This is a genomic window from Ruminococcus sp. J1101004sp1_RTP21198st1_B9_RTP21198_201120 (genome assembly GCF_040924245.1).
Lineage (GTDB): Bacteria > Bacillota > Clostridia > Lachnospirales > Lachnospiraceae > Blautia_A > Blautia_A faecis.
In genome coordinates this window covers 173,015-230,685 of the sequence record NZ_JBCOMI010000001.1, presented here as the reverse complement: position 1 = coordinate 230,685, position 57,671 = coordinate 173,015, and the positions used below count along the sequence as shown (strand labels likewise).

The following is a 57,671-nucleotide window of genomic DNA, read 5'->3' as shown; positions in this document are numbered from 1 at the left end:
GCGTTCTCCATCCCGGCTGTCTGTTCTTGGTTTTAACAAAACGGCATACTGACCGCGCTCTTCGTAGTTATAACGGACCATTAGTATGTTTGCTGATTTCGAGCTTCCCATTGCTCCGTAGCGGAAATATAATTTTGCCATTTTCAGACTCTCCTTATGCTCAGTGTTCTTTCAAAAGCTTTTCCATATAGCTTTTCCTTCTATCAATCAAATTTCAGAACCAGTTGTCCGTCGATCCAGCTTTTCTGATCCGCCTGATGTATTTTATCATCCGCTTTTAAATTTCCAATCAAAAACGGGGATTTCGGATCATGCAAAGCATAATTCTGACGAACCGTTTTGGTATCGTAATTAGCATAACAATATTTGCATCCATGAAGGCAGGTATTATATGCTCCAATATCATTTCCCATAAAACAGGCACATTCTTTCCGTAGTGGCTGCTTTTTCGGTATATCCAGCGTGGTATGGAGGGCTTTTTCGTATGTTTCCTGTGTCATACAGCCATTGCAATCTGCCCCATAACAGGCTAATTCTGTTCCTTCTCCACAGGGATATACTTTCATTCCATGTGCCGCGGCTATCTGTATCATGGTTTTCCCAAGTGACAGACGTTTTTCTTTTGGTACAGCTTGGGCTTCCGGAAAATTTCTTCTCACTTTCTGGTACAGGTCGATGAAACTGATCACGCAGGTATGGGTATAGCCCTCAAGGGCCTGTGCGATCTGTGTAAACTTTTGGATATGGACCTCTGGCGTATAAGTCTCATTCAGGAATATAGGGTCATAACGCCATCCCATGGAATCCGGTCCTGTAATCTCAGCCAGTTGCCGAAATGTATCTATTACCGCTTCTACATCTGGAACCAGAGGCTCTATTTCTTTTCCATAAGGGGTAATGGTAACGAACCAGTACATTCCATATGTTTTCAGTAAATCCATGTGTGAAAGCATAGGCGCCGGATTTTTCGAGCAGAACGCAATCAGATCTACCACAGAAGGCGAAAAGGTATATCTTGTTACCTGCTGCGGCTGATATGGATTCCGAACCATCACGTAGCCCTCTTTTATCCGGTTACACAGCCATTCCGAATAAAACGCCGGGATATCCGTCCGCATACCGGTCTGAATAATCATAAATGTGTTCCCTTCTTTTTTATGTCAGCAAACTCTCTTACATATTATTTCTCATTTACAAGCTTCCCTGTCATATGCTCAATTCTGATTGCAAATAGCTGGACACGGCTTCTTGCAGAACCATTCATTTCTTTTTCTACTTCTTCTACTGTAGGGTAATATTTTTCTGCCAGTTTTCGAAGACGGTCTTCTATAATCTTGATATCTGTGATAAGTTCTGCTTTTCCAAACACAACAACACTTGTGGCATTCCACTCCCAGTGCCCTTCTTTTTTGAAACCCTGGTTCCAGGTTGTCAGACACACTTTATTACATTTCTGGATTGCATCCATCTTGTGTCCTTCTCTGGCTCCATGAAAATAAATCGTATGATCAGCCTCTTCATAGTAAAAATTAATTGGAATGGTATAGGGATACCCTTCATCACCAATTACAGAAAAAGCAGCTCTTTTTTCATCTTTTAATATTTTTTTACATTCATCTTGTGAAACCTGTTGCTTAAATCTTCTCATCTCGCGAAACATAAGATATCCTCCTGCCAATTATTTTGCTTTTCAATGGAATCTCATTTTTTAGATTACATTTTGATTAAGGCAAACTCCATTTTTCATCTATATAGATTACCAGACAATTCAATTGGAAAGAATCACATTCAGAGCAGTTCCAGTTTTTCTCAGAATTGCTCTTTTTGTTTGCTCTGAATCTGATACTTTCCTAATGAATTGTACCATATGCAAATAGAATTTACAAACATTTGTTCTGCTTATTTTCAAAAAATAGTGCGCCTAGCTCATCACTGAAGTAACGAGAATGCGACGCACAGTTTTTCAAAACTTTATCCATATGTTTTCCCTGTAACTTTCCAAAAATATTTGAAAAGGGACTGTTTCCAGCCCCTTAATTTCTGTAAATTTCCTTACAGATATGAACAACATGACAATTTGTGCCCCGGATATCTTTAATCTGCATACCACGATGGTTCATTTATATACCGAATAGTTCTTCTCCAGGAGCATGTCTCGCACTTAAAGCATCCCATTTCGGTTCTTCCATCGCTATATTCAACACGTCGCTCCTCATGTGGTTCAATTGTTCTATGAGTGAAGCAGAAATGCTCTTTATTATTTATTGATTGTCCGTCACACTGGATAATTATATCTAAAAAGTTTACAGCTTCTGTAATGTCTTTAAATCCATTAATTTCCTCAGGTTCAGGATCCTTAAAGAGTAAAATACGTGGCATTTATTTCTTTGTCTATTACTTCTTTATGGCCTGTTGCCTTCACTGCTTTCTGTGCTGCAAATACTGCACCGCAGATTTCACAGTATCTTACTTCCGTTAATCCATCTTCTGTGCAGGTCGCTGCTACTTCTGACAGGTTTTTGTCAGTCCTTTTATACTTATATAATTTTCAAAATATTTACTTTTCTGCCAAAACTGCTTCAAATCCTTCTTCTGCTTTTCTTACTGTGTCTTCTATGATTTTCTCTGCAATTGGTTTCAGATCCATTTTTAAGATCTGACCTATTACTTCCTCTTGTTTGGCTTCCGGTACTTTATATAAGGTAAAGCAGCATTTCAGTAATCTTCTTAATTTATTCTCCATGGTAAAATAGAGGTCGCATTTTTTTGCCATAAATCCTCTGGTGATTCCGGCAGAGGCAATGTCCATTTCATAAAAATCTTTCAATTCTGCTTCTTTTATATATTGTGAAAAAATATGCTGAATCTTCTGCGCCGTGCTCATATAAATATATTCTGAAGTAGTAGGAAGAGAATATCCTACCACATATAATTCCCTCAACGGTTCTGACAATTCGGCTATGTACATCTGTATCGAAACTTCTACTCCATAGACAAGCAACGGATCCGGAGTTTCCCCTAATAATTTCTCCGCCTTATCAAACTGGCTTCCAAACATTGTTTTGACCAGGGTAAGCAGCAAGGTATTCACAAGTATATGCGAAGCAGTAATGTTCCGTATCAGGATATGCTTGCATTGGTGGAAAGGCATTTTTCTGTACTCAGGCAAAATTCTATGCGGTACTACTCTATATTCACGGAAAAAGGGCTGCTGGATCTTTTCAACAGCAATGTTATTGTAGATTTACCGCCTCAGTTTGTACCTCCTCTTGAGCACGAAGACATTCTTGCCATGCTCAGGCAGCTGCGGTCAGATATTGCAAAGGATAATATTTGTGGCCTTATCACCCGCCCGACACAGCTGAAACTTCCTGACTATCTGTCCATTTCTGTCAGTGCGCAAAACAAGATTAATATTTACCCGACAAACGCTTTTTTATTTGGCACATATTGTTGTAATATTCATATTTCAGACGAATCATTGTGCCGGATCTTTCAGGATTTCGTTCAGTCACTGCCAGGAAGTCCTATGGTATATTCAAAGGAGGACTGTTTAAAGCTACTGGATCAGCTTACTTTGCCATTTTAATTTACGCCGGCAATGAGCCATATTCCGGGCAAAATTATTGTTTTTTCGCCTTTTTTCATATATAATAAATACATTATCGCTGCGAATCACTGCAAAATATGAATGTATCAGTACACTGATTCACAGCTTCCAGATTTATTAGAAATGGAGTGTTCGGATATGGAACTAAAAAACAGAACTTTATCAAATTTTGCAGAACTGGTACGCACTGGTGAATGTAAAAAATTCAGAGGGCGTTTGAAGGTAGGCGTGGATCTTGGTACTGCGAACACGGTTCTTGCAGTTGTAGATAGTACGAATCGTCCTATTGCCGGTGTCTCTGCACCCTCCCATGCAATCCGTGACGGTGTTATTGTGAATTATTACGAATCTGTTCAGCTGGTTACAAAATTAAAAGAAGAACTGGAAGAAAAGCTGGGCACGGAGCTTCTCTATGCCGCTGCTGCCATTCCTCCGGGAGTTTCAGAAGGCAGTGTGAAGAGCATTGGATATGTATTGGAAGGTGCCGGTTTCGAAGTAACCAACATTGTTGACGAACCTACTGCGGCCGCTGCTGTATTAAAGATTACCGACGGTGCAGTTGTAGATGTGGGCGGCGGCACAACCGGCATCAGCATCCTCAAGGATGGCAAGGTAATCTATACGGATGACGAGGCAACTGGGGGCAGCCATATGACGATGACAGTTGCCGGTCATTACCGGATTCCCTACGAAGAGGCAGAGGTTCTGAAGACCACTCCGGAAAAAGAGAAGGAAATTTTTCCGGTTATTAAGGCAACGGTTGAAAAAATGGCATCCATTACCGAGAAATTTCTAAAAGGCTATGAGATACCTGCAGTTTATGTGGTAGGCGGCTCTGCAAGCTTTCAGGAATTTACCAGCGTGTTTGAGAAGAAGCTGAACCTTCCAGTTTACCGGCCGGTTCATCCCCTTTTGGTCACACCGCTTGGAATCGCTTATAACTGCCAGCTTCCACAAAAAGCTCACTGATTCTAATAACAAAAAGCTCTATCGTATTTTGATCTGTCCAAAAGTTAGATTTTTGGTGCTTCAAAATACGATAGAGCTTTTATGTTGCAAATAAGTGAATTTCAGTTTTCTAGTATGGCTCACGCCCTGCCAGGCATTCACTTTTCAGGAGACGTTTGACAATAATCTTCTCCGGATGGGCAAGGATGGCGGCATCAAACAGATCTGTTTCTGCAGAACAGGGAAAACCATGCTTCTGTCTTTATTTGCTACCCAGGCAGTTTTTTGAAGTAACTGGTTCTTGACACATGATATCCCTTGCATTATAATACGTTTAACAATTAGGTTAAATGTTAAATAAAGGGGTGTGATGAATTTTTGGGTATACAGGATACATTAAAAGCACTGGCAGATCCAATACGACGTGAGATTTTGAACTTATTGAAGAATGGGCGGCTTTCAGCCGGAGAAATATGCGCACATTTTTCAGTAACGGGAGCATCCATATCAAGACATCTGGCAATATTGAAGGAAGCTGATTTGATCCGAAACCAAAGAGAAGGAAAGTTTATTTATTATGAATTAAACACTTCCGTATTGGAAGATGTCATGCTGTGGATCACAAATTTGAAAGGAGCATCAGACGATGAAGGAAATGATAAAAAAATATAGAGGTTCATTAATCAGCTCTATACTGGTAATTTTTGTAGGAGTCCTGGTCGGTTTTACGAGTACACACGGTAAATGGATAAATGTATTTTTTGTAGTAACGCACTGTATATTTGTAGCAATCATATTTTATGATAACAGAAGCCGACAACAGAGCCCTAAAGTTATAGGAATGGCTATATGGATGATACCTGTTATTACATTGCTCTATAATGGCATTGCCAGATTGGTAAATACCGGGGCAGATATGGAGAACCTGTTTATGGCATTCATGTATTATGGAACAGGCTTACTGTTCATGGTTATAGGAAATTATCTGCCAAAGGTAAAACAGAACAATACGATAGGGATCCGGGTTATATGGACATTGCAGGATGAAGAAAATTGGAATGCAACTCATAGATTCAGTGGAAAACTATGGATGGCATCAGGTATTCTGTGTATGCTTTGTGGTCTTTTTGAGGAAAGTATGGCTGCTCTTGTTTTGTATATCGTAAGCATTATGGCAGCTGCAATCATCAGCATTCTCTATTCTTATCTCTTTTATAAGAAAAAGATAGCGACCGGAGAAAAATTAAAAATTCAGTATAACAAAAAAACAATTGGAGTATCAGGTATCATAGCCATTTTAACCATTATATTCGGTATATGGACGTTGTTTTTGGGAAGTATTGAGATTCGTTTCGAGGATAAAGATTTTACCATTGAGGCACAAGGCTGGAGCGATTATACAGTAGACTATACGCAGATTGACAGTATCTCATATGAAGAAAATTCATCTCAGAGCTGGAATGATTATAGAACCAATGGTTTAGGAAATCTTAAATATGCTATGGGAAATTTTAGAAATGATGTCTATGGAGATTATATCCGGTATACCCATTCATCCTGTCATTCATATGTAGTCATGAGTATAAATGGAAAAATATTGGTCGTAAATGGTGCAAATGATTCAGCGACAAAGGAAATCTATCATACTATTAGCGAAAAGATGTCAAATGAATTAGAATAACATCAGTTACAAAAAAGCTTGACCACAACAATTCTGCAAATAAAAAAGAAACTGTCGGATAATTCCAGGCAGTTTCCTTTTTTACATATATCAGATACTATATTTATTTACAATTATTTTCAATCATGTCAGCTTTTTTGTTTCTCCCCATCAGCCGATAGTATTTACACCATAATCGCAGCGATTGCAAAGGAACGATTTCTGTTCCAAGTGTCATTCGTTCCACGATTTGTTCTTTGTCAAGAGAACAATCATAAACCTTCCCTTCGCTTACAATAGAAAATCCAGCCATAACGTCAATATCTACAGAATCAATGGTGAATTCCATGAATACCTTTGTACGATACATTGGATCAGAAGCAGAAGCCGGTGCGTGAAGTTCTCCCATTTCTGATAAAATTGTTCGGACCTGTTCAGCATCATGAACAGAGACCATTAAATCAATATCATGAAATTCTGAAATAATACCTTTAAAGTACAGCAGCATAGATGCGCCTAAAGCCCACTCTATATTTGCCTCATTAAATCGATGTGCAATTTTCTGTAGTAATTCAATTTTCTTCCGTATTTCAGGCATAATACCTCCCACTTATATATTTATCTGGATAAAACATGTTTGTTACTGATTCCTACGGATCACTCTGCAAGGACTGCCTGCAGCAATCACATTGTCGGGAATACTTTTTGTTACAATACTGCCTGCTCCAATCACAACATTATCTCCGATAGTAACTCCTGGTAAAATAATAGCCCCGCCACCAATCCATACATTATTTCCAATGATAACTGGTGCTGTTTGTGTTTTACAATCATGCTTCTTAAGTCCGTCAGATAAAGGTGGCTTGGAACTGTTTTTTGAGTTTTTGTTTAACTGCTCTTTCAGTTCTCGGATGGTCTGGTTCAGACTTGTAATCTCAGCAGAAAGCTCAGCAATGCGAGCACTTTGTTCTTCGTTTTGCTTCATCAGAAAACGAACGAATTCTTCTGTGATATTAACTGGCATTCAGACCACCTTCTTTCCGCGATTTTTTATATTTCTATTGTAACGGAAATGCCGTAAAAAAACCAGTCAGACAAAAAAGATACTTCCTTAATCCAATCCTCTAACGCCAGACCCTCTACAGAACTCTCGCGTATTATTCGTTACTACTATTATCCCTCTGATCCTCATTACAGCCATTGTTCCTTTGACCTGCTATAACAAAATGGCACAAAAAGCATTGATTTTATAGACCAATTAGTCTATTCTAAAATAACTACAACAAAAATATTCTTGGAGGGGTATATGACGAAAGCTCTGACTAATTATGATAAAATAAAAATTTCTACAGCACATGTTTTCCTGCAATATAATCAGGCTACAATGATACATAAATATTCATTAGATTACAATTCTGACTGGTTATATATTACTTTTATTAACCGTACCTATCGTATTAAACGAAAAACGGGAAGTGTTCAGTGGTCAGATAATGATTTTGAAATAATTCATGAAGCCAATCACAATGAAGCAATGACTATTTATGATGTTTTATGTTATTCAAAGGATAGATGCCATCTGTCACATGAATTTATAAACATAAACAGCCTTTCCTCTGTCCGAACAGGAAATCTCTCAACGAGCAGCGGATTTTTTCAGAATACCGCTGACTTTTTTAACGGAAAAACCGTTGAATTGCGTAATGCCTGTATAGCACTTTCCGGAAAGGAACTGGAAAAAGGAGATGTTGCTTTTAAATTAAATCTTTTTCCTTTTTTGCCGATTATCATTCGTTTCTGGGAAGCTGATGATGAGTTCCCGGCAAGTCTTCAAATTCTTGCAGACAGGAATACTTTAGATTACATGCATTATGAAACGCTTATGTTTGCACTTACACATCTGTTTTCCAGACTGAACGAGGAAATGCGAAATGAAAAAAGGTGAAGAATCCAGACAACTCCTGATTGAGTGTGCGGCTGAATTATTATGGAAAAATGGATATTCTGCTACTGGAATCAGCGAAATTCTCAAACAAACAGACCTTCCAGTAAGAAAAAATATGATTGAAATGTACCTGGAATACCGGTCATATCATGGCATCTGAAAGGAACTTATGTAAGTTCTGAAAAAATATTTTTGGGGAGGGAATCCTCCCCATTCTTATATCGTGGTACTTTCAAAGATTAAATTGTTAAAGCACTCTTTAAAGAAAAAAGTCCTATGCAATTTTCCAGAGTGGCACTCCATTAGTATAACATGCAATTAATATTTTTCCTGCTGCCTTATTACTTCTGATAATATTGACAGCAGCTTATCAGCCTGGACTGGCTTTGCTATATGTTCATTCATTCCGGCTGCAATAGCCTCCCGCTTATCTTCCTCAAATGCATTTGCTGTCATTGCAATGATTGGTATACACGCCTTGTCCTTATCTGGTAAATTTCTGATTTCCTGTGTTGCCTTATAACCGTCCATTTTAGGCATCTGGATATCCATGAGGATCACATCATATGTTCCAACCGGCATTTGCATTATCCTGTTTACACACTGGATACCATCCTCCACACGTTCTGTTTTAAGACCTGCACGCTCAAGTATTGCTTCTGCAATCTCTGCATTCAGATCATTGTCCTCTGCCAAAAGGATATTCCTTCCCTCAAGTATTTCACTGCAGGATTCTGGATTTTCAGCATGTTTTTTTACATAATAGCTTTCATCCGCTATCCTGTGTTTTAGTGTTACAGTAAAAGTGCTGCCCTTTCCAAGCTCACTCTCCACATCGATTGTTCCACCGAGCAGATCAACATATTTCTTTACGATTGACATTCCAAGTCCGCTTCCTGTGATTTTGCTCTTCGTGGTGTTTCGTTCACGAGTGAATGCTTCGAAAATTTTTGACAGATAATCCTGGCTCATACCAATTCCGGTATCGCTCACCCTGGTCCTTACAATCATGTACCCAGGCTCCTCGCAGGGTAATTCATCTATATCTACCATAACAGAACCACCGGCTGGAGTATATTTTACGGCATTACTCAGGATGTTGACAAATATTTCTTTTACCTTGGTAGTATCTGTCAGTATATTTTCATGTTCTACATTTATTGTGTAATGAAGAGCAAGATTCTTTTTCTTTGCTTCATCCTCAAATATTTCAAACAGAGTCTGCCGGATATCCTCAATCCGTCCATAGTTCTCATCAATTTCCATCCTTCCGCTCTCAATCCGAGCCATATCAAGTACATTATTTATGATTGACAGAAGGAGGTTTCCTGACTGCTGAAGTTTTTTTAAATGTTCTGAAGTTTCAGGCAAATCCTTTCCTTTCAGTTCATTCTCCATAAGCTGTGCATAGCCCAGAATTGCATTCATAGGAGTACGGATGTCATGTGACATATTGTTAAGGAAACGAGTCTTTGCCAGATTAGCTTCTTCTGCTTTTTTCAGAGCGATTTCCAACTTGTCATTAAGCTTTTGTGTATCATTTGCAGCAAGCTTTGCGACAGCTTCTGCTTTCCTTGCCTTCCGTAAAAGTACGAGGATAATACTAATGATAGTGAGTACAAAAAATCCTGCCGTAACAAAAAAAGCAAGCATATTGTCTTTTACAAAATCCAAAAATGTTACCTTATCTGCTGTACTGTCATAAATAGCAAGTGCACTTGTAAGCATGTCAGACGGCATAGCCTTTAAGGTTTTATTCAATATTGATAAGAGGGTTCCCTCTCCACTTCTAACTGCAAAGCATGCCTCCATTGTTTTTGTAAGTGGAATACTCTTGAAATTTTGACTGTTATCATATATTAGTGCCTGACTTGCGCCCATGAGGAAACAGTCTGCTTTTTCATGAATGACCATATCTGCTGCATCGTCAAGCGAATCACAATCTATAAGCTTCCATTGGGGATAACTGAATGCAATATGCTGTTTTAAGGCATATTTTTCCCTGGGCACAGCTACAGTATACACCTTATTCTCATCAAATTTTTCCTCATCTGTTACCGCCATCAGGCTGTAGGTCCAGGCTGTGTTTGTAAGTGTATATCCGTTTTTTTCTGCAAAATATGGATTCCTGCCAGCATAAAAAATCATGTCAATCTCTCGTTCTTGTAAAGCCTGAAGCATTTCATCATAATCATCATATTCCTGTATATTAAATTCCAGTGTCTGATTTCCCAGACAGTCTTTGGCATAAGAGAAATATTCTGCCAGCATACCGGTAAGTTTTCCAGTCTCTTCGTCCAGAGAAAATACTGCCGCATCATTACTCAGAAATCCGATCCGGATACCATCATGTTCTTCCAACCAGGACTTTTCTCCGCCTGTAAGACTTTGACAATAATCAAGCGTAAAATACTTTTTATACAGATCCGCCTTGAAAAAAGGACTATCCTGATCCAGCTGACGCATAGCCCAGTCCAACTCTGTCTTGATATCGCTGCGCTCTTTATTTATTACAAAATATATGCCGGATTTACCAATCGTGGTAACGGATGATATTCCCTGTTCAGACCAGATGGATTCCTCCAGAGATACAAAACAATCGATTTCATGATTCGCTAATTTCTTTTCGACATCATCATTATTATTCACATTTACATGTTCTGTATGTATGCCATTCTTATTTTCCCATTCTGTCAGCATGATTTCAGGCTCAGTACCCATGAGCACACCTACACGTTTACCGTCCATAGATTTGAAATCAGACGTCCCAATATCCGTATCCGATAAATCAGCATAAAGGATATATTTTTCCTCACCCATGGGTTCATCCGGGAAAAGCATCTTCTGTGCACGTTCATCGGTGTAAGAAATATCGCCCATGATATCAATCTCACCATTTTCAAGCTTATCAAAACAGTTGGACCAGTCACATTTCACATGCTCAAATTTCCATCCGGTATAACCTGCCAGAGCCTGCATGAGCTCGTAGCCATAACCTCGTCTGACACCGTTTTTATCGACATAATTAAAGGTATCCTCAAATGAGCCGACACGGATGGTCTGTGGCTGTTTTTCATCATTATTCGTTTCAGCAGCCTGGCAGTGTACCGATAACATCATCCACATTCCCAGGACCACAAATATACATGCAAATAGTACGGCTGATTTTTTTCTACTTTTATCCATATTTTTTATTTCCTTCATCCGTTTGTGTTTTATGATGTTCCAAACACCAGGTCAAAAACAGCAAGTATTGTTTTTATATCAATCGGTTTTGCAATATGTGCATTCATCCCTGTTGCTGTGTACTGCTGCTGTGTAATTTCCATCATCTCTGCAATGCCCCGGGTGATAAAAACGCTGCCAAACAGGCAGCGCATCTCATTTCATGCAACTGGCTGCCATTTTACAGGCCCTGTAGCTTTGCGTCGCAGACTTTCATCTGTTTTGCCGATTTCCATATTAGAGCATTTAAAATTATACAAAAAAACTGATTTTATTATACTCCCTTGCTCCACTTTACACAAGAAAAACCTCACCGCTTTAACGCTTAAAAATAATTTGAAAACCTGCTAAAAAGTTGTTAACCGAACTTCTTAGCAGGTTTTTATTACTAATCTGTCAGATTATTTTGTAATGTACTGATCAATTCCTCTATAACGATTGGCTTGGATAAGAATCCATTCATACCGCATTCCAACGCTTTCTTTCTGTCCTCGTCAAAAGCATTGGCCGTCATGGCAAGGATGGTGATTCCTGCCAGTGCCGGATCCCTAAGGGCACGGATCTGCTTCGTGGCCTCATATCCGTTCATTACCGGCATCTGCACATCCATCAGCACCAAATCATAACCGCCCGGTTTCGACCTCTTGACCTTCTCTACTGCCTCTGCCCCATTTTCTGCAGTATCCACCAGGAAGCCATATTCATTAAGGATCTCCACCGCAATTTCACTGTTCAGCTCATTGTCTTCCACAAGCAGTATACATCTGCCTCTGAAATCTGAGCATGCCGCCGGAAGAACAGGCTTCTCCTGCTCAGCCTGATTCTGGCCAATGGCAGTCATCAGGGTATCTCTGATATCGGACATAAACAGAGGTTTCGCACAGAATGCAGTTACTCCTGCAGCCCTGGCTTCCACTTCGATGTCTGACCAGTCATAAGCAGTCAGAATAATGATCGGTGTATCGTCACCAAGACTGCGGATCTGTCTGGTGACCTCAATACCATTCATATCCGGCAGTCGCCAGTCGATGATATAAGCATGGAAGGCATCCCCAAGCTCCATAGACTGTCGTGCACGCAGAACAGCCTCCTTACCGGAAAGTGTCCATTCCGAACGCATTCCAACCCTCACAAGTATTTTTGTCACGCTGTCACAGGTATTAAAATCGTCATCTACAACCAGAGCCTTAAGACCTTCCAGCTCTATGATCTTCTCTATACGTTGGTGCTCAGGCTGAGTCCGGAATGGCAGTCGGACGATAAATTCGGTACCTTTCCCCTGCTCTGTCCGGACCTCAATGGTGCCGCCCATCATATCCACAATATTCTTGGTGATGGCCATACCAAGTCCTGTACCCTGAGTCCTGCTTACAGTGGAAGTCCGCTCCCTCTCAAAAGGAGAAAAGATCTTCTGTACAAATTCCTGACTCATACCGATTCCGTTATCCTTCACCCGGATCTCGTACAGTTCACTGCCTCTTTGGAGACCCGGATACTGTTTCAGCCGGACAGAAACGGTTCCGCCAGCAGGAGTAAACTTGATCGCATTGGACAAAAGATTCAGCAGCACCTGATTCAGTCGTGTCTTATCACAATAGACATCCTCATTTGTCACATCCATGGCATCCATATAAAGCTCCAGCTGTTTCGCATGGATCTGCCCGCTGATGATCGTCTTCAGATCATGAAGCACATCCGACAGACTGACCTCCGTTTCTTCCAGATGGATCTTTCCGCTCTCAATCCGGCTCATATCCAGGATATCATTGATCAGGGAAAGCAGATGGTTACTGGAGGAAAGGATCTTTCCCAGATAATCCCGAACCTTGTTTTTATCATCAATATTGCTTACAGCCAGTGTGGTAAAGCCGATGATCGCATTCATTGGTGTCCGGATATCGTGAGACATGTTGGAAAGGAAGGTACTCTTGGCCCTGTTTGCTGTCTCCGCCGCACGGACTGCCTCAGAAAGTGCCTGGTTCATTTTCCAGTCCGAGGTACGGTCCGACAGAACCAGGATGTATTTCTTTTTTCCATTTACCTCACTACCCATTGCAATATTATGGAACCAGCGTTTTTCCCCTGTTTTCTGATGAACATATTCAAAATCCCATTCTCGCTGTTCATGAACCTTGATTTCTTCCAGATAATTTTTCTCCGGATCTTCATGTTCCGCCGGATGCAATTTTCCCAGAACACGAATATCTCTACGAATCTGTTCTACCGTAATACCCAGCAGATTTTCCGCATTTGGGCTGACGTAATCTGCCTGATATGTTTTTGCATCCAGCATCAGAAAGACATCATCCACGTTCATTGAAAGCTTTTGAAACAGCTCATCCCGGTACCGGATCTCCGTATCCTTTCTTCTGAGATTTGTCCTGCTTTTTTGAATAATAAGACTGATAAGAAAAGCAGCAATACAGAACACGACCGCACCAACAAGAAGCATTGTACTGCTCTGCAGGCTGTTCATACTGGCATTGACAATATCTGCCTGTACAAGTCCCAGAAATACCCAGTCCTGAATATCTGATTTTTCATAGACCAGATAATAGTTCCTTCCATCCAGATTTACCAGCATCGCACCAGTATGTCCTGCTTTAAACTTCTCCGAAAGCTCATTGACCTCTTTTTCAGACATATCAGAATGCTCTCTCAGAACACCGAAGAAATTATATACATTCCCCCATAACTCAGAAGAATGATCGATCACAACACGGCCATCCGGATGAACAATAAAACTCTGTGCATTTCCATTGAAAGCAGAAATATCCAGTACATCTACGATATTAGAGTTTTCATAAGCAATGGCGATGGCATCATATTCAAATCCCTGATAGTTTCCATGAGCCTTGGGAGTGGCAAAAACAAGCAACTGGGATTTTCCCGGAACTGCTGCATTTGATATCACATCATTTCCCTGCCGGATGTCCTCTTCAATATTTTCCTGTAATCCAAGGTACCCGGTTTCCCCTGTCACCATCTTATAGTTCCCGTCGGCTGACAGAAAAAAGAAATCCAAAAATCCGGCATCTTCCTGCGCATTCTTTATATAATTACGGATTTCATCTTCGCTTGAGGTATTCTGCAGATTCTCACCCCAAATATGGAGATAAGTCAGGTTCTTATCTGTCAATTCCCTTAACATATTATCAGACTGATGAAAAACCTCCGTCAGATGGGAAACACTTTCCTCATAAATAGTTTTCGACACAAAGTCAAAATATCGGAAAACCATCAGAACAATTTCCAGTAAAACAGCTGTAAAGACAGCGATCCGGAATCGTTTTCTCCTAACAGTCTTTTCTCTGCCTTTGTTATGCTTCTTAATATCCATTCTTCTCACCTCAGAGTCACGTAGTCTTCAGGTTCTGCAAGAATGGCATCACCATCTGAAATATATCCTGTCCAGGTATCTTTCACAAAGGTGTCTTCTCCCTCAAACGCAATATTCTCATCTGTGGGATAGGCTTCCATGTGTTTTGGTATCGCAAGGCAGGTTACCGTGAATGTATCCTTGTCCTGAACTTTTTTTCCGTCTTTTGTAACTTTACTCAATGTATAGCCATCATCCGTTTCTTTGACTTCCACGGAAATGCCGCTGACCACAGGCAGAGAGCCACGGTTAAAGGGAATGAAACCTCCCTGATAGCCTTCTACAAAGTTTCTGACCAGTTCTGTCAGTTCTGCCCCGCTTATCCTGCAGCTATATGCCGAAAGACTGTTTGGCATGATCATGTCTCTTGCCATTTTTTCTGTATATCCAGCTTTCAGCACGTTTCCCGTAAAGCTGTTTCCGGTTGCGATTAGCACATCCGTCCCATAAATACCACGCAGAGTGTTTGCCATAACCGAATAAGCCGCATTTCCCCCACTGCTATGAAAACGGTTGGAATAGGATTTCTGTGAATCCAGCACGATATTCTCTGAAGCAGATTCTTCCGCAAGAAGCTGGGAATTAAATGACTGATAGGCCTGCTCTGCATCGTATTCTCCTGAAATCATCTTCGAAACCACATCCTTGGAAACGGAGAAAAAGTCATTTGACGCAATGCGGATATACATGTGGTTTTCCTCGATCACAGGTTTCACATCCTTCAGATATTCCGTAAGCTTAAGATCCACATCCTGGCTGTAGCTTAACAGATCCTGTCCATCACTAATGATCCGGTTCTGTGCATCCTCTGAAAGCATTGTATTCAGTACCTTCATTGCTTTCTTCCGGCGCGTCTCGTCCTGTGTCAGGTCACGGTTTAATGCCACCTGAAAATATGGGGTCGTCATCAGCCACTTTTCGCCATTCTCCTGAAAGAATGGCAAAAATGTTGTGTTAATGCCCTGATCCTGTAACATTTTTACACCAGCTGAGCTGCTGAAGTACATGGCAAGCTTACCACTTTGGTACATCTCAATTATATCATCATAATTCATATCCAGATCGTCCTGGTTCAGCCCGGTATCCTGGATAAACTGTTCCATGCGTTCAAAAGCCTCCGGCCAGACGGTATCATCCAGACCTTCTCTCTTTGTATTATCCGGGTCACTGTAGGTGGTGCGCCACTTGCGTCCGTCTACAGAAGACAATTCTGATGCAGACAGACCCTGCAGTGTTTCCATACAGGTATAATCGTAATAATAGTCTGCAGTAAAGCCACGGATTCCCACCTCGTCAAATGCCTGGCAGGCAGAGACAAAGCTTTCATAATCGGTTGGCAGCGGAATTTCATACTTTTCAAAAAGGTCCTTGTTCACTACAAAACCGTGGGCATCTGCACACACGGGAAGCCAGTTTACGCTGCCATCCTCGTTCATAAAACTGCTGAGGTAGGTATCATAGACAGCACCTGCCTCATTGGTTGTGGAAAGATCCATCAGACTGTCCTTCAGCGGACTTGCGTCATGCAGGGAAAACCGGCAGCAGGTAATAATATCCGGCAATCCACCGTTTTCATCAAGAAACTTATAAAAATCCAGATCATTATTGCCGACTACAAATTCAACATTGATATCCGGAAGCTGTTCCTGGATGTATGGTGCATATTTATCATACAGGCTGGTGCTCCATAAATACACTGTGATGGTTTCTGCATCTTCTTTTTCTGCAATTTTTCTGCCGCAGCCTGACAAAAGTGATGTGCCTGTCGCCATCACCAGAAGTACAGCAAGTAACTTACTCCGGTTTTTCTTTTTCATTATGACTCCCCCTGAAACTGTGTTTCATTAGTTTATAAATTATATTTATCAATAATTTTCCATCAACAGGCTTTGCTATATGCTCATCCATTCCAGCTTCTTTAGCTCTCAGTCTGTCCTCCGTGAATGCATTTGCTGTCATTGCAATAATCGGAACCACCTTTGCATCCTCTCTGTCCAGAGAACGGATTTTCTTTGTAGCTTCATAACCATTCATAACCGGCATCATAATGTCCATAAGAATGACATCAAATTCACCAGGTTTACTTTTTCTGAATATCTCAACAGCTTCCTGTCCATTCCATGCTTTCGTCACCTCAACACCTTCATTCTGGAGCATAAATTCTGCAATTTCCATGTTCAGCTCATTATCTTCTGCCAGAAGAATGTGCAGCCCCTTTATAGATTTTTCTGATACATCCTTCTGTTTTCTACATTTATCCGCATTCATATCTATTTTGAACGGAACCCGGATCACAAATGTAGTTCCTGTGCCTTCTTCACTTTCAAAGGTAATGGTTCCGCCCATTTTCTCGACCAGATTCTTTGCGATCGGCATCCCAAGTCCTGTTCCGGCAAATTTTGTGCGGCTTCCTGTGTGTTCCTGTGCAAATGGTTCAAATACACATTTCTGGAACTCTTCAGTCATTCCGATTCCTGTATCCCGGCAGATAAATTCCATTGTGGTCATTCCTGGCTGTTCGGATGGGATTTCCATGCAACTGATATAGATGTGTCCGTTTTCTCTGTTATATTTCACTGCATTGGACAGGACATTCATCATCACCCGTTTCACATACCCCGGACTTCCAATAAAATCCCGGTGTGTGATTTCTTTTTTCTCCCACACGATCCTGATATTCTGTTCTGCAGTCATCTGCTCGATCACAGAAAATACTTCCCTTGAAATACTGCTCAGATTAAATGGAATCTCTTCCAGAACGATTTCACCTGACTCCAGTTTACTCATGTCCAGGATTTCATTTACCAGTTCCAGCAACAGATTGGATGCCTCTTTAATCTTTGTCCTGTATTCCGTCTGTTTCTCCAAATCACCTGCATAATGTTCTGCCATATTGACCATGCCGCAGATTCCATTGATCGGAGTCCGGATATCATGGCTCATCCGCTGGAGAAACTCTGTTTTTGCCTCATTGGCAGCTTCTGCCTTTTTTGCTGCTATCAGAAGTTCTGCTTTATATTTTTCATCTTTTTCCTGTTCCTGTTTCCGGTGCGCCAGATTGGTTCTGTAGGTCCAGAACCAGAATATACTGAACATCAGAAAATAAAGAAAAATAACACTTATCACACTTAATGGAAGATTATGGAACACTTCTGTATCCGGAAGATATGCATAAATATAGTAATCCCTCTGCTTCAGCATGATTCCGTAGCATCCGGTTCCTTCATTCTTCAAATGGTAAATGTGCTGACTATCTGTATGCTTTTTCATTTCCTGAACAACTTCGTTTTCAGCCGTATTCTGTCCTAACAGACTCTCATCATTGCTGGCAACAACAATCCCATCATCTGCAACAAGAACCGTTCCATCTTTCTGAGTACTATAACCGTTTAAAAGTCCTTGTATCGTCAGTGTATAGTTTCTGGCAAATTCAGGAGAAGTGTAATAGTAGATTGCTACAATACCCGGTGCATCTTTTCTGGCACAGGCTGCAATGTCGACATGTGATCCATCTTCCCTGTCAAACCGTTCCGAATAAGTTCTTTCTTCATATCCGTCAAAATCCATGATAATATCTTTTTGCAGATACTCTGTAATCTCATTGGCCAGAGATTCATCCGTACTGTATTCGCAATCCATCTTTCCTTCTGTATCCAGTACAATGATGCCATCCACCCAGAGAGTCTGCAGGTTTTCTTTCAGAAAATCCTCGCTTAGCTGCCCGCCGTTTTCTGTTTCCATTTTAATATTTGTACTCATCTGTCTGGCACTTTCAATGGCACGGAGGAGACTTTTGGATTCCGAAGATTCATTATAATGGGTGTAGGTGGAGCACTGCACTTTCACATAATTTACAATCTCCACCATTCTTTTCTCTGCTTCTGCTTTTTCTGCGTGGAAGAAATAAAACAGAGAGACTACAGCCACACAGATTCCAATCAGACCACCCAGCCGCTGGATTCGTTTTTCTTTTTTACTTCTCTTAATATCCAAGATCATCCACCTCCAGATACTTCTGGGGATCATCCAGATATTTTTCAATAATTTTCAGGGATGTACCATCCTGACGCATTTCTTCCAGAGTCTGGCTCATCTGCTCACAGATTCCCCTGTCATCATCTTTTGCAAAAGCGACACCTATTCCAGTGAGCATTAAAGGTTCTTCCAGGATACGGAAGCTTGCGTCATAATCCTTCATATACTGGACAATCGATTCCTCATGTGCGGCAACTGCATCTACATATCCTTTTCCCAGAAACGTATAAATCAGCTCCCGGTGTCCAAGACTGATCAGATTTGCCAGTTTGGGGATTCTATCATCTGTCCGGTTCAGAAAAATACTTTCCGGTTTGGTTGTGGACTGAACAGCCAGATTCTTTCCCTCCAGGTCGCTCAATTTATAGATATCACTGTTCTCATTTACAGCGACCACCTGACGGCTTGCTATGTACGGTCCTGCCCAGCGGTAATCATCAAGACGTCCTTCCATAGAAAAGCAGCCCATGATACAGTCAATCTCTCCGCTCTCCACCAGTTCTTTTTTATCTTCCCAGTTGATCTGGACAACCTCCACCTGATATCCCATTCTTTTGAAAGCTTCTGTAGCCAGTTCTACATCTATGCCAGTCGGTACACCATCCTCATTCAGATAATTGTATGGTGGATAGTTATCGCTTCCGAGGGTAATAACAGGCTTTTCTGTTTCTTCTTTCGTGTTATCTGTGTTTTTACACCCTGCCAGGGTAACTGCTAAAATTCCCGCAAGCAGAATGCCTGCAATCACTTTTTTTCCTTTCATTTTCTGTCTATCCTAATTATCCTTCTCGTATTTTTTATATCTGATTCCCTGCCATTTGTTACTGTTCAATGACCTGCGGTTCGGTGCCCCCCCGCCGGATTTTATGCTTCTGATCGTCTTTTCCAGTATTTTCATCTCAACCGGTTTTGAAACATGTGCATTCATACCAGCTGCCAGTGAATGCTGGATATCCTCTGAAAATGCATTGGCGGTCATGGCAATGATCGGAATCGTCTTTGCCAGTTCATGGGAGCTTCTGCGGATTGCCTTTGTTGCCTCATAGCCATTCATAACAGGCATCTGCACATCCATCAGGATCATGTCATAATCCCCTGGAGCAGACTGTTCAAATGCTTTCAAAATCTCTTCACCATTTTCACAGATGGTACATTCCGCACCTTCAATCTTTAACAGTTCCGTCAGGATCTCTGCGTTCAGCTCATTGTCTTCTGCACACAGGAATCTCATTCCCTGCAGGATATTTCCATCCTGCTCATCTGTTTCTTCTTGTGCCGCCAGAGCAGTTGTTCTGTCCTCTGCAATTTTCAAATCTATGAGAACCTCAAAACAGCTTCCCAGCCCCAGTTCACTCTCCACATCGATGGTTCCTCCCATCGCCTCAACCAGGTTCCTGGTAATCGCCATTCCAAGTCCGGTTCCCTGTATCTTATTCGTCATGGAATTTTCTGCACGGGTAAACGCATCAAAAATTGTATTTTTGAAATCTGCTGACATTCCCATGCCATTATCGCTGACCCAAAAGCGGTACTTTGCATAAACAGATGAATTTGATTCACATTCCTCTGCCAGAAACTGAATTTTTCCGCCTTCCTGTGTATATTTTATTGCATTAGACAGCAGGTTGCTGAAAATCTGCATTAAATGGACGCGATCCCCATTCACCCACTCATGCCGGATATTTTCTTTTGCAATTGTAAAGGTCTGCTTCTTTTCATATATTTGAGAATGAAATATCGTGTCAAGTTCCTGTATAAAATCCACAATAGAAAAGTCAGAATATTTGAAAACCGTTTTGCCAGCTTCAATCTTACTCATGTCCAGAACATCATTAATGATCCCCAACAGATGCTGTGATGAAGTGTCAATTTTATCCGCATACTCTATTACCTTTCCTTTATCTCCGGCATCATATCTGATCAATGACGTAATACCAATGATCGCATTCATAGGAGTACGAATATCGTGAGACATGTTGGCAAGAAAACTGCTTTTGGATCTGTTCGCTTCCTGTGCCACCTGAAAAGCTTCCTCTGCCGCCTGTTTTGCCTGCCGTAATTCTGTATTTACTGTTTCCAGCTTCGCATTATTTTCCCGCTCCGCACGGATCGCTTCCTGCTGGTTTCTACGCATAACAAAAGAAATTCCCAGCATAACGCAGACAGCTACGATAACCGTAAAGATAACGATAAATACCATAACAAAATTCACAAGTTTTAATGTATTTGTAGCAACATACTCTGCCGGAACCAGAAAGATAAGTGTCCATTCCGCATTTTCCAGTCTTTTTAATGCATAAAAATATTCAGTACCATCCAGTATTGCATTAGAATAACTACAGCCTTTTTCTTCCAGTTCCACTTTTGTTTTATCAAAAGAAGAATTGTGAAGGTATTTCATATTCTGTAAAACCGAAAATACATTATGCCCTTTAATTAATTCCACCTGATTGCTGTTAAACAGTTTAAATCCATTATCATCCAGTACATACACACTGTTGTTTCCGTTATATGCATCACAGCTAAAATAAGGATTCAGCTGTTCCATATCCTGGGAAATTCCAAAATAAGAGATTGTAGTTTTCTCTTCTCCATTTTGAAGTTCTATTGCTTCTGGCAAACGTTGCAAAAACACCATCTCTGACTGGTTATCTGTCATAGAATCAAAAACAAAACTGATCTGTTCGGGTTTGTCTTCAAAATAATCCAGATCACGAAAAAGTCCTATGTATCCGTCTTCTGTATAATATCTGCCCTGTGAATCCACTGCCACCAACATGATCTTATGATCTGCATATGCTGATAATTCATATTTCTTTTTCATATGTCTGCAGAGTTCATCTGTAGTCTGTATGTTTGCATCTCTCAGATAATTGCATTCTTCCGTTACCCGGTCCCAGTGGGAATCAATCACATCCTCCAGATTCTGAAACATCTGATGGGTAATCTCTTCCATCTGGTTTAACCGTTCCTCATAGATGATATCCCGGATATAAGTCTGATACAGGAAAAAAAATGCAAGAAGCATCGCTATACCAGCTATACAGCAACACAATATTAAGTTCCGATAACTCTTTGTCTTCTGCATCCTTTCCCTCCGCTTATTTCCATTCAGCGTCTGCTTCACTTAAAGTCTTAAATTGCCCAAAAAATTCTTTTGCCGCATCCATACCTACAATACCACTGTCTGTCACTTCTGTTTCTGATGCCAGTTTTTCACTGATTCCGGAAATTGCAACCTGATAAGTCTTCTCATCTTCCAGCTCCATCGGACTTACCAGCACATAAGGATAATTGTTTCCTGTACCGGCTGCATCATATCCTTCTTTATATAAATCCTGAATCTGTTTTCCTGTTAATCTGACCGTCTGGATTGTCTGTGACCAGCCTGTCGGAAGAATGGTACAGATGTCATAGTCTGTAATATTCTTTGCATACAGTTTTCCGCTCACGCCACCATTGTTCTGGTTAGTGCCATTTCCACTGATCCATGTTCCAAGGGATATAAGAGCAATGTCACTTCCGGTCGCCTCGGCAAAGCATCTGCCCACCAGCTTTGCACAGCTTTCCTGTGAGATTTCCTCTGTAGCTGTTGTGAACACTTCCGGCTGATTATTTACCACGCTGTCCTGATCCTCATCCAGCTGATCTGCTACATCCTTTATTGATGCCTTATCCTGCATGAATTCCAGCATTTTGGTTCCGGTAGTTACAATCGTATTTTCCCATCCAGAATAAATAAACGGTGTCGTATTCCCTGCATTGATAAAATCCGAAATATCTGCATAGTAGGTATCATCCGCCTTTGCATCTTTAAAAGGAAGTAGTCCTGCTTTTAATGTGCTCTCCGGATACAGGGCACTGGTTCCTTCTACCGTAGACAGCACCTTCATGACTTTTAATGCATCTTCAAGTTTCTCCGGATTATTTTCCAACTTTTTATTCAATCCGTAAAAACGGTTTACATTTAAAATAAATACATTCTGGCTTCCATCTTCAGACAGGTATGGCATCAGACCAAATTTGTCCGTTGTATCTTCTGAGTCCATAATGCCATTCTGTGGTCCCAATAGAAACAGTGCGTTTCCCTTTATAAAAGCTTCTCTTGTTTTACTATCATCTATCGGATCACTGTTGCTGCTGTCAAACATACCGATGTCTTTCCATTTTTGGATATATTCCATGCTGTCCATCATGCCTTCCGTGTCACTGACATTTGCCTTTCCTGACAGGTAATCTTTCTGCCACTGCTTTCCAGACAAGGTACCAAGGAATCCCGCATCCGCAATATTACATATATACTGGAAGGCAGAACCCGGATACTGAATCTGTGCCATACATAACGTAACTCCTGCTTCTTTTGCTTTGCCTGCAAGTTCTTCAAGCTCTGTAAAAGATGTTGGCAGCTTCCAGCCATGTTGCTCAAGCAGTGTTTTATTATAAGTGATTCCATAACAGTTGTACAAAGATGGAAGCATATAAAGTGCACCCTCATCGGATACCTCTTTCAGACGTGATTCCACATAATTATCTGTAAAATCGTATCCGGAGAGATCAATCATCTTATCACTGACATCCACCACATCTGGCTTATAAAAAGTCTGTGTGCAGATATCCGGAAGATCATCTGCCTCTAACATATTCTGTAGATAGGTTGTTGTATTTGACCCGCTATACGTGATTACTTCGAGATTAACCTCTGGATATGTTTTATGCACCTCTTCTATAAAGCTGTCCACCTCCAGATAAGGAGCCATAAAAGTAATTGCTTCGTGTTTCTTTGATGTTTCATCTGTTTTCCCACACCCTATAAGTCCTGTTGCTGCCACACATGCCAAAATAAGACATACACTTTGTACTTTTTTGATTTTCATATTTTTCTCTCTCAAATAAAATTATTATTGTTACATCTATGAAGTAACACCGTAAAAAAACACTGTCTCACAGACAGTGCACATCAGTTCATGCAACTGGCTGCCATTTTACAGGCCCTGTAGCTTTGCGTCACAGACTTTCGTCTGTTTTGACGATTTTCTTATTATAGCTTTTAAAATTCTGCAAAAAACCTATTTTATTATACTCCATCGCTCCACTTTACACAAGAAAAACCTCACCGCTTTAACACTTAAAAATAAAAAAAGAACAGCCGATACATATACTCGAACTGTTCTCCTTCTTCCGAAGTCCACGCAGCATTGACATTACTGTTTCCAGACATGATCTGCTGAATTTATAAGGCATCCCAGATTCCTTTATTTTCAAAATTAAATGCCGCATTTCGTGCATCCTCTACAATTTCCTTGTCATAACCTAACATATCCAAAAGCTGAATCGCATTTCGGGATGTGGCTCTTCCATTTTTCAGGACATAGGAAAATACCACCTCTTTTTCCTGTACGTCTTCCTCAAAATGATAGTTTTCATACTGGGAATCCAAAATGTACGACAGTTCTATGTCATGAGTAGCTGCAAAAGGCAGCACCCATTTTTGCCGAAGTGCATTTAAAATTCTGGATGAAGCAGCAATCCTCTCAACCGTATTTGTACCTCGAAGCACTTCATCAATAATACATAAAAGTGGCTCCCTTTTCTTACTTTCTTCCAATATTCGTTTCAGCGACTTGATTTCTACAATAAAATAGCTCTCTCCACTCTCTATATCATCCCGCAATGCCATAGATGTCATAACTTTCAAAAACGGTGCCTGGTAGGATGAACAAGTACAGGTAACAAGCGTCTGGGCAAGAATACTGTTCATTGCAACATTTTTTAGGAATGTAGATTTTCCGGATGCGTTAGAACCGGTTACCAAAGTTCCTCCGGCTACTTGAAAGCTATTGGCAACTGCCTCCTGAAGCAGTGGGTGATACAGATCTTCTACAGCCATTTCAATCTGCGTGACACCACTTTCCCAGCTTTTAAACTCAGGTTTGCACCAAAGCGTAAGAAGTTCCCGAAAAGACGCAATGGAAATACACGCGTCCAGTTCTCCAATATTATCAATAAGCTTCAAAATAGAGTCCGTTTTGTCCTGAATTTTTTTCAAAAGACCGTTATAAACCAGAATGTCTATATGAGTCAGCATTCTGATATAGTCCATAAGAATCTGTGCCGGATCTCCTCCATCTGTATTTTTACTGGTCAAAAAAATTGCTTTCCGGTTAAGACCCTTAAACACCGCTCTGGCTTCTGCAATAGCAGACATCTGCATTCTTGTTTCTGACCATTGCACATTCTTTATTTTTTCTGCAACAGATAACATTCGAAGCAAGTGTGCATAACAATCCAGGTAAGCTTCGATTAATTTTCGGTCATTGCCTGCATAATAAATTGTAATATTTGTTATCATTAAGACCATGAAGCAAAAAAAGCCAACTACTGGCTTCACAGGTAAAAGCACTGCAACATTCAACACCAGCAGTATCAACATAAACCAATGGATTCCTGTTTTTACCTCAGGAGAACTTTTAAGAGCCAATACCGTATCCGACAAAGAACCTAATCTCGTTTTTCCAATCTGCGACAGGAGCAGCTGCATATGCTCCCGTTCTTTTTCATGTTGGGAAAAAAAATCTATCAACTCATCTCTTTTGTCTATTTCAGCCTGAGAAAATACCGGTCTTCGCATCATATCATAAAGCACATCTTCCCCAGGAGAAGAAATCGTCTGATTTACCATCTTATAAAGGCGATCCATATCCAGATCATTCCAGGTAATATCGTCTATTGCAAAGCCTTCTTTTTCTCTTCGTCTAAAATAATGGGAAATCTGCTCAATATCGCCAGGCTCATATTGCCTGGTATACGGCTTCCCCCAGTTTTTTCGAATTTTAGTCAAGATACGCTTTTTATTTTTATAATTTTCATATATAATCCATAAAACAAATAGCAAAAGACATACTGCTATTGTCAAGATTACTGATACATATGGATTCATTCCGCTTTCACCTCTTTTATGTAATCAATTCAATAAAATTGTATTTTTTAGTTCTCTTGCCGCAGCTCCCATAGGATGCTGGCTGTCATACACCAGGCAGATCTGGCGCTCCGGGATTTCATCTTTTAATGGAATCTGTACGATCTCTTTTTTCAAAAGGGAAGGTACGGCCATTGGCTGGGGTAAAAATGCAAGCCCGAGCTCGCATTTTACCAGAGGCAGAATCTGGTCCGCAGTGGCAGCTTCCGTATCCGGGGAAAGATCCAGGCCATGAGATAAAAATACACTGTTGTAAAATTTATAGGTCATAGTTTCCCGCCCAAGAGAAATCATCGGATAGTTCTTTACCTCCCGAAGGGAAAGCTCCTGGCTGCCAAGGGCGGTAAAAGTAGTGCCTCCAACCAGAATCTCCTGAAAAGGCATGAGCATGATCTGTTTCAATGGGGGATCCACCTCTGCCGGAGTGGAAACTACTGCAAAATCAATCTTTCCGCTTTTAACGGATTCAATGGCTTCCGGTGTGGAATGGTTGTAAAGCTTCAGCCGGATTCCCGGATAAGTCATGTGAAAACTTTTTAATTTATCCAACAGAAAAATATTAAGGGCAGTTTCACTGGCACCGATGGCTACACTTCCGTGGGATAATCCGGAGCTGTCTGCCAGTTCCTCTTCTGCTGCCTGAAACTGCTCCATTGCACTTAGCACATGGGTATAAAGCCGTTCTCCTTCCGGAGTGAGCTGTACGCCGCGGTTGGTACGGATAAATAAAGTGGTATTCAGCTGTTGTTCCAGACAATTCATGGCCCGGGTAATATTAGGCTGGCTGTTGTTTAACGCCTGGGCCGCCTTGGTAAAGTTGTGGTATTTTGCCACATAATAAAAGATCTTATAATACTCGAAATTAACGTCCATAATATTTTTCCTTTTCTTTTGGCATATCATATATTTATTCCAGTTATATCAATTATAGTTTTTACTTATTTCTACGTCAAGCGTATTATGTACCCGAATAAAAAAAGAATGTTGCTGCAGGGCAAAAAGCGGTTTATTGTAATAGGAAAACAGCAGCCCGAACAGTTTTCAAAGGAGGAACAAATGCTTACAGCAGTAACCGGTATTAACTGGGGAGATGAAGGAAAAGGACGTGTGATCGATCTTCTTGCAGAGCAGGCAGATGTGGTTGTCCGCTACCAGGGCGGAAACAATGCAGGTCACACAGTGGTCACCGACCAGGGCAAATTTGTATTAAATCTTCTCCCATCTGGTATCTTACATCCAGGTGTGGTGTGCGTCCTCGGGGACGGAATGGTGGTTGATCTGGAACATCTTTCCCGCGAAATCCATGAAATAGAGAAAAAAGGAATCCGGGTTACACCGGATCATCTGAAGCTTTCAAAGCGTGCCACGATTTCCATGCCGTGGCACAAGGTACAGGATGAGTTAGAAGAAAACCGGCTGGCAAAAACCGGCAATGCTTTCGGTTCTACCCGCCGTGGAATCGCCTACGCATACAGTGACAAGTACCGTAAAAAAACACTTCGCCTCGGAGATCTTCTTCATTTGAAAGAGGATTCCGTAAAAGCCAGACTAAAAACCATGCTGGAAGCAAAGAACCTGGAGCTTGCAGGCTGCTATCATCAGGAACCAATGTCTTACCCTGCACTTCTTACCTGGTGTGAGGAACAGGCTGAACTTTTTGGATTCTATATTGGAGACACGGGTGAGTTTCTGGAGCAGGCACTGTCAGAGGGCAAAAAGGTAGTGCTGGAAGCCCAGCTTGGAGCCATGAGGGACATTGATTATGGTATTTTCCCCTACACCTCAAGTTCCTCTACTATTTCTGCTTATGGTCCCATTGGTGCTGGAATCCCTGGAAAATCTCTGGATCATGTAGTCGGCGTTTTAAAAGCGTATTCCACCTGTGTTGGCGCAGGTCCTTTTGTGGCAGAACATGCCATGTCCGATGACTGGGAAGAAGAGCTGCGGAAAGCTGGCGGTGAATATGGCGCAGCCACTGGCCGGCCCAGAAGGGTAGGGCCATTTGATGCCGTAGCCAGCCGCTATGGATTAAAATGCCAGAATGCAGATAAGATCGCACTTACCAAAATGGATGTTTTAAGTTCCATGAAGGAAATCCCTGTGATCACAGGCTATAAACGTGACGGTGTTGTGGTAACAGATTTTGATTCTATGGATGAACTGGACAGTTATACTCCTGTAGTAGAAATGCTTCCAGGATGGAAATGCGATATTTCCGGATGCCGGACTTATGAAGAACTTCCGGAAAATGCAAAAGCCTACATCCGTATCCTGGAGCAACTTCTGAACCATGAAATCCAGTTTATTTCCGTCGGAGCCAGACGGGATCAATTTTTAACAAAAGGAGCCTGGTTATGAGACATTTGATTGATCCACTTGATTTTACCCTTGATGAATCTACAAAAGTTCTGGATCTGGCAGACCGCATTGCAGAAAATCCGGAAGTGTACAGCCATGTAGCGAATGGAAAAAAGATTGCCACTCTTTTTTACGAGCCAAGTACCAGAACCCGCCTTTCCTTTGAATCTGCCATGCTAAGCCTTGGAGGAAAATCCCTTGGCTTTGCAGGTGCTGAGCAGTCCAGTGCCACAAAAGGAGAAACGGTAGCCGATACCGCCCGGGTGGTAAGCTGCTATGCAGATATCATTGCAATGCGGCATCCCAAGGAAGGCGCTCCCCTTCGCGCCTCCATGTATGCCACAGTGCCGGTAATCAATGCCGGAGATGGCGGACATAATCATCCGACCCAGACACTGATCGACCTCATGACTATCCGCCAGAGAAAAGGTCATCTGGATCATCTGACAGTAGGCTTTTGCGGTGACCTGAAATTTGGACGGACGGTGCATTCTCTGGTAAACAGCCTTGTACGTCATCCAGGAAATGAGTTTTACTTCATCTCCCCGGAAGAGCTTAAAATCCCGGATTACGTAATTGAAGAGACCTTAAAACCTAACCATTCTTTTTACAAAGAGGTCACCAGCCTGGAGGAAACACTTCCCAAGCTGGACGTGCTCTATATGACAAGAGTCCAGAAAGAGCGTTTCTTTAACGAAGAAGATTATGTCCGATTAAAGGATACCTATATTTTAAACCGCGAAAAGCTGAATCTGGCACAGCTTGATATGCCAGTTCTCCATCCTCTTCCAAGAGTAGATGAGATTGCCACAGATGTGGATCAGGATCCAAGAGCCGCTTATTTTGACCAGGTACAAAACGGAAAATACATCCGTATGGCCCTGATTATGGCTCTGCTTGAAATTCCGGATCCGCTGACAGGAAGGACGGTGCTGTAATGTTAAAGATTGAATCTATCCAAAATGGAATTGTGATCGACCATATCCCCGCTGGAAAAGGAATGGATATTTACAAGCTCCTGGAACTGGACTCCCAGAAGCAGTCCGTTGCCCTTCTGCAATCGGTAAGAAGTGAAAAATATGGCTGTAAAGACCTGATTAAAATAGAAGGAATTACAGAGCCTAAGCGTCTTGAAGTCCTTGGTTACTTAAATGAGGGTGTCACGTTGATCGTGATCCGTGACGGAAAGGTAGTAAAAAAATATCATCCCATTCCGCCAAAAACATTAAAGAATGTAATCAAATGCAAAAATCCCCGCTGCATTACCAGTACGGAAGCAAACTGTGAGCACGTCTTCGAATTGTCCTCCAGCGGAAAATATAGATGTATTTACTGCAACCAGGAAGCTTCCCTCTTAAGGTAGAAACTACCACCCCCTCCCCTGTATATCGCTTAAGAGGAAAATACCCTTTAGGATGATTTCTACTCCTAAAGGGTATTTTTATAAAAAAATATTTATTTAATTTATGAAATAATATCAAACAATACTTAACCGCTCAGGTATTTTCCGGATAAATCCCAATAAACGTTAGAAGCGGAAGTACACGGAAATCATGTAAAACAATTTTCATTTCCCTGGCTTTTTTCCCCTTAACAGGAATGATCTTCTGATAGCCAATTACCGTTCCTGTGTAAATACTGTTCCATATTTCCCCTTCTTTAACAAATACCTCATATTTTTCCACTCTCTGGCTATAGCAGACAGTCTCTTTTAATACCAGATACCCTAAATTGTATGAGTCGTCCAGGCAAATCGTTATCTCTACTGGCAGCTCACTGCTTTCAGGCTGATACCATGCTTCCAAAGTATCCTCTGTCAAATTGGAAACCGGATGCGCCGGATCTTCATTTTCCGAAAAAACATGTGCTGTACTCATTAAATTATGAGCAAAAGATTTCTTTTTCCAACTTCCAAATTCTTCCAGACGTTTAACATCATTTTCATGAAGAAGTCCGTTTGGCATAGGTGGAATGTTTAACAAAAAGGTTGCATTTCCTCCAACAGCCCCAATATAGATATGAACCAGCTCTTCCAGACTTTTCACCTGATCATCTTCTTCTGGATGATAAAACCATCCAGGTCTTATAGAAGTATTTACTTCTGCCGGATACCAGATCAGATCCGTTTCACCTTCAAGGGCTTTTCTACTTCCGAGATCTTCCATATCACTGGTAATCCGGCGCATTCTGAATTCCTCATCATCAGTCTGCTGGCTTCTTTCCTGTACACTCTCTGCAAGTGCTGTACGCGCAGGAACAACACTCCACTCGGATTTTCTTACATCGCCAGCTTCATTTCCACACCACCGGATATCTGGCCCGCAGACACAGATACATGCGTCTGTCTGATATTTTCGAACACATTCGTAATAGCGATTCCAGTCATAGACCTGTTTTTTCCCATTAGGTCCTTCCCCACATGCACCATCCAGCCAGACACTGAAAATATCCCCATAGCCGGTGAGAAGCTCAGTCAGCTGTGCCAGATAGTAATCATCATATTCTTTTCCACTCCCGTAGCAAGGCTGATTGCGGTCCCATGGGGAAAGATAAATTCCAAATTTCAGTCCATGACGGTGGCATGCTTCGGACACTTCCCGAACCACATCTCCCCTGCCATTTTTCCATGGGCTTGCTGCAACGCTGTGACTGGTATATCTGGTAGGCCACAGGCAGAAACCGTCATGGTGCTTACAGGTAAGGATTACTCCTTTCATGCCGGCATTTTGTGCTACAGTCACCCACTGGTCTGCGTCAAACTCTGTAGGATTAAAAATTTGCGGATTTTCCGTTCCATCTCCCCATTCCCGATTGGTATATGTATTCATTCCAAAATGAAAAAACGCATAAAACTCTGTTGCCTGATAGGCAAGCTGACGGCGGGAGGGAACAATTTTTATTAATTCCTGATCAGTTGGCATATGATTTCTCCTTTAATTTTCATATATTTTTCAGAAAGAAGATACTATGCAGACAGCTGCAAAAAATAGTTTCATCCCTTCAACCCGCCTGCACCGATTCCCTGAAGCAGATATCTCTGTCCAATGAGATAGATAATAATTGTTGGGATCATAACGATTACAAGTCCGGCAAACAGGGCACCCCAGTCTGTAGCATATTTCTGCACCTCAAACAAATTTGCCATACCGATGGGAAGGGTTTTCTTTGCATCTTCCGTAAGAAGAACAAGTGCCAGTGGATATTCATTCCAGAAGCCCATGGCACTTAACATGGTAATGGTAGCGATTCCGGGTTTTGCAAGAGGCACCATAACTCTTAATAACAGCTGGATATTAGTAGCACCGTCAATTCTTGCAGACTCCTCATAATCCCTTGGTACCGCAGACATAAATCCCTGTAAGGTAAAAATACAGAAAGGAAACTGCATAACTGCATAAACAAGACATAATACCGGCAGGTTATTTAATCCGTTCACAGCCTGTAATTCCAGAAACAAAGGAATCATAATGTAAGTAGCCTGCAGAAAAATACAAGCCATGTAGACCGTAGAAATCAGCCTGCTGCCCACAAAACGGTATCTTGCCAGTACATAAGAGATGGGAATGACCAAAAGCAGAAGCAATACAGTGGAAAGCACTGTCACAAATATGGAATTTCCAAAATAAGCGGCAATATTTGCTTTCTGCCATGCTGCCACAAAATTATCCAGATTCAAAGCTGCGGGCAATGCATAAGGATCTGTCAGATATTCTGCATTTGTCTTAAACGCAGACATCAGGTTCCAGAAAAGCGGATACAAAAAGATAACGGTAAACAGAATCATCAGGATTCTGATACACCAGGTTCTTACAGTTTTCATCAGTCTCCCTCCTATTCTTTTTCAGATGATATTTTTTTAGAAATCATTGCAAGGACGATTGCAAGGCCAAGGGTAAACATGGCGATTGCCATGGCATATCCAAAGTTGGCATTTCTCATACCCTGGGTGTACATATACTGCAACAGGACACTGGATGCGCCGTTTGGTCCACCACCTGTCATAACATTGGACAGGGTAAAACTTAAGTTGATAGTACCAGACAGGGAAAGTATATAGGTCGTTCCAATTGATCTGCGAAGCAACGGAATGGTGATCTTAAAGAACTTCTGCACTCCTGTTGCACCGTCAATGGAAGCAGCTTCATAAACCTCCTGGGAAATCCCATCAATGGAAGCCACATGCATGACCATGTAATAACCAATGGCCTGCCAAACCAAGGCTGCACCGATACACCAGAGAGCCGTTTTTCCCTCTCCAAGCCATGCGTGTTTCCAGGTGGAAAGATGGAACAAATCCAGCATATGATTCAGAATTCCTCTTGTGGGATTAAACACAAAGGACCACACAATACCAACTACAGTCATGGAAACAATACTTGGGAAAAAGAATACGGTCCGGTAAAATGACTTTTCCTTAAGCTGTCCCTGAGTAAGGATAAATGCAAATACAAGACTTAGAAATATGGTCACAGCCGGGATTACCAGCATCAGCTTAAGAGTATTAAACAGTGCCTGAAGAAAATCCTTATCCTGGAACATATACCTGTAATTATCCAAAAATACAAATTTGCTGTTAAAGCCTACGCTAAGTGCAGTGGAACTGGTAAAAGACAGATAAATGGCATTTACCATAGGGACAATCATAAAAACAATGGTTAAGATCAATGCAGGAAGCGTACACAGGGCTATAAATAATCTGGGCTTTTTTACCACGCTTGCTCACCTCTTTAAATTTAAATATTGAAAAATGTGGATGACATCACCGATTGGCAATCTATCTGTTCAGGGTTACAAAAGGCTGCCGCATACACTGTGCAGCAGCCTTTCCATGCTTTACCGTTTTTATCCGGCTGGCATATGAAGTTTAGTTGGCAGCTTCCATATCAGCACGAACCTGTGCGAAAGCAGCTTCCACGTTCTGTGCCCACTCTTCTACTGTCATTTCATCGTTCATAACAGAAGTGATCGGATTGAAGATCTCATCTTTCGGGTTGATCTTGCAGTCAGCCGGAACTGCTGCAAAGCTCATGATCAGGGAAGAAGCATTTGCCTCTTCGTAGATTCCGTACATATTATAGATTGCAGTAGACAGCTTATCTTTTGCTACTTCACGGGCACTCTTGGTAGCATAGAGGGCACCGGAAGCCTCTGCAAATGCAGATACGGATTCATCGCTGTACAGGAAACGAAGGAATTCTTTTGCAAGCTCCGGATTCTTTGCAGCAGCCGGAATGGAGAACTGCTCACAGCTGTCGAATACATAATGCACATCATCTGCGTTCTCAGTTGGGATCGGGGCCATTGCAAACTCAAAGCCTTCTTCTCTTGGAGCATCCTGCATCTCATTTTCCATCCAGGTTCCGTTCGTGATAAATGCAGCTTTTCCAAGCATCATCTCTGTCTGGGACTCTGTATGGTTCATACCTACAGTACCCTCTAACAGATAACCTTTCTCTGCAATTTCTTTGATATGGGTAAGAGCCTTTAACACACCTTCGTTGTTGAAGGAGCCTTCCTCATAATTGGCAATCTTGGTAAGAGCTTCCTCGCCGCATTCATTTGCAATTGCCGGCCAGAGCATTTCTTCCATATATCCCGGATAAATTCCCTGATAGGTAAAAAGAGCACGTCCGTCAATATCCTTTAAGGTATCGCCAAGTGCAAAAAACTCGTCCCATGTTTTTGGAACTTCCAGATTGTTCTCATCGAAAAAGGTCTTGTTGTAGATCAGACCCTGCGGACCGCTGCTAAATGGTGCAAGATAGATTTCGCCATCTCCGTAAGGAGCACATTTGGTACTGGAAAGAATACCGTCTGTAATATCATCCCGAAGAGTTCCGGTTCCTGCATAGTTCTCTCCGTCAAATACATCGTCCAGGTTCAGAAGCGCATGCTCTTTGATCAGGGAAAGGATTACGCCATCCTCAGCGCCATCATTAAGGCAGATAAAATCCGGTGCGTTTCCGGCTACGATCTGTGGGCGGATAATATCACCAATAGTCGGGCTAATAGTCATGTTTACTTTCACGCCCTCATGGCTCTCTTCGAAAAGCTCTACCATCTGGTTCCAGTAAGCATCTCCGTATCCACCCTGGAAAATGGCAATGTTCAGTTCCTGTTCTTCTGCTTCCGCAAATGCTGTGAGCGGGGAAAGTACAGTAGCTGCACTCATGGCAAGAATCATTGCAGATGCTGCAAATCTTTTTTTCATAGGTTGTTTCCTCCTTCTTGTTGGCTTTTATTACGTTTGCCTGATGATGCTATTATAGTGCAAAAATCTTTTGTCGTAAATTAACAAAACAATTCTCATTATGGAACATTTTCTTGTAAATAATATCTGATATGGATTTTCTTGCAGCATATATGTATTATTTTTTCATCTTTTGCTTTTTACATAGATTATTCTGTTTTTTTCCTGTATAATGAATGAAAATAATAATATTTTGACAGATACCCGTCAGTGGTCAGCAACAGGAGGAGCCTCCATGGAAAAAAAACATCATTTTCAGGGATTTCGTAAATTCAGCATCAAAACAAGACTTGTAATTGCCCTTCTGATGATTTCTATTATCCCATTAGCAGGAATCAGCGGCTATTCTTTTCATATATTTTCCGCGGCATTTCAAGAGAAGCTTTCTGCATCTATTTCCCAGACCCTGTCCATGATCAATCTGAATATGGTAAGTGAAGTCGAGAAATATCAGTATTTGTGTGGTTCCATCTGTATCAGCCAGGAAATCAAGGAAGGTCTTCTGAAAAAAGATATGACTGATATGGAAAAGAATCAGGCAATTATCGAAATCCAGAAGATGATCCGGAGCAAGATCATTTACCCTGCTCAGGCGAAAAATATTACTGTTTATGATACAGATGGAAATATTTTTTATGATCTGGGCTATGACGGGTTCTATCAGGAAGATGTGGACCGGATCCTATCGCAGCTTGAGGAGCAGGAACAGGATGTGTGGGCTTATGCACATACTTACCGTGACAGAAATATTCTGGTTCTCGGAAGAAGGATTTACGAGCAATATTCCAAAAGCCGGGTGATCGGATACACTCTGATTTCTATTGAAGAAAAAATCTTTTCCAAGACGGTACTGGAGCCTGTGGGACTGTCAGATTCTTCCAATATTATGTATATGAATCTGGATGGAACGGTGCTCTCTTCCTGGAACCGAAGTATCGCCCTGGGGGAGAAAACTAATGAGGAGCTTCTGAAAAAAATCCAGGAAAGGCTTCCAAAGAAAACCGATTTCTTTAGTATTCAGGAGGATGGAGAGGAACAGCTGGTGACCTATATTTTTAATAAAAATCTGAATCAGCTGTTTGTATATACCATGCCTTACCACTATATCAATTCAGAGGTTTATGCCATGCTGAAACAGATTCTTGTGGTGGTAGTGTTTCTGGTTTTACTATGCATCGTAATTGTAGCCATGGTATATCAGGGAATTATGTCTCCTATTAAAAGAATGCTGGAATTCTGCAGTGAGGTTTCCGAAGGAAATTTATCTGTGCGTATTCAGGACAAGCATAAGGATGAACTCTCCCGGCTTTCCGGCAGCATGGATCATATGGCAGATACCATCGAACATCTGATGGACCAGCAGAAGACTCAGGAAAAGAAAAAAAGAGAGCTGGAGCTGCAGATGCTTCAGTATCAGCTGAATCCTCATTTCCTTTTCAATACTCTGAACAGTCTTCGGTTTGTGGCTGCCATGCATAAGGATCAGATTGTAAGTGACGGAATCCAGGCGCTAAGCAGTCTTTTACAGAATACTCTTACTAATAAGAATGAATATATTACGATTCAGGAGGAACTGGAAAATCTGGAAAATTATTTTTCCATTCTTAGGATCCGATATGCAGGAAGCTTTGAATATTCTTTTCATGTAGAGGAGGATGAGCTGCTCTCCTGTCTGGTTCCAAAGCTTATTCTGCAGCCTCTGGCAGAAAACTCGGTGATGCACGGTTCGTCAGATAATGGCACGGTGATGGAGATTCAGATTACCTGCTGGCGGGAAGATGAGGATGTAATTATCGAACTGTCTGATGACGGTAAAGGCTTTGAGGTGACAGATGACGCCCTGGCACCTCACCCGGAGCGGAAAAGGATTGGCGTCGCCAATGTAAATGACCGGATCCAGCTGAATTTCGGAAGAAAATACGGGCTGAAAATCAACAGTCAGCCGGGGAAAGGAACTACTTGTACCCTGACCCTGCCGGAGCTTTATGCGGACACGCTTTCATAAAATACACAACTAGAGCCTGTTTGAAAAATCATTCCCGCAATCTCCCACAAGTTGTAACGCACATCTTGCAGAAAGCCTTTTTCAAACACGCTCTAGTCAGAAAGGACGATACATGTACAGTATACTGATTGTGGATGATGAGCCTATTGTAAAAATTGCGCTTCGTTCCATCCTGCCCTGGGAGGAGCATGGCTTTTCTATTTGCGGAACGGCATCAAATGGACTTGAGGCACTGCCTTTGATCGAACAGCATCATCCGGATGTGATCATCACAGACCTGAAAATGCCTGGGATGGACGGGCTTGAGCTGATTCGGACTTTAAAGGAAAAGAATTGTCCGGGAGAAATTCTGGTACTTAGCAATTACGAGGATTTTGATTCTGTGCGAAGTGCACTGCTGCTTGGTGCGGCAGATTATCTGCTGAAAATTAAGATCCAGCCAGATACCCTTCTTGCCTGTCTGAATAAAACGGTAGAAAAATTAAAGGACAAAGTGCCCAGAAATTGGGAAACCGAAAAAAAGGATCAGGAAGAGGATATATCAAAGCTGCTGCTGGAATTTTTCCAGAAGGATGTAAAGCTTTCAGATTTTATGGGACAGCATGCTAAAACCAGACTTGCATTTATGGAAGCTTCCTGTGCCGTCTGCTATGTAACCTTTGAGAAGTATTTATCTAATGACGCATTTTCCATCTCCGGGAGTCTTCTGCGGGATATGATCCTGGATGCGGTTCAGGGAGTGTTGCAGCCCTATATTCTGGTGCTGAACGATTATAGCGCACTGGTTGTTTTTTCCCAGACAGAGCTGTCCGACAGTGAAATTAAGGTGGAACAGCTGGTAAAAAAGCTATACAATCGTTTTACCATGTATCAGTCCTTTGCACCAGATATGCCCTATCAGGAGATGCTGGAAAATTACGAGGAAGCGCGAAGTGTGTTCCGGGAATTTTCCTCTAATGAGGGACACTATAAAACTGATGTAGCGAAAACCCTGGAGTATATGGAGGAAAATTACATGTACAGGCTGACCCTGTCTTCTATTTCTGCAAACGTAAATTTAAGCTCCAGTTATCTGTGCAGGATTTTTAAATCTGAGGTTGGCACAAGCATTACCAATTATCTGAATAATCTGCGGATACGCAAGGCCGCAACCCTGATCAAGGAAAATACCATGTCCATGAAAGAGATTTCTTCCATGGTAGGAATTGATGATCAGCTTTATTTCAGCAGGCTGTTTAAGAAATGCATGGGAATTTCGCCATCGGAATATGGAAAGAAGTATCATCAGTAGACAGATCATAACACCAATATACCATAATGAAAGGAATAAATATATGGAATTGTATTATAAAAATCCGGCAAAATGCTGGCTGGAGGGATTTGCACTGGGAAATGGACGAATGGGAGCGGTTATTCACGGAGCTTTGGATCATGAAGTGTTACAGTTAAATGAGGACACCTTATGGTCAGGCTCCCCTTACAGCGGACAGACCGGACTTTCCCCTGAAGTAGTGAATCAGGCCAGGGAGCTTGCAAGGGCAGGGAAATATGAAGAAGCAAAACTGGTTATGGAAAAGAAGCTGGAAGAAGCTGAGGATGTACAGGTTTATCTGCCCTTTGGGAATCTGCTTCTGGATTTTGTGGAGGATAATTATGATGCTGATGGAGGTACAGTTGCAGGTGCTTCGCCAGATTCAGATACAGCAGTGACAGATTATGAGAGACATTTGGATTTAGACCGGGCTGTGGCGTCTGAGTGCTATGTGAGAAATGGAGCTAAGTTTACACGTACCTGCTTTATCAGCGCACCGGCTCAGGGACTTGTGTATCAGATTAATAGCAGCCGTCCATTTTCTATTTTGGTCCACTGTGACGGAGCCTTTATCCGTGAGAAAGATTATAAGGAAAATCATTTCACGCTTACCGGAATCTGTCCGGGAAGAAGCGGACTGAAAGTTATCAAGGAAAATAAACCGAAAGAGTTCCTTTTCCCGGACGAACCAGAGCTTCAGGGTGTACACTTTATAGGAGAAGGGTGCGTAACTGCAGAAGGTGGAAGAGCTACTGGATCTGCTGATGGAATTCTATTGGAGCATGTAACTGGGGTGGAAATCCGTATGGCAATCCGTACCAGCTTCCGGGGATTTGACAAAGCATATACTGAGCAATATTCCGATGCCCAAATTCGTCATATGCTGGCTGCCGATTTAGAAAAACTTTCAAAACCATTTGAAGAGCTGCTGAACGAGCACGTAGAGGAATACAGGTCTTTTTATGGGAGAACTTCATTGAGACTGTGGGATGATGTACCGAAGATTTCTGCTGAAACTTCTCAGTATGATCTGCGGGAGCGTCTTGCCGCATTTCATGAGGGCGCATCTGACCCGGAGCTTTATGCAATCCTGTTTGCTTTCGGAAAATATTTGCTCATCTCATCTTCCAGACCAGGAACCCAGGCTGCCAATCTGCAGGGAATCTGGAGCAATGATATTATTCCACCATGGTTCAGTGATTTCACCGTAAATATTAATACCGAAATGAATTACTGGATGACAGGACCCCTGAATCTTGCCCAAATGCAGGAACCGCTGGTAAATCTTTGCAAAGCGCTGGTAAAAAACGGACAGACAACTGCCAGAGAACTGCTTAACTGTGAGGGAACTGCCTGCTTTCACAACACGGATATCTGGGGTAAAACCTCTCCTGCAACAGGAAAGGCGGTGTGGGCGTTCTGGCCATTTGGGGAGGCATGGCTCTGCCGTAATCTGTTCGACCAGTACTTATTTACAGAAGATAAAGAGTATTTGAAGGAAATTATGCCTATACTGGAGGAAAATGTGCGATTCTGTCTTGCTCAGCTTCAGGAAACAGATCAGGGACTTGCCATCTGTCCCGCTACCTCACCGGAAAATCTGTTTTATGAGGATTGTTCCGTGGCAGAATACAGTGAAAATACCCTGGCCATTGCAAGAAATCTGTTTCGGGATTATGTGAGAGGCTGTGAAGTGCTTGGCTTGCAGAATCAGATAATGTGTGATGTACTGGAAGCGCTGGAGCGCATGGTACCTACTGCTGTTGGAAGCAAGGGACAGATTCTGGAATGGAACCAGGAATTCCCAGAGCAGGATGTGCATCATCGCCATGTTTCTCATCTTTATGAGCTTCATCCTGGCTGCGGCATCACTCCACAGACACCTGAATTGTATAAAGCAGTGAGAAAAAGTCTTGAACTTCGAGGGGATGAGGGAACCGGATGGAGTCTGGCTTGGAAGGTTCTGATGTGGGCCCGTATGGAGGATGGCGCTCATGTGGAGAAAATTATGAAAAACCTGTTTTATGTAGTAGATCCAATGGAAGAAATGGGAATACGAAGAGGTGGCATCTATCCCAATTTATTTTGTGCCCACCCACCGTTCCAGATTGATGGAAATTTAGGTTACAGTGCTGCCGTTGCCGAGATCCTGGTTCAAAGCCAGGGAGAAGAGCTTGTCCTTCTCCCTGCGCTCCCACCCTCCTGGAAAAATGGGGAAGCCACGGGGTTCATTGCACGTGGAAACATCCGCGTGGATCTTAAATGGGAGGGAAAGAATGTCAGCTACACCTTAACTCCTGCTCATGACACCACTTTACGTCTCCGCGTCGGAAAAGGGGACGTGAGGGGCTATTCACTGCGTGGGGGCGTGGCATACGAAGGAAATGGGATGCTAAGCTGAGGAAGAACTTTGTGAGAGCAGACGGTTTTCCGCCCGTCTTATTCGCCTGTTTATTCGTTACTCTGGAAGGCGCCCTTCGTACATAATACTCAGTTCACCATACACCTGTGCCCAGTTCCGGATCGTACTGGTCCATCTCTTGGTAACTTCAAATGTGGCAAGATACAGTGCCTTTAATAGAGCTGTATCGCTTGGAAATACGCTTCTCTGGCGATTCAGTTTCCGGTAGGTAGAATTCAGGGATTCAATGGTATTTGTAGTATAAATCACCGTCCTGACCGTCGTCGAAAATTTAAAAATTGGAGAAATTCTATACGTTGTTTTCTCATATTTGCAGATAACGCCAATCATCTAAACTAATTAAATATATTATAAGCAAGTGCATGTACCTGACATAAACCATGGATTGGCATGTAGCTTCTATACGAAAGCTTAATACCTATTTTTTATAGTTTTTTCAATCTAACTCATATATTTTTCCATATCAAGCTTCTTTTCTGATTTTGCAACAATTAGGGATGCTGTCACATCGCCCAGGCTGTTGCTCATTGCACGCATCATTCCAAGCAGGGAGTCCAGTCCCATGACCAGTCCGATTCCTGCAAGCGGAACATTCAACTGTGTCAGAAGTACAGACAGGCATACAAGCCCCGCTCCTGGAACTCCTGGCGCACCTACAGAAAGAACAAACACGGAGAAAAACATAGACAGCATCATTCCACCGTTGATATCAACACCGAAAACTCTTGCCAGTGCCATGCCAAATATCACCAGATATATACAGGTTCCGTCCATATTTACCGTTGCCCCCAGGGGAATAGACAGGGAATAGATTTTCTTTGATATACCAAGTTTATTCTCGCAGGCATCCATGTTCACAATGATCGCCGCATTACTGGAAGCCATGCCGAACACCTGAAGCATTGTGGGATTGTATTTTTTCAAAAAGGGAATCGGATTCAAACGGCCGATTACTCCAAGTAATATACAATATACAATGATCATCGCCACGATTCCTACTGCAAAAGTTCCCAGCATGGCCAGCATGGACAACAGCACATCCGGTCCTGTCTTTAATACAACCGATACAATGGAGCAAAAGGTTGCAACAGGTATGAAGCGTACCAGCATCACTGTAATCTTCAGGAACAGGTCATTGCATGCTTCGAATATATCCTTTAATAACCTGGAATGCTCCCCGATCTTCTCTAATGCAATTCCAATCAGAACTGCCAAAAAGATGAGCTGCATCATGTTGGAATCTAAAAACGGTTTTACAAAGTTTGCCGGAATGATTCCTACAATTGTATCCTTGATTGAAATACTTACATCCGAAACCGACACCGCAGCTGCATCTCCAGCCAGTTTTGCCGCAAGCTCTGGATTACCTGGCTTCAATAATTCAAACACACCTGTTGCCGTAAGAATTGCCAGAACCGTGGTAAGCAGGTAAAAGCCCATGATTTTTCCACCAATACGTCCGGCTTCTTTCAGATCTCCAAATTGGGAAATGCAGCATGCTATGGAGAAAAATACTACCGGGCCTACAATCATCTTCAAAGCATTCAGGAACATTGTGCTGATAGATGTAAAAATAGTATTGTTCAGTGCTTCGTTCACGCCTGAAGGTACAAACACTTTCATCAATACACCTATTACGATTGCAGCTATTAAAGCCAGCATTGTATGTAATACCATGGCATGGGGATTTTTCTGTACTGTAATTTCTACCAGGTTCATGTTGTTCTTGTTTTTATAGCGCAGTCTTTCTTCATTCGCCTTGAGAAGGACATCCCGGATTATTTTTTCTTCTTTTTCCTGTGCGCTCTGAAGATCATCATTTTCCTGGTCCAGTACTTCTTCTATGGTATGACCATAAATAAACTGGAATTTCTCACCACGGAGTGACAGATTCACATATACCCTGCCAAACCTTTTATTCAAAATAATGCAGATATTTTCATCAGGGTCTTTGGCATGCTCCCTTAATTTCACCAATACTTCCTCTACTAAAAGCATTGTCTTTATGGTCTGCTTTTTCTCTATGCCAAACTCTTCCAGACCTTCTTTGATAAACTCTATTCCCGCTTTTGTATGCTTCTGCTCTACCAGCAATCTTTTGCTCATAGTTCTATTAATCCCTCCTAACCCTAAAATCTTTTATTTACAGTTTTTGATTCCACTTGACGTCATATAAGTTCCTACCAATACCGATATAACTGCAATAATACCGGAAATCAAATCGGTGCGTGAAGTTCTCCCATTTCTGATAAAATCGTCCGGACCTGTTCAGCATCATGAACAGAGATCATTAAATCAATATCATGAAATTCTGAAATAATCCCTTTAAAGTACAGCAGCATAGATGCGCCTAAAGCCCACTCTATATTTGCCTCATTAAATCGATGTGCAATTTTCTGTAGTAATTCAATTTTCTTCTGTATTTCAGGCATAATATCTCCCACTTATATATTTATCTGGATAAAACATGTTTGTTACTGATTCCTACAGACCACTCTGCAAGGACTGCCTACAGCAATCACATTGTCGGGAATATTTTTTGTTACAACACTGCCGGCTCCAATCACAACATTATTCCCGATGGTAACGCCCGGTAAAATAATAGCTCCGCCACCAATCCATACATTATTTCCAATGATAACTGGTGCTGTTTGTGTTTTACAAAATTCAAATGATCCGTCTTCTTTAGGTATCCCGAAGCGATCTATGGCATTTGTCGGATGAAATGCCGTATAAATCTGTACATTCGGTGCAATTAAGGCATTATCACCGATACGAATTATATTGTCATCAAGAAAGGTACAATTCATATTTACTTCACAGTTATTTCCGAAGTAGATATTATTACCATAGTCAACGTAAAAAGGAGCCGTTATCCATAAGTTTTTGCCTTTTCCGCCAAGAAGTTCATTCAGAATTCGTTCTTTTTCATCTGCATCCGCAGAATTCATCTGATTATAATCTCTTACCAGATCTTTTGCCTTATGCCATTGTGTCAGCAGTTCCGCATCTCCACAATCGTACAGTTCTCCTGCCAGCATTTTTTCTCTTTCAGTCATAGGTACCTCCATCTGATATCCAAACCACATTGTTTTTTTATAATATGTATTCCATTTGTCTTTCTTTTGTTCGCATTCCCATTTTCTCATAAAACTTTTCTGCTGAAGTATTTCCTGTCCATACATTCAATGTCACTTCATAGCAGCCCAGTTGCTTTGCTTCGTTTTTTACATATTCAAACAGGCTTTCACCAATATGCTGCCCTCGTGCTTCCTGATCAATACACAGATCATCAATAAAAAGAGATTTAAATGGAACCATATTGTTTGAAAAAGGCTGCTCCCGTAATTGACAAAATGCATACCCTACGCAAACATCAGCCTCATTTACTGCAACATATATTGGTGTTTCTTTATTCTTCAAAATCTCTCTCAATTCGTCTATGGTATATTTTGTTGTACCCGGAATAAAAATATCAGGTCTTATATCTGCATGAATTTGCAGCACCTGTTTTAATAACTCTAGAATTCTCGGAATGTCTTTTTCTTTTGCGTCTCTGATCATCATTTTCGCTCTCCTTTTAACAGATTGATTTATCCGCATTTTCCCTCGCCAATCACAATATTTCTATTTCCAAAATAAGGAGATACCATCAACAATGTTTTATCTGGCATCCTCTTACAAACTCAACTGCATTTTTAATATCTTCATCATCTGGATGCCCTTTTGCAATTCCACCAACCAGTTTAAATGGACCAAATGTGTCATAACCCTTGCATCCGAATTTTCCGATCACCTTAGAATGCTTCTTACTCAAAATCTGCTCTATGGATTTATAGTTCGCATTTCCACCATAAGTACAAATCAGAAATACCTTTTTGTTGTCTGGTAAGTTTTTCTCCGCAAATCCCAATAATGATTGATGAAATTTCGAAAAATAGATTCCCGATGCAAAACCAATCATATCATAGCTGCTCAGATCTGCATTTGGCTACTTTACAGCATCAATTAAACTGAACTGACACTCGTCTGCTATGCGCTTTACTAATTTTTCTGTATTTCCATGATGCACAGATGCATATACGATTGCTTTTCTCATTTGTTTTCCTTTCTGATAAAGTAAAGCGGACATTCCAGGTCCGCTTTGCTACTTGCTCATGAACGCAGTCGCTTCGTGACCTGTGTTCAAATTATCGAAGCTCCTATGTGTATGATGTCTTTATATTATCATATATAGCTTAACTATTCTATATTCTTCGGATCAAAATAACCTGTTTTTGCAGACATTTGAGTATGCAAATCAGAAAAAGATCCCTTTGCAAAGCGAATGGCTAAAACGCCTCCACTTTACTGGGATCTTTTCATGCATACAATATCAATGTACCTTGACGGTTAATCAGATTTTCCTGTCAAGCGGACATTCCAGGTCCGCTTCGCTACTTGATTCGGTTAAATACCATATTCACCAACTATGCCATCAATATCCGGCATTGGATCATCCGACAGCTGGCAGCTGTCCTTCTGTACCTGGGATTTATTTACAATTATATATGCACTGGCAAACTTCTGAGTCACAAGCTGCAGCTGTTCATCAGTAGTATCCTCTGGCACCATGATAGTAACTGTGCTGTTCTGTAAGTTCACCCAGTCTGCTTCCATTACATCTGGATCAATCCCTTCCAGACAAATTGTTTCGATTCCTGTCAGCATTGCAAATGCTGTCATATTAAGATTCTCAACTCCGCTGCGAATGTGTATTTCCTTCAAATCTTCACATCCGATAAATGCACAACTGTCAATATTCTTCGCATTCACACAGAACTGCTCCAAACCTGTAGCTCCAAAACACTGTACCCCGATTCTGTTTACCTTTCCCTTCCACCATACGGTCTTCAAATTCTTACAGTAATTAAACAGGTAATTATCCATCTCTCCAACCCCATTCACAAAAATCACTGTTTTCAATCCCTTACATTCCTCAAATAAACCTTTATTCGTATTTTCCAGAGGTGCATAACAAATCACAGTTTCCAGATCATGGCAGTGGGTAAAAGCACTGTCCTCTATAGACTTCAATGTCTCCGGCAGAATCAGACAGCGCATTGGCAGCCACTCGCCTTCTTTCTGATTGGTTGCCATATCCGAATGCACATAATCTCTTGCACATTCAAAAGCATTATAAGAAATATTTTCTACCGGCACACCACCAATCGTACGCGGTATAATAACATCCACAGATGTTCCGATATACGCAGTAATCGTTCTGCTTGCTTCATCAAACTCAAACTCTTCTTCCGGTAATGCTTCATAAGGCATCTCTGTCAGGCACTCCACGGCTTCTTCCGGAACAGTTTCTTCTGCCCTTACCGGTACCGCAATTCCTGCCAGTATTGCGATTGCAATCACCACAGTCAATATCCTTTTCTTCATTCTGCTGCCCCCTTTCCACAATCAATATTATGCAATCTTTACATTATCAGAATATAGTAAAAGAATTTCATTGTCACTATCATTACAGCCAGTAAAATTATGTTTAATCCAATAATTTTCCTTTACGATATGATCTGACCCAAAAGAATAGGTACACTGAAATTTACAGGACGAAGCAAAATTGCGGAAATAAGAAGCGTTTCTCGATTTCATTTCTGATTTCGAAAAACGCTATTTAAATGGCGGGTTCTGAGGGTACCTTGCCAGCATTTCTTACCGCAATCGTAATATCTTCCATCAGCGTTCCACTGTTTTGTGCCTAAACTGCATACAATGTAACATCTTTATCCTGAATCGGATATGAACTACCTGGCATATAAATTATTTGTGCGTAAGCATCTTCATTGGTGGCAGGATCAATTACATTGGTATTTCGTGTTTCTGCCCAGCCCAGCAATATATGATTTGCTCGATTCATACTTGTCCCATCCGGTAGCCTGATTGCTTTGGCATCATAACTTCGTATCGGAGCAGGGCATATTCCCTCCCCACCGTTAAGATCAAAACAAATCGTTCTTCCGAAAGGTATGATTTCCTCTTCTTTATAGCTGGAAACAATGTATTCCTTATACGGATCCTCCATTGTTATAAGCGCAGCCATTGTTTCATTCTGAAGAGCAATCACTTCTTTTTCCGTCATAGAAGTCCTGAAATCATCCACATTGATAAAAGAAAAGCCTGTTTCATTTCCGTTTTCTATCACAAAGTAAAGTTCTTTTCCAATATAATTTTCCAGTTGATCATAGATTCGAATAAGTGAAAGTCCTGCGTCAGGATCCTTTGGCATCTATTTTTTTAAATTTGGTTCTAAAGAAATACGGAGAATTACCTCCAACCTATCAGGTTGTTGGTTTTGACGATTCACCGATTGCGTCAGAATACCTTATACCATTCAGCACGATACATCAGCAAATCGATGTTCTTACTAAAGAAGCCATGGATATCCTCGTCATGCAGATGAAAAACCGTAAAAAGCGTCGCCCAGCTATTATGGAGACCCCCATTCACAAAACAGTACTACCCACTCTAATTAAACGTGAGACAACCATTTTTTAGTTTTTATCCAAAAGTCCCGGAATCCACATTACTGACATTCCGGGACTTTTAACACGACAGCTGTTGACTGCCGGAAATGGTTAATTTGCTTCGTTTTTTACATATTTAAACTATTATTTGCGAATATCTACAAGTCCATTTTTTAGTATATTTTCAGAAAACTCATACGAGGCTCCATCACCGGTTACATTAAGATACAGATTTTCCAGGTCATTTTCATTTACGATCCAGGCCATGTTCAGCTGCACGCTTTCATCTGGCTTTATAGAGGAAATGTAGTTTCCGCCATTGCCATAATTTTCAGAGACATTATAATAAACCATTTCTCCGGTCTTTGCCATGCCATCCCAGGTGATGCGGTCATAGCCATCGCCGGACTGTTCCGTTGGAACGTAAATCTGTACTCTTCCATTTTCCTTTGTCATGGTTAGCAAAGCACCAAGATAAAGCATATGGTCGATTTCCTCATCTGAATTGTTTGTATAGGTCACTGTGGCATAAACCAGTTTCTGGTTCACAGCTTCTGACTTCACAATCTCATCCAGGGAATTGATTCCATCACCAGATTTTACATAATTCAATGTATTTGCAGACAGTTTTCCATCAGCCCCAATTGCTTCTGTCCATTCCTCCGGTATTTTGTCAGGCTCAAGAAGCTGAAGGTCATCTGCGATCTGGATGGAATCCACCTTTGCAGAAATGGTTTTCGTCAGATACTCACCATTTGTGTCTTCCCCAGTCGCATTCAGATCAAAGGTGTCACCGATCTGGTAAACAGGCAGCTCCTTCTCATTTACAGAAGTGATTATTTCATCATCATCATTTTCTATCTTTTCAGCTATCATGTCTTCACTCCAGGTAGGCATCCCGGCAGTTTTTACCATAGTTGTGTTTCCCGTAATCACCAGATTCTCAGCCACCTTTATGGCATCCTCTTTTGATACGTCATCTCCTATGTAGATCATAATCACACGGTATAAATCCGGGCAGACAAGGTAAATTCTCTGGTTAAAAGTTCCACTTTTGGCGATGCTATTATACTTTAGGTATACTCCCTGATATTCTCCAAATGTACGCTCCTCGCTATCAATAACATTCTGATCCTGCACAACCTGTCCCAGATCATTTTTATCCAACAGAACAGATGCAAAGCTAAACCCGCCGGTCTGTTCATGTTCCGGATACTGAAGATGATACTCGTCATTCCAGCTCATGCCTTTTGGAATGTATCTGGCAAACAGATTTACCTCTGGAACCTCATCTGGAAGCATGGTTTCCTTTGCCATGCTATCGGCATCAATTTTAACCGCTACACCATAAGCGCCCTGCTTCTCCAGAAACCAGTGATACAGATTTACACCTGCATATGCTGCTGTGGAAACTGCCAGCGTACAAGCAGCTGCTACAGCTGCGATTTTGGGAATCGTCCATGTTTTTCTTCTTTGAAGATTCATCACCTTTGTATCCTGTATCTGCTTTGCAACCTCATTTTGAATCATTTTATGGATAAAATCCGGTGTTTCGGGAATATCGCTTTTCATATCTTCTAATCTCATACCAGCACCTCCTGCAATTCCTGCCTTAATTTTCCCCTTGCCCTTGCAAGTCTCTTCTGAACAGCACCTTCCGATATTTCAAGGATCTGGGCGATTTCTCTTACGCTGAAATCTTCTATGTAATACAAAATAACGGGCAAACGCAGCTCCTCTTTTAAGGAATTTACAGCGGCATACAATTCGCTGTAATCCTTTGACTTTTCTGATTCCATTTCCAGTCTGTCCTCCAGATCTTCAAACGAAATAAACTTACTGGACTTACGTACGAGGTTGTAACATTCGTTGATCAAAATTCGGATCAACCAGGTACGGGCATATTTATCGTTTTTTAATGTGTCTATTTTGGAAAAAGCTTTTACAATTGTCTCCTGGATAGCATCTGCACAGTCCTGGTCACTGAATAAGATTGTTTTTGCAGTTGAGTATAATTGTCTTTCCGAATCCAGGATCAGATTTCCCAGTTGTTCTTTTGTCATTTAAATACCACCTCTTTTTCATGCCGGCCAGCTTTTTCTTTACATCTATTAGACGCATAGAAAACAAAAATATCCCCCAATAATTCATTTTCGCATGAATAATTATGATAAGCTGACTATGCAAATGCTAAACTAACAGTCCAAAAAAAACTAAACTAATTGTACTCTTGATACCTTCCTTATTTGCAAATTTGCAGTAAAATATAGATATAAAGAAAAAGGGAGGTACCAAAGATGAAATTATCACTTTCTGCAAATATAAGCAAGTTGCGAAAAGAACACGCTATGACACAGGAGCAGTTAGCGGAAGCTTTAGGCGTTACCTTTGCATCTGTCTCAAAATGGGAACGGGGTGTGGCGACGCCGGAATTAAACCTGATTGCGGAGATGGCAGATCTGTTTGAGGTGTCTATCGATGCGCTTATCGGATACCAGTTTAGAAACAATAACAGAGAAACTGTAATTACAAGGCTGAAGCAGTATTCTCACGACAGAGATACTGAGGATGTTTTTTCTGATGTTGAAAAGGCATTACAGTGTTATCCGAATTGTTTTGATGTTGTTTATTACAGTGCCAGAATCTACCGTTTAAGAGGACTGACGCAAAAGAATGCTGCTTATTCAAAAAAGGCGCTTTCCCTTTGTGAACGTGCATGTATACTGATCGGACAAAACAAAGATCCGGAGATAAGTGATGTTTCTGTTCGCAGGGAAATGGCTGAAATCCATTTTGCGCTTGGGGAATATGACAAAGGAATTGCATTATTGAAAGAGAACAATCCATGTCGGCTGAATCACTCTTCGATTGGAATGGTGCTTGCGTCCTCTTGCAATGATCCGGAGGGAGCACTTCCCTTTTTATCGAGGGCATTATTAGATTTAACTGTGACGCACTTTGAAATTGTGGTGGGATATATGAATGTTTTCTGTAAGACAAAAGATTATGCAAATGCTCTAGCTCTTGTGGATTGGGCTCTTGCCTTTTATCCCGGGCTAAAAGATCCCGAAAAACAGGGATATATGGACAAAAGCGAAGCATTTCTTTGGGCACTGCGAGCGGATGTTCTGCTGTCGCTGTGTAAAAAAGAAGAAGCAATCAACAGCCTTCGGCGAGCAAAGGATGTTGCATTGCACTTCGACGAATCACCAAATTACGATGTTTCAAGTATCCGATTTGTTTTCTGTAAGACTCCTGCAAGCGCTTTTGATGATTTTGGTGATACTGCCATGATTGGGGTTGATGAATTTATCAAAAGCCAGGAAAAAAGCGAGCTGAGCAATTTATGGAAGTGTGTCAGGGATGAATAACAATTACAAAGCCAAATGAAAAACTATACTGTGCAGTTTTATAAAAAGGGGGGCATGCTTTACGATTTTGCAATATACAACACACCTAATGTGCCAGGTCCACAATGACTTGATATAACACCACCTGCCCTGGTTTCCAATATCTCATCAAAAACGCCAAGCTCTTCCAGATAAGCCCGCACTTTCTCTACAGTTTCCTGTTTACAGCCAGAATGTGTTATGAATACACGTTCTGGTCTCGCATTTTTTAAATCTTTTTCCATATCTTTAACATAGTCCATGATAACAGAATTAATTTTCCCCCGGTATTTCTTAGAAGCATTCATGGCGCCATTTTCTACTACAATCCTGGGATGCAGTTTTAAAATACCTCCGGCCATAGCCGCTACTGCATTGCAGCGTCCACCGCGGTATAAATAGGTGAGGGTATCAACCACAAAGCTTGCTCGCACATTTGGCTTTAGCCTCTCTATCTCAGAAACAATCTGGGAAGCTGTCCGGTTATTCTTTGCCATAATTGCAGCCTCTATTACAAGAAGATCGATACCTGTAGAAAGATTTGCAGAATCGATTACCTTTATCCTGTCAGAAGCCCCCAGCTCTTCAGCAGCAAGGCGCATCACATTTCCAGAGGTGGACATACCTGCTGAAATAGAAAAGCAGACAATTTCCCTTCCAGCCTCTGCATATGGGCGGAAAAGTTCCATGGCATCTGCCAGGGCAGGAGCAGAAGTTTTAGGCGTTGTCTTATTTGCGTCAGACCAGGTATAAATCTGATCCGGGGTAATGTTTTTTCCATCCTCATATTCCTTATCACCCAGAAGAATATGAAGCGGAAGAATGTCAATATCATATTTTCTCAATAATTCCTGCGAAAGGTCGCAGGTACTGTCTGAAATAATTTTTACCATATTTTTTCTCTCCTTAATAATCCCGATTCATTTTCTATCAGATTCCCGGCCTACAAGAGCCAGAAATTTTTTATCAGACTGTATTCCCTGTGTCAGAAATCTTCCATCTCTGAATAGTGCATACGTTGTCACCGGTGCAGGAACGTTCTGTGCGGCTTCTCTGCTTGTAACATGAATTACCCTGAAAGAAATATTGTGTTCTTTTGCCACTTCCGCCACACGGGGCACCCAGTAACAGGTAAAGGGACATTGATCTGTATAGTAAAGAACAAATCCTTCCTCTTCTACTTTCGGGTGTCTTGCACATTCTTTGAATTTTGGCGGCTCAGTATCTGTGTCAAATGGTAAATACATAAGAGTGATTCCGCAGTCCGAAGTATCTGCAACAGAAAATCCCTTAAATTTTAAATACTTCGGGTCTGCCAGAAATTCTTTCTTTCGCCCTTCTGAAGACAGAATACAGATTCCCTTTTTCCCTTGTTCTTTTGCATCACGAATGCATTCATTCAGCAAATCATTGGAATAGCCGTGTCCCTTCATGGAACCGGAAACCCATAAGCAGTTAATATATATATATCCGTCTGCATCAATGGGCACCCATGCATTTTCTGCAGGAATATATTCAATAAAACACTTTCCGCGCTCTGCACTCCGATAAAAAACCAGTCCTTCTTCAAAACGCTGTTTTAACCACTCTTTTTTTACGATACTGTTTTTTCCTGACATAGCACAGCAGATATGTTCCTTGTCAATGTTTTCTTTTGTAATTCTAATATAATGCATAATATCACCTTTCCCAGATATCATGATTGCTTAAATAACCTTGATCTGACACGCTTTCATGGCTTCCAGAGCCAGTTCATGACTCTCTGGCGTTACTCCTGCGCAACAGAGCGAATCTACAATGATTGGCACTTCCGGCAAAAATGGCTTCCAAAGGTAGGTTTATCAATGGGACCAGATTCCAGAAGCTCTGCAATCTCCTCCCTGATTTCCCAACCATAGGTACCGCGGATGCAATGCTCTACAGGAAGCCATATGAAATACGGCATGTTTTCTAAAAAGCCTATTTAAGCTAACTATACCACGTTATTGAGATTTCGTATACTGCAATAGGCTGATTTCAGCGTATATATTTTTGAAATTTTATATTTTCTATTGCATAAAAATAAGCCATTCAGTCAGAATTGCATCCAACCAAATGGCTACTTATATCAGTTTTCTCCTGCCATTTTTTTTGACATACCCCAATAAAACACAGCGCAAAATACCAGAGCAAAAACAACACCAAATACATTCTGAATCACTCTGAGGCTGACTGCACCCTTTAATCCATAACTCTCTGCAGCGATAGCCAAAGCGCCAAATGTATTAAATACAGCCTGCCAGCCATATTTTGCAGAAAATCCCACACCGATTCCACCAAGGATTCCTATGTATGCATAGATGGATGACGGAAGCAGGAAATACAATGCTGTAAAACAAAGAACTCCTGCAATATTTCCCACAATTCTTTTCTTCACTCTGTACTGCATGTCTTCCATAAACGGTAAGATCGCTGACATAGCTGCAATACCTGCCCACATTGCACGTGGCATTTTAAAAAGCTCTGCAATACAAAGTACAGCCGGTACACACAGGATCTGGCATAACTGCCATTTTGTCCTGGAAGAAGAGAGATCAAATTCCTGCAGTACATCCTGTATCTTTCTTTTATAAACCCGGTTTCTGTGATTCCGATAAAATACCAGACAGGTAAGTACAGCTCCTGCTGCCATTCCCACCAGTCTCATCTCATAGCTTTTCCCTGTTACGTCATATCCATACAGCAACAGATATCCAAGAACGAGTGTGGACTGATTAAACATAAATGGATTATGACAGCCGAACAGAATCAGCACTGCCAATGCAGCAATATTTAACAGCATTCCCGGTACCGGGGAAAGCTGATTTGCCAGATGTGGACACACAGTCATAACTGCGAAAAACAAAGCCAGAAGTATGGTAGACTGTCCGGTATGGATTCCGAGATCGGCATTTCGAAATACCATAAGACATAATAAGACAACGACACCTACAATACTGTTCTCATTTCCAAGCAGAATGCTGAAAATAGTAACAAATAAAAAACAAAACGCCATTGTGACCGCTACCTTCGCCATATATACAAACAGATGATAGATTTTTTCTTTTGCGGTCTCACTTTTTTTCAGCAGGTCTTTTGAACCTGCCTGATTCAACTGAAGTTCCTGATAAAATGTCATATAGCACCTCCCGTTTTTATGCAAATAGGCATTTTATCACAAACAGGAAGGTAATTCAAGAATGATTTTTAAGGAAATAATTACCTGGCCAGACTATTGCTTTCAATTCTGATCATACGATATCCGATTCCAATATGCGTCTGGATATATTGCACACCATTTTTTTCTGGTTCCAGTTTTTTTCGAAGTGTTGCCATAAAAACGCGGAGGGAAGCAATATCATTTTCAGAACACTGTCCCCAGATCTGCTGGGTAATAAATGTATGTGTCAATACTTTTCCCACATTACGGGATAAAAGGCAGAGCAGCTTATACTCAATAGGAGTCAGATGTAATTCTTCACCCTTCAGATATGCACAGCCAGCCGAATAATCGATCTCTAATTCACCATTTTTAAAAACAGAGGTTTCCTGCTGTTCTCCGGTCTGCGTTATTGCAAGTCTCCTTTGCGTAACACGAATACGCGCAAGCAATTCCTCCACGGAAAACGGTTTTGTAATATAATCATCTGCACCAGCGTCCAGTGCTTCAATTTTATCTGTATCCTCACTTCTGGCACTGATCACAATAATCGGCATGTTCGACCAGGTACGGATTTTCTTTATTACCTCTACCCCTTCCATATCTGGAAGCCCGAGATCAAGAAGAACAATATCCGGATGATGAGAGGAAGCTTCCAGAATGGCCGAAGAACCATTCTCTGCTGCCAGATATTTATAGTCATGTGTTTTTAGCGTCGTAATGATCAGATTTCTTATAGGTCTGTCATCCTCAACCACCAGAATTAATGTTTTATTCATTCAATGTCACCTCACTTAAAGGTAAAGTAAAAGTAAAATTACATCCATGGGGATCATGGTCCGTCAGAATCAGGGTTCCGTCATGGGATTCTATAATAGAGTGACAAAGCGCCAGCCCCAGTCCCAGACTTCGGTGACTATCCGCAACTGTTGTTTTGCCGGTATAAAACATCTGGAAAATATGCGGCTTCATTTCTTCCGGAATCCCAGGTCCATTATCCTCCACGCTTATCTGCGCTTTTCCATCTGTTTTAGTTCCCCGGATGCTGATTACAGTACCTGGCGGCGTATATTTTATGGCATTGTCAATTAAATTTACCAGAACCTGTATAATAAGGCGGACATCCATACGTGCAAGAACAAGTTCTTCACAGTCAGTTACGATTTTATAATCGTCATGCTTCCGGCTGATATGCCGCAGAGCCTCTGCGATCACCTCATCAAGCAGCTGATCTGTAAATTTGAATTTCAGTCTTCCATCATTTAGCCTGGTAATGGAAAGCAGATTCTCCACAACTCCGATCAGCCATTCAGAATCATCATAAATGTCCGTATAGATCTGATGCTTTGTAGCTTCATCCAGCCGTTCACTGTTGCTAAGAAGCATGTCTGCATTGCCTGAAATGGAGCAAAGGGGAGTTCGAAGATCATGGGAAATTGCCCGAAGAAGATCTGCCCGCAACTGTTCGTTTTTTGCTATCACTGCATTTTTCTCTTTTTCCATGGCATTTTGTGCGTTTTCCATTGCAAGTGCACATTCATTTATCACGGACAGCAGGATACTGTATTCAAAAGAGTCCAGTGTTTCTTTCTGCAGCGGTATTCCTATTACTCCATAAACATTGTTCCCGCTCCGGATTGCCAGATATAAGCATTTGGCCTGTGGAAAATGATGTGTGGATGCACCGGCACGCTGTCTGTTTTCATAGGCCCATCTGGCTATCTTCAGTTCTTCAGGTGTTAAAAAATCTTCCGCGTCCTCTTTTTCCTCTCCAGAGAAAAGCTTCCCTTCTGATAATGCTCCATTTTCTACTACATATGCTGTAATATTACGATTCAGCAGGCGAAGGAGCTGTGTACAGGTAACATCAAGAATCTCTATCTCTCCTTTTGCTTTCTGCAGCAAACGGTCTGTATCAAACAAAATCTGTGTACGAAAAGCAAGCTGTGCAGAAAGCTTTGCATGTGTTTTCAGCTTTGCCGCAAGTGCCCCTGTAAGTACGGATGAAATTAGCATTATGAGAAAGGTCACCGGATAACCCACTGCATAGGTCTGAAAAGACATCCTTGGTTCTGTCAGAAAAAAGCAAAATAAAAAGACACTTAAGAAAGAACCGGCTACACTGCATAGATAACCATCTGTCACAATGGAAGTAAGCAAAACCCCCAGAATGTATATGGTTACAATATTCGTGTCCGTGAAATCCAGCTTCTGAAACAGCAGACCAATCAAAGTACATACTGCAAATATAAAAACTGTCAGAAAATAATCCTTTGCAGACGGTTTTTCCATATACCATGTAAATGACCGTTTCTGGTAGTTTCCTGTTTTGACCGTATCCGGAATAATATGGATATCAATATCCGGTTCGTCTGTTTTTTTATTATCCTCTTCAATTCCCAGACTCATCCTGCCAGTCCCCTTTTTCTGCCTTTTTTGCAATTATATCATGCGACTGTATTATGGTCAAAATTCTTTTTTTCATACCCGGACTGTCCATCAAAAATTATAATTTCAGCTTCCTTATATTCAATTTTACACTCATGAATCTCTCTTAACAATTCTTCATCTGAAAGAGTATTCAAAAACAATGTCTTCGATGACTGCTGTTTTTCTTCCATATTTTCCTGAATTTCGCCCCAAAACTGATCTGCTTTATTTGCAATATAAAATCCAAGTCCAAACATACAAAATACAGTAACTGCCAATATTCCTTCTGCCATTGTCTTCACCTCTATAGCAGCCTCTCCATAACAAATGACTATATTCTGAAACATTTCTGAAGGGCTCTGTATTCTCCTAACACCAGTAATTTATGATTCTCTTCAAAATACGTATCCGGTGAAATTGCAATACCAAATTCTCCTTCATTTTTTACTGCCAGAATATTAATATTGTAGCGTTTTCTGATATCCAGTTCTCCTACTGTTTTTCCAACCCATTCTTCCGGCACTTCCACTTCAAAAATCGCATGGGATGCATCCACCTCCATATAGTCGAGGATGTGATCATCTGTGTAACGGATCGAGGCCCACTTTGCAACCTGCTTTTCCGGGTAAACCACTTTATCCGCACCATTACGCAAAAGGAATTTTTCCTGAACATCACGCTCAGCCCTGGATATCACCAGTTTCGCTCCCAGTTCTTTCAGAAGAGAAGTTGTTTCAAGAGAATTCTGAAAGCTTCCTCCAATGGTTACAAAACAGATATCGTAATTTCCTATTCCAAGGGAACGTAAAAATTCAGCATTGGTACTGTCACCAATCTGCGCATTGGTCACAAATGGTAATGCTTTATCTACTCTCTCCTCATTCCAGTCAACTGCCATAATTTCATGTCCCAGCTGATTCAGCTGCTTAGCAATATGTCTTCCAAATCTTCCAAGTCCAATAAGCAATACATTTTTCATAATTATATTTTCTCCTTCTTATCCAACTGTTATTTTCTCCAGAGGCAGTTTTGCATTTCCCCTGTTTCTTCTTGAAAGCACCGCATAAATCAGAGTCAGACCACCTACACGCCCCAGATACATCAGTATAATCAGCACAATTTGCGAAAACATATGAAGCTTCGGTGTAATTCCCAGTGTGAGTCCTACTGTTCCCACAGCTGAAGCAGCTTCATACAGGCAGTCTAAAAGAGGAAGCTCTTCATATACACTGATTGCAAGTCCGCCGCAAAAAAATAACGTAAAATAAAGCATGGCTATTGTCGCCGCATTTTTTATCACATGGTATTCCAGCCTCCTGCCAAAAGCCCCTGCATTTTCCTGGCTTCGGAATGTGGCAATTGCATTTAACAAAAGAACTGTAAACGTTGTGGTTTTCATTCCACCAGCTGTAGAACCAGGTGAACCGCCAATCAGCATTAACAATATCATAACAGCTTTTGAGGCTTCACTCATCTTTGAAATATCAATCGTGTTAAATCCGGCAGTTCTTGTAGTTACCGATTGGAACGCCGCAGCTAATAAGCGATTCCCTGCGGATAGATTTTTCAAATCACAGGTGAAGAAAAAAATGATCGGAATTAAAATCAAGCATGCAGTAGTCACAAGGATAATCTTGCTTTGCATGCGATAACGTTTAAACTTCATTTTGTTGGTATAAATATCGTCCCAGGTGAGAAAACCGATTCCCCCTATGATGATCAGAAGCATAATCACTACATTTACAAGAACATTTGCAGAATACCCGGTCAGAGAGGGAAAAGGATTTGCAGATGTTCCCAGAATATCAAATCCTGCATTACAAAAAGCGGAAATAGAATGAAAGACTGACAGCCAGATTCCCTTTCCCTTGTAATCCCATAAAAAAACCGGCAGCAGTAACACTGCCCCTGCAGCTTCAATCAAAAATGTCCCCTTTAAAATAAACCTTGTCAATCTGACGATTCCGCCAACCTTAGGCGCGGAAATCGCATCCTGCATGGTACTTCTCTGCATAAGGGATATTTTTTTACCGG

At 41.4% G+C, this 57,671-nt stretch carries 50 protein-coding genes, 4 pseudogenes and 2 riboswitches (2 of these 56 running past the window's edge); of the genes and pseudogenes, 15 read left to right on the top strand and 39 right to left on the bottom strand.

The window, feature by feature from the left end:
- The 4 genes from AB5618_RS01010 to AB5618_RS00995 form a co-directional block, all read right to left on the bottom strand.
- Positions 1-141, bottom strand: the start of a protein-coding gene (locus AB5618_RS01010) for a thymidine kinase (protein ID WP_173718908.1). 516 nt of this gene lie to the left of the window's left edge; the window shows 141 of its 657 coding nt (coding positions 1-141); its start codon is at positions 139-141; its stop codon lies off the left edge, out of view.
- Positions 142-203: 62 nt separating this feature from the next.
- A complete protein-coding gene (locus AB5618_RS01005) occupies positions 204-1,136 on the bottom strand; it encodes a DUF1848 domain-containing protein (protein ID WP_173717344.1) in 933 nt (310 codons plus the stop codon).
- Positions 1,137-1,180: 44 nt separating this feature from the next.
- Positions 1,181-1,660 carry a pyridoxamine 5'-phosphate oxidase family protein gene (locus tag AB5618_RS01000; protein ID WP_173772015.1) on the bottom strand — a complete coding sequence of 160 codons (480 nt, stop codon included), beginning with the start codon at positions 1,658-1,660 and terminating at the stop codon, positions 1,181-1,183.
- A gap of 897 nt (positions 1,661-2,557) precedes the next feature.
- Positions 2,558-3,091: a TetR/AcrR family transcriptional regulator gene (locus AB5618_RS00995; protein WP_173772017.1), complete on the bottom strand. Its 534-nt coding sequence runs from the start codon at positions 3,089-3,091 to the stop codon at positions 2,558-2,560.
- A 6-nt stretch (positions 3,092-3,097) separates the two neighbouring features.
- On the opposite strand from AB5618_RS00995, the gene AB5618_RS00990 reads away from it, so the two are divergent.
- From AB5618_RS00990 to AB5618_RS00975, 4 genes are all read left to right on the top strand, one after another.
- Positions 3,098-3,589, top strand: coding sequence for a hypothetical protein (locus AB5618_RS00990; RefSeq protein WP_173717345.1), 492 nt, complete (start codon positions 3,098-3,100; stop codon positions 3,587-3,589).
- A gap of 159 nt (positions 3,590-3,748) precedes the next feature.
- Complete coding sequence (eutJ, locus tag AB5618_RS00985; RefSeq protein WP_173772019.1) at positions 3,749-4,579, top strand: ethanolamine utilization protein EutJ; 831 nt, start codon at positions 3,749-3,751, stop codon at positions 4,577-4,579.
- 357 nt (positions 4,580-4,936) lie between these two features.
- Positions 4,937-5,230, top strand: a complete 294-nt coding sequence (locus AB5618_RS00980; RefSeq protein ID WP_187564839.1) for an autorepressor SdpR family transcription factor — start codon at positions 4,937-4,939, stop codon at positions 5,228-5,230.
- Positions 5,231-5,411: 181 nt separating this feature from the next.
- Positions 5,412-6,239, top strand: a complete 828-nt coding sequence (locus AB5618_RS00975) for an SdpI family protein (protein ID WP_227199227.1) — start codon at positions 5,412-5,414, stop codon at positions 6,237-6,239.
- 103 nt (positions 6,240-6,342) lie between these two features.
- Here the strand turns inward: AB5618_RS00975 and AB5618_RS00970 are convergent, their stop codons facing one another.
- From AB5618_RS00970 to AB5618_RS00960, 3 genes and pseudogenes are all read right to left on the bottom strand, one after another.
- Positions 6,343-6,816, bottom strand: a complete 474-nt coding sequence (locus AB5618_RS00970) for a DUF1897 domain-containing protein (RefSeq protein WP_118584022.1) — start codon at positions 6,814-6,816, stop codon at positions 6,343-6,345.
- A gap of 42 nt (positions 6,817-6,858) precedes the next feature.
- Positions 6,859-7,047 (bottom strand): annotated as a pseudogene (locus AB5618_RS00965) (DapH/DapD/GlmU-related protein); the annotation flags it as partial.
- Positions 7,048-7,203, bottom strand: a pseudogene (locus tag AB5618_RS00960) (DUF6444 domain-containing protein); the annotation flags it as partial.
- Between the two features lie 321 nt (positions 7,204-7,524).
- Between AB5618_RS00960 and AB5618_RS00955 the strand changes: the two are divergent.
- Both AB5618_RS00955 and AB5618_RS00950 read left to right on the top strand, forming a co-directional pair.
- The gene (locus AB5618_RS00955) at positions 7,525-8,163 is read left to right on the top strand and encodes a DUF3786 domain-containing protein (RefSeq protein WP_173771466.1); all 639 of its coding nucleotides are present in this window, start codon (positions 7,525-7,527) and stop codon (positions 8,161-8,163) included.
- Positions 8,150-8,323: a hypothetical protein gene (locus AB5618_RS00950; protein WP_173717288.1), complete on the top strand. Its 174-nt coding sequence runs from the start codon at positions 8,150-8,152 to the stop codon at positions 8,321-8,323. The genes AB5618_RS00955 and AB5618_RS00950 overlap by 14 nt, the downstream gene beginning before the upstream one ends.
- Before the next feature lie 158 nt (positions 8,324-8,481).
- On the opposite strand, the gene AB5618_RS00945 is transcribed toward AB5618_RS00950, so the two are convergent.
- From AB5618_RS00945 to AB5618_RS00905, 9 genes are all read right to left on the bottom strand, one after another.
- A complete protein-coding gene (locus tag AB5618_RS00945; protein ID WP_173773299.1) occupies positions 8,482-11,349 on the bottom strand; it encodes a transporter substrate-binding domain-containing protein in 2,868 nt (955 codons plus the stop codon).
- Between the two features lie 200 nt (positions 11,350-11,549).
- Positions 11,550-11,625: riboswitch (cyclic di-GMP riboswitch) on the bottom strand.
- A gap of 151 nt (positions 11,626-11,776) precedes the next feature.
- Positions 11,777-14,728 (bottom strand): response regulator, encoded by a 2,952-nt coding sequence (locus tag AB5618_RS00940; RefSeq protein WP_368366427.1) that lies wholly within the window; start codon positions 14,726-14,728, stop codon positions 11,777-11,779.
- Positions 14,729-14,733: 5 nt separating this feature from the next.
- Complete coding sequence (locus AB5618_RS00935) at positions 14,734-16,584, bottom strand: ABC transporter substrate-binding protein (RefSeq protein ID WP_148462052.1); 1,851 nt, start codon at positions 16,582-16,584, stop codon at positions 14,734-14,736.
- Positions 16,562-18,766 (bottom strand): ATP-binding protein, encoded by a 2,205-nt coding sequence (locus AB5618_RS00930; protein ID WP_148462051.1) that lies wholly within the window; start codon positions 18,764-18,766, stop codon positions 16,562-16,564. Before AB5618_RS00930 ends, AB5618_RS00935 begins: the two co-directional genes overlap by 23 nt.
- On the bottom strand, positions 18,750-19,565 hold the full coding sequence (locus tag AB5618_RS00925) for an ABC transporter substrate-binding protein (protein ID WP_173771457.1): 816 nt from the start codon (positions 19,563-19,565) through the stop codon (positions 18,750-18,752). The genes AB5618_RS00930 and AB5618_RS00925 overlap by 17 nt, the downstream gene beginning before the upstream one ends.
- Positions 19,566-19,577: 12 nt before the next feature.
- Positions 19,578-21,890: an ATP-binding protein gene (locus tag AB5618_RS00920; RefSeq protein WP_237963535.1), complete on the bottom strand. Its 2,313-nt coding sequence runs from the start codon at positions 21,888-21,890 to the stop codon at positions 19,578-19,580.
- 13 nt (positions 21,891-21,903) lie between these two features.
- On the bottom strand, positions 21,904-23,676 hold the full coding sequence (locus AB5618_RS00915; protein ID WP_148462050.1) for an extracellular solute-binding protein: 1,773 nt from the start codon (positions 23,674-23,676) through the stop codon (positions 21,904-21,906).
- An 88-nt stretch (positions 23,677-23,764) separates the two neighbouring features.
- Positions 23,765-23,840: riboswitch (cyclic di-GMP riboswitch) on the bottom strand.
- A gap of 192 nt (positions 23,841-24,032) precedes the next feature.
- The gene (locus AB5618_RS00910) at positions 24,033-25,640 is read right to left on the bottom strand and encodes a DNA mismatch repair protein MutS (protein WP_178090610.1); all 1,608 of its coding nucleotides are present in this window, start codon (positions 25,638-25,640) and stop codon (positions 24,033-24,035) included.
- 123 nt (positions 25,641-25,763) lie between these two features.
- Complete coding sequence (locus tag AB5618_RS00905; protein ID WP_148462048.1) at positions 25,764-26,651, bottom strand: LysR family transcriptional regulator; 888 nt, start codon at positions 26,649-26,651, stop codon at positions 25,764-25,766.
- A 183-nt stretch (positions 26,652-26,834) separates the two neighbouring features.
- Between AB5618_RS00905 and AB5618_RS00900 the strand changes: the two genes are divergently transcribed.
- Genes AB5618_RS00900 through AB5618_RS00890 form a run of 3 tightly spaced genes read left to right on the top strand, consistent with a single transcriptional unit; the run spans position 26,835 to position 29,499 of the window.
- Complete coding sequence (locus AB5618_RS00900) at positions 26,835-28,136, top strand: adenylosuccinate synthase (RefSeq protein WP_148462047.1); 1,302 nt, start codon at positions 26,835-26,837, stop codon at positions 28,134-28,136.
- A complete protein-coding gene (pyrB, locus tag AB5618_RS00895) occupies positions 28,133-29,074 on the top strand; it encodes an aspartate carbamoyltransferase (protein WP_148462046.1) in 942 nt (313 codons plus the stop codon). The genes AB5618_RS00900 and pyrB overlap by 4 nt, the downstream gene beginning before the upstream one ends.
- Positions 29,074-29,499: an aspartate carbamoyltransferase regulatory subunit gene (locus AB5618_RS00890; protein ID WP_148462045.1), complete on the top strand. Its 426-nt coding sequence runs from the start codon at positions 29,074-29,076 to the stop codon at positions 29,497-29,499. Before pyrB ends, AB5618_RS00890 begins: the two co-directional genes overlap by 1 nt.
- Positions 29,500-29,632: 133 nt before the next feature.
- On the opposite strand, the gene AB5618_RS00885 is transcribed toward AB5618_RS00890, so the two are convergent.
- The 4 genes from AB5618_RS00885 to AB5618_RS00870 all read right to left on the bottom strand — a co-directional run bounded on the left by AB5618_RS00885 (position 29,633) and on the right by AB5618_RS00870 (position 34,347).
- On the bottom strand, positions 29,633-31,057 hold the full coding sequence (locus AB5618_RS00885; RefSeq protein WP_368366425.1) for an alpha-L-fucosidase: 1,425 nt from the start codon (positions 31,055-31,057) through the stop codon (positions 29,633-29,635).
- Between the two features lie 71 nt (positions 31,058-31,128).
- The gene (locus tag AB5618_RS00880) at positions 31,129-31,956 is read right to left on the bottom strand and encodes a carbohydrate ABC transporter permease (protein ID WP_118578099.1); all 828 of its coding nucleotides are present in this window, start codon (positions 31,954-31,956) and stop codon (positions 31,129-31,131) included.
- An 11-nt stretch (positions 31,957-31,967) separates the two neighbouring features.
- Positions 31,968-32,849: a carbohydrate ABC transporter permease gene (locus AB5618_RS00875; RefSeq protein WP_148462043.1), complete on the bottom strand. Its 882-nt coding sequence runs from the start codon at positions 32,847-32,849 to the stop codon at positions 31,968-31,970.
- A 151-nt stretch (positions 32,850-33,000) separates the two neighbouring features.
- Complete coding sequence (locus AB5618_RS00870; RefSeq protein WP_368366424.1) at positions 33,001-34,347, bottom strand: carbohydrate ABC transporter substrate-binding protein; 1,347 nt, start codon at positions 34,345-34,347, stop codon at positions 33,001-33,003.
- 274 nt (positions 34,348-34,621) lie between these two features.
- On the opposite strand from AB5618_RS00870, the gene AB5618_RS00865 reads away from it, so the two are divergent.
- From AB5618_RS00865 to AB5618_RS00850, 4 genes and pseudogenes are all read left to right on the top strand, one after another.
- Positions 34,622-36,391 (top strand): sensor histidine kinase, encoded by a 1,770-nt coding sequence (locus tag AB5618_RS00865; RefSeq protein WP_368366423.1) that lies wholly within the window; start codon positions 34,622-34,624, stop codon positions 36,389-36,391.
- Positions 36,392-36,407: 16 nt separating this feature from the next.
- Positions 36,408-36,488: pseudogene (locus AB5618_RS00860) on the top strand (DUF6783 domain-containing protein); the annotation flags it as partial.
- 15 nt (positions 36,489-36,503) lie between these two features.
- Positions 36,504-37,682 (top strand): response regulator, encoded by a 1,179-nt coding sequence (locus tag AB5618_RS00855; RefSeq protein ID WP_173735595.1) that lies wholly within the window; start codon positions 36,504-36,506, stop codon positions 37,680-37,682.
- Positions 37,683-37,725: 43 nt separating this feature from the next.
- Positions 37,726-40,104, top strand: coding sequence for a glycoside hydrolase N-terminal domain-containing protein (locus tag AB5618_RS00850; RefSeq protein ID WP_368366422.1), 2,379 nt, complete (start codon positions 37,726-37,728; stop codon positions 40,102-40,104).
- Positions 40,105-40,161: 57 nt separating this feature from the next.
- Here the strand turns inward: AB5618_RS00850 and AB5618_RS00845 are convergent, their stop codons facing one another.
- The 8 genes from AB5618_RS00845 to AB5618_RS00810 all read right to left on the bottom strand — a co-directional run bounded on the left by AB5618_RS00845 (position 40,162) and on the right by AB5618_RS00810 (position 46,402).
- Positions 40,162-40,443 (bottom strand): transposase, encoded by a 282-nt coding sequence (locus AB5618_RS00845; protein ID WP_272092444.1) that lies wholly within the window; start codon positions 40,441-40,443, stop codon positions 40,162-40,164.
- A gap of 123 nt (positions 40,444-40,566) precedes the next feature.
- A complete protein-coding gene (locus AB5618_RS00840; RefSeq protein WP_173735593.1) occupies positions 40,567-42,231 on the bottom strand; it encodes a dicarboxylate/amino acid:cation symporter in 1,665 nt (554 codons plus the stop codon).
- 110 nt (positions 42,232-42,341) lie between these two features.
- The gene (locus tag AB5618_RS00835) at positions 42,342-42,557 is read right to left on the bottom strand and encodes a hypothetical protein (RefSeq protein WP_118578092.1); all 216 of its coding nucleotides are present in this window, start codon (positions 42,555-42,557) and stop codon (positions 42,342-42,344) included.
- A 42-nt stretch (positions 42,558-42,599) separates the two neighbouring features.
- A complete protein-coding gene (locus tag AB5618_RS00830) occupies positions 42,600-43,184 on the bottom strand; it encodes a sugar O-acetyltransferase (RefSeq protein ID WP_148462038.1) in 585 nt (194 codons plus the stop codon).
- Between the two features lie 37 nt (positions 43,185-43,221).
- Positions 43,222-43,692 (bottom strand): GNAT family N-acetyltransferase, encoded by a 471-nt coding sequence (locus AB5618_RS00825; RefSeq protein WP_148462037.1) that lies wholly within the window; start codon positions 43,690-43,692, stop codon positions 43,222-43,224.
- Between the two features lie 85 nt (positions 43,693-43,777).
- A complete protein-coding gene (locus tag AB5618_RS00820; protein ID WP_330602357.1) occupies positions 43,778-44,089 on the bottom strand; it encodes a hypothetical protein in 312 nt (103 codons plus the stop codon).
- A 485-nt stretch (positions 44,090-44,574) separates the two neighbouring features.
- Positions 44,575-45,555, bottom strand: coding sequence for a leucine-rich repeat domain-containing protein (locus tag AB5618_RS00815; protein ID WP_118578089.1), 981 nt, complete (start codon positions 45,553-45,555; stop codon positions 44,575-44,577).
- A gap of 319 nt (positions 45,556-45,874) precedes the next feature.
- Positions 45,875-46,402: a hypothetical protein gene (locus AB5618_RS00810; protein ID WP_173735592.1), complete on the bottom strand. Its 528-nt coding sequence runs from the start codon at positions 46,400-46,402 to the stop codon at positions 45,875-45,877.
- Between AB5618_RS00810 and AB5618_RS00805 the strand changes: the two genes are divergently transcribed.
- Positions 46,372-46,671, top strand: a complete 300-nt coding sequence (locus tag AB5618_RS00805) for a substrate-binding domain-containing protein (RefSeq protein ID WP_148462035.1) — start codon at positions 46,372-46,374, stop codon at positions 46,669-46,671. The two genes, AB5618_RS00810 and AB5618_RS00805, sit on opposite strands and share 31 nt — an antisense overlap.
- 113 nt (positions 46,672-46,784) lie before the next feature.
- Here AB5618_RS00805 and AB5618_RS00800 read toward each other — a convergent pair whose 3' ends face one another.
- Together AB5618_RS00800 and AB5618_RS00795 are read right to left on the bottom strand one after the other, a co-directional pair.
- Positions 46,785-48,227 carry a hypothetical protein gene (locus tag AB5618_RS00800; protein ID WP_148462034.1) on the bottom strand — a complete coding sequence of 481 codons (1,443 nt, stop codon included), beginning with the start codon at positions 48,225-48,227 and terminating at the stop codon, positions 46,785-46,787.
- Positions 48,224-48,703 (bottom strand): sigma-70 family RNA polymerase sigma factor, encoded by a 480-nt coding sequence (locus AB5618_RS00795; RefSeq protein ID WP_118578087.1) that lies wholly within the window; start codon positions 48,701-48,703, stop codon positions 48,224-48,226. Before AB5618_RS00795 ends, AB5618_RS00800 begins: the two co-directional genes overlap by 4 nt.
- Positions 48,704-48,937: 234 nt before the next feature.
- Here AB5618_RS00795 and AB5618_RS00790 point away from each other — a divergent pair, with 234 nt between their 5' ends.
- Entirely contained in the window at positions 48,938-50,011 is a 1,074-nt protein-coding gene (locus AB5618_RS00790; protein ID WP_148462032.1) for a helix-turn-helix transcriptional regulator, read from the top strand.
- 59 nt (positions 50,012-50,070) lie between these two features.
- On the opposite strand, the gene AB5618_RS00785 is transcribed toward AB5618_RS00790, so the two are convergent.
- The 9 genes and pseudogenes from AB5618_RS00785 to AB5618_RS00745 form a co-directional block, all read right to left on the bottom strand.
- Complete coding sequence (locus AB5618_RS00785) at positions 50,071-50,922, bottom strand: DegV family protein (protein WP_368366421.1); 852 nt, start codon at positions 50,920-50,922, stop codon at positions 50,071-50,073.
- Between the two features lie 27 nt (positions 50,923-50,949).
- The gene (locus tag AB5618_RS00780; protein WP_148462030.1) at positions 50,950-51,705 is read right to left on the bottom strand and encodes an N-acetyltransferase; all 756 of its coding nucleotides are present in this window, start codon (positions 51,703-51,705) and stop codon (positions 50,950-50,952) included.
- Between the two features lie 30 nt (positions 51,706-51,735).
- A pseudogene (locus tag AB5618_RS00775) lies at positions 51,736-51,956 on the bottom strand (amidase); the annotation flags it as partial.
- 180 nt (positions 51,957-52,136) lie between these two features.
- Entirely contained in the window at positions 52,137-53,186 is a 1,050-nt protein-coding gene (locus tag AB5618_RS00770; RefSeq protein WP_173735589.1) for an FUSC family protein, read from the bottom strand.
- 80 nt (positions 53,187-53,266) lie between these two features.
- Complete coding sequence (locus AB5618_RS00765) at positions 53,267-53,986, bottom strand: response regulator (RefSeq protein WP_118578082.1); 720 nt, start codon at positions 53,984-53,986, stop codon at positions 53,267-53,269.
- A complete protein-coding gene (locus AB5618_RS00760; protein WP_243879963.1) occupies positions 53,979-55,616 on the bottom strand; it encodes an ATP-binding protein in 1,638 nt (545 codons plus the stop codon). Before AB5618_RS00760 ends, AB5618_RS00765 begins: the two co-directional genes overlap by 8 nt.
- Before the next feature lie 38 nt (positions 55,617-55,654).
- Positions 55,655-55,930: a hypothetical protein gene (locus tag AB5618_RS00755; RefSeq protein ID WP_173735588.1), complete on the bottom strand. Its 276-nt coding sequence runs from the start codon at positions 55,928-55,930 to the stop codon at positions 55,655-55,657.
- A gap of 38 nt (positions 55,931-55,968) precedes the next feature.
- Entirely contained in the window at positions 55,969-56,616 is a 648-nt protein-coding gene (locus AB5618_RS00750; RefSeq protein ID WP_173735587.1) for a TrkA family potassium uptake protein, read from the bottom strand.
- Positions 56,617-56,634: 18 nt separating this feature from the next.
- Positions 56,635-57,671: the 3' portion of a TrkH family potassium uptake protein gene (locus AB5618_RS00745; protein ID WP_173735586.1), read on the bottom strand. Its footprint extends 301 nt past the window's final position; 1,037 of the gene's 1,338 nt are visible here — the last part of the coding sequence; its start codon lies off the right edge, out of view; it ends in the stop codon at positions 56,635-56,637.

Excerpts from the sequence above, each read along its gene's own strand:
- AB5618_RS01005 (WP_173717344.1), bottom strand. The coding sequence starts at position 1,136 with ATGATTATTCAGACCGGTATGCGGACGGATATCCCGGCGTTTTATTCG.
- AB5618_RS01000 (WP_173772015.1), bottom strand. The coding sequence starts at position 1,660 with ATGTTTCGCGAGATGAGAAGATTTAAGCAACAGGTTTCACAAGATGAA.
- AB5618_RS00990 (WP_173717345.1), top strand. The coding sequence starts at position 3,098 with ATGCGAAGCAGTAATGTTCCGTATCAGGATATGCTTGCATTGGTGGAA.
- eutJ (WP_173772019.1), top strand. The coding sequence starts at position 3,749 with ATGGAACTAAAAAACAGAACTTTATCAAATTTTGCAGAACTGGTACGC.
- AB5618_RS00975 (WP_227199227.1), top strand. The coding sequence starts at position 5,412 with ATGATACCTGTTATTACATTGCTCTATAATGGCATTGCCAGATTGGTA.
- AB5618_RS00970 (WP_118584022.1), bottom strand. The coding sequence starts at position 6,816 with ATGCCTGAAATACGGAAGAAAATTGAATTACTACAGAAAATTGCACAT.
- AB5618_RS00955 (WP_173771466.1), top strand. The coding sequence starts at position 7,525 with ATGACGAAAGCTCTGACTAATTATGATAAAATAAAAATTTCTACAGCA.
- AB5618_RS00950 (WP_173717288.1), top strand. The coding sequence starts at position 8,150 with ATGAAAAAAGGTGAAGAATCCAGACAACTCCTGATTGAGTGTGCGGCT.
- AB5618_RS00945 (WP_173773299.1), bottom strand. The coding sequence starts at position 11,349 with ATGGATAAAAGTAGAAAAAAATCAGCCGTACTATTTGCATGTATATTT.
- AB5618_RS00940 (WP_368366427.1), bottom strand. The coding sequence starts at position 14,728 with ATGGATATTAAGAAGCATAACAAAGGCAGAGAAAAGACTGTTAGGAGA.
- AB5618_RS00935 (WP_148462052.1), bottom strand. The coding sequence starts at position 16,584 with ATGAAAAAGAAAAACCGGAGTAAGTTACTTGCTGTACTTCTGGTGATG.
- AB5618_RS00930 (WP_148462051.1), bottom strand. The coding sequence starts at position 18,766 with ATGATCTTGGATATTAAGAGAAGTAAAAAAGAAAAACGAATCCAGCGG.
- AB5618_RS00925 (WP_173771457.1), bottom strand. The coding sequence starts at position 19,565 with ATGAAAGGAAAAAAAGTGATTGCAGGCATTCTGCTTGCGGGAATTTTA.
- AB5618_RS00920 (WP_237963535.1), bottom strand. The coding sequence starts at position 21,890 with ATGCAGAAGACAAAGAGTTATCGGAACTTAATATTGTGTTGCTGTATA.
- AB5618_RS00915 (WP_148462050.1), bottom strand. The coding sequence starts at position 23,676 with ATGAAAATCAAAAAAGTACAAAGTGTATGTCTTATTTTGGCATGTGTG.
- AB5618_RS00905 (WP_148462048.1), bottom strand. The coding sequence starts at position 26,651 with ATGGACGTTAATTTCGAGTATTATAAGATCTTTTATTATGTGGCAAAA.
- AB5618_RS00900 (WP_148462047.1), top strand. The coding sequence starts at position 26,835 with ATGCTTACAGCAGTAACCGGTATTAACTGGGGAGATGAAGGAAAAGGA.
- pyrB (WP_148462046.1), top strand. The coding sequence starts at position 28,133 with ATGAGACATTTGATTGATCCACTTGATTTTACCCTTGATGAATCTACA.
- AB5618_RS00890 (WP_148462045.1), top strand. The coding sequence starts at position 29,074 with ATGTTAAAGATTGAATCTATCCAAAATGGAATTGTGATCGACCATATC.
- AB5618_RS00885 (WP_368366425.1), bottom strand. The coding sequence starts at position 31,057 with ATGCCAACTGATCAGGAATTAATAAAAATTGTTCCCTCCCGCCGTCAG.
- AB5618_RS00880 (WP_118578099.1), bottom strand. The coding sequence starts at position 31,956 with ATGAAAACTGTAAGAACCTGGTGTATCAGAATCCTGATGATTCTGTTT.
- AB5618_RS00870 (WP_368366424.1), bottom strand. The coding sequence starts at position 34,347 with ATGAAAAAAAGATTTGCAGCATCTGCAATGATTCTTGCCATGAGTGCA.
- AB5618_RS00865 (WP_368366423.1), top strand. The coding sequence starts at position 34,622 with ATGGAAAAAAAACATCATTTTCAGGGATTTCGTAAATTCAGCATCAAA.
- AB5618_RS00855 (WP_173735595.1), top strand. The coding sequence starts at position 36,504 with ATGTACAGTATACTGATTGTGGATGATGAGCCTATTGTAAAAATTGCG.
- AB5618_RS00850 (WP_368366422.1), top strand. The coding sequence starts at position 37,726 with ATGGAATTGTATTATAAAAATCCGGCAAAATGCTGGCTGGAGGGATTT.
- AB5618_RS00840 (WP_173735593.1), bottom strand. The coding sequence starts at position 42,231 with ATGAGCAAAAGATTGCTGGTAGAGCAGAAGCATACAAAAGCGGGAATA.
- AB5618_RS00835 (WP_118578092.1), bottom strand. The coding sequence starts at position 42,557 with ATGCCTGAAATACAGAAGAAAATTGAATTACTACAGAAAATTGCACAT.
- AB5618_RS00830 (WP_148462038.1), bottom strand. The coding sequence starts at position 43,184 with ATGACTGAAAGAGAAAAAATGCTGGCAGGAGAACTGTACGATTGTGGA.
- AB5618_RS00825 (WP_148462037.1), bottom strand. The coding sequence starts at position 43,692 with ATGATGATCAGAGACGCAAAAGAAAAAGACATTCCGAGAATTCTAGAG.
- AB5618_RS00820 (WP_330602357.1), bottom strand. The coding sequence starts at position 44,089 with ATGATTGGTTTTGCATCGGGAATCTATTTTTCGAAATTTCATCAATCA.
- AB5618_RS00815 (WP_118578089.1), bottom strand. The coding sequence starts at position 45,555 with ATGAAGAAAAGGATATTGACTGTGGTGATTGCAATCGCAATACTGGCA.
- AB5618_RS00810 (WP_173735592.1), bottom strand. The coding sequence starts at position 46,402 with ATGCCAAAGGATCCTGACGCAGGACTTTCACTTATTCGAATCTATGAT.
- AB5618_RS00800 (WP_148462034.1), bottom strand. The coding sequence starts at position 48,227 with ATGAGATTAGAAGATATGAAAAGCGATATTCCCGAAACACCGGATTTT.
- AB5618_RS00795 (WP_118578087.1), bottom strand. The coding sequence starts at position 48,703 with ATGACAAAAGAACAACTGGGAAATCTGATCCTGGATTCGGAAAGACAA.
- AB5618_RS00790 (WP_148462032.1), top strand. The coding sequence starts at position 48,938 with ATGAAATTATCACTTTCTGCAAATATAAGCAAGTTGCGAAAAGAACAC.
- AB5618_RS00785 (WP_368366421.1), bottom strand. The coding sequence starts at position 50,922 with ATGGTAAAAATTATTTCAGACAGTACCTGCGACCTTTCGCAGGAATTA.
- AB5618_RS00780 (WP_148462030.1), bottom strand. The coding sequence starts at position 51,705 with ATGCATTATATTAGAATTACAAAAGAAAACATTGACAAGGAACATATC.
- AB5618_RS00770 (WP_173735589.1), bottom strand. The coding sequence starts at position 53,186 with ATGACATTTTATCAGGAACTTCAGTTGAATCAGGCAGGTTCAAAAGAC.
- AB5618_RS00765 (WP_118578082.1), bottom strand. The coding sequence starts at position 53,986 with ATGAATAAAACATTAATTCTGGTGGTTGAGGATGACAGACCTATAAGA.
- AB5618_RS00760 (WP_243879963.1), bottom strand. The coding sequence starts at position 55,616 with ATGAGTCTGGGAATTGAAGAGGATAATAAAAAAACAGACGAACCGGAT.
- AB5618_RS00755 (WP_173735588.1), bottom strand. The coding sequence starts at position 55,930 with ATGGCAGAAGGAATATTGGCAGTTACTGTATTTTGTATGTTTGGACTT.
- AB5618_RS00750 (WP_173735587.1), bottom strand. The coding sequence starts at position 56,616 with ATGAAAAATGTATTGCTTATTGGACTTGGAAGATTTGGAAGACATATT.